This window comes from Endozoicomonas sp. ISHI1 (assembly GCF_024606225.1).
Classification (GTDB): Bacteria; Pseudomonadota; Gammaproteobacteria; order Pseudomonadales; family Endozoicomonadaceae; genus Endozoicomonas_A.
In genome coordinates this window covers 1-57,671 of record NZ_JAGRPU010000032.1, presented here as the reverse complement: position 1 = coordinate 57,671, position 57,671 = coordinate 1, and the positions used below count along the sequence as shown (strand labels likewise).

At 48.5% G+C, this 57,671-nt stretch carries 30 protein-coding genes (1 of these 30 running past the window's edge); all 30 read right to left on the bottom strand.

The features are described 5' to 3' along the window. On the bottom strand, window positions 1-1,882 hold the 5' portion of the coding sequence (locus KBW69_RS18045) for a hypothetical protein (RefSeq protein ID WP_257281754.1). Its footprint begins 257 nt before the window's first position; 1,882 of the gene's 2,139 nt are visible here — the first part of the coding sequence; its start codon is at window positions 1,880-1,882; the stop codon falls past the left edge of the window. A gap of 219 nt (window positions 1,883-2,101) precedes the next feature. Further along, window positions 2,102-3,940 (bottom strand): hypothetical protein, encoded by a 1,839-nt coding sequence (locus KBW69_RS18040; protein WP_257276314.1) that lies wholly within the window; start codon window positions 3,938-3,940, stop codon window positions 2,102-2,104. Window positions 3,941-4,078: 138 nt separating this feature from the next. Beyond that, window positions 4,079-6,256 (bottom strand): hypothetical protein, encoded by a 2,178-nt coding sequence (locus KBW69_RS18035; RefSeq protein ID WP_257281753.1) that lies wholly within the window; start codon window positions 6,254-6,256, stop codon window positions 4,079-4,081. Window positions 6,257-6,558: 302 nt separating this feature from the next. Then, window positions 6,559-8,601 carry a hypothetical protein gene (locus tag KBW69_RS18030; protein ID WP_257281752.1) on the bottom strand — a complete coding sequence of 681 codons (2,043 nt, stop codon included), beginning with the start codon at window positions 8,599-8,601 and terminating at the stop codon, window positions 6,559-6,561. Window positions 8,602-8,784: 183 nt separating this feature from the next. Then, on the bottom strand, window positions 8,785-10,494 hold the full coding sequence (locus KBW69_RS18025; protein ID WP_257254562.1) for a hypothetical protein: 1,710 nt from the start codon (window positions 10,492-10,494) through the stop codon (window positions 8,785-8,787). Between the two features lie 145 nt (window positions 10,495-10,639). After that, window positions 10,640-13,072: a hypothetical protein gene (locus KBW69_RS18020; protein WP_257281751.1), complete on the bottom strand. Its 2,433-nt coding sequence runs from the start codon at window positions 13,070-13,072 to the stop codon at window positions 10,640-10,642. A gap of 115 nt (window positions 13,073-13,187) precedes the next feature. After that, on the bottom strand, window positions 13,188-15,320 hold the full coding sequence (locus KBW69_RS18015; protein ID WP_257281750.1) for a hypothetical protein: 2,133 nt from the start codon (window positions 15,318-15,320) through the stop codon (window positions 13,188-13,190). A 223-nt stretch (window positions 15,321-15,543) separates the two neighbouring features. Beyond that, window positions 15,544-17,034 carry a hypothetical protein gene (locus KBW69_RS18010; protein WP_257275709.1) on the bottom strand — a complete coding sequence of 497 codons (1,491 nt, stop codon included), beginning with the start codon at window positions 17,032-17,034 and terminating at the stop codon, window positions 15,544-15,546. Window positions 17,035-17,246: 212 nt separating this feature from the next. Further along, window positions 17,247-19,184, bottom strand: a complete 1,938-nt coding sequence (locus KBW69_RS18005) for a hypothetical protein (protein ID WP_257254039.1) — start codon at window positions 19,182-19,184, stop codon at window positions 17,247-17,249. Window positions 19,185-19,328: 144 nt separating this feature from the next. Next, window positions 19,329-21,410 (bottom strand): hypothetical protein, encoded by a 2,082-nt coding sequence (locus KBW69_RS18000; protein ID WP_257281749.1) that lies wholly within the window; start codon window positions 21,408-21,410, stop codon window positions 19,329-19,331. Between the two features lie 204 nt (window positions 21,411-21,614). Beyond that, window positions 21,615-23,156, bottom strand: coding sequence for a hypothetical protein (locus tag KBW69_RS17995; RefSeq protein ID WP_257254037.1), 1,542 nt, complete (start codon window positions 23,154-23,156; stop codon window positions 21,615-21,617). Between the two features lie 164 nt (window positions 23,157-23,320). Further along, window positions 23,321-25,228, bottom strand: coding sequence for a hypothetical protein (locus KBW69_RS17990; RefSeq protein WP_257281748.1), 1,908 nt, complete (start codon window positions 25,226-25,228; stop codon window positions 23,321-23,323). Window positions 25,229-25,398: 170 nt separating this feature from the next. Then, window positions 25,399-27,327 carry a hypothetical protein gene (locus KBW69_RS17985; protein ID WP_257281747.1) on the bottom strand — a complete coding sequence of 643 codons (1,929 nt, stop codon included), beginning with the start codon at window positions 27,325-27,327 and terminating at the stop codon, window positions 25,399-25,401. A 164-nt stretch (window positions 27,328-27,491) separates the two neighbouring features. Further along, a complete protein-coding gene (locus KBW69_RS17980; protein WP_257281746.1) occupies window positions 27,492-29,306 on the bottom strand; it encodes a hypothetical protein in 1,815 nt (604 codons plus the stop codon). 108 nt (window positions 29,307-29,414) lie between these two features. Further along, window positions 29,415-31,847: a hypothetical protein gene (locus KBW69_RS17975; RefSeq protein WP_257281745.1), complete on the bottom strand. Its 2,433-nt coding sequence runs from the start codon at window positions 31,845-31,847 to the stop codon at window positions 29,415-29,417. A 65-nt stretch (window positions 31,848-31,912) separates the two neighbouring features. After that, window positions 31,913-33,676: a hypothetical protein gene (locus tag KBW69_RS17970; RefSeq protein ID WP_257274454.1), complete on the bottom strand. Its 1,764-nt coding sequence runs from the start codon at window positions 33,674-33,676 to the stop codon at window positions 31,913-31,915. A gap of 138 nt (window positions 33,677-33,814) precedes the next feature. Continuing rightward, window positions 33,815-35,782, bottom strand: a complete 1,968-nt coding sequence (locus tag KBW69_RS17965; RefSeq protein WP_257281744.1) for a hypothetical protein — start codon at window positions 35,780-35,782, stop codon at window positions 33,815-33,817. 215 nt (window positions 35,783-35,997) lie between these two features. Beyond that, window positions 35,998-37,728, bottom strand: coding sequence for a hypothetical protein (locus KBW69_RS17960; protein WP_257254032.1), 1,731 nt, complete (start codon window positions 37,726-37,728; stop codon window positions 35,998-36,000). Window positions 37,729-37,885: 157 nt separating this feature from the next. After that, window positions 37,886-39,820, bottom strand: coding sequence for a hypothetical protein (locus KBW69_RS17955; protein ID WP_257281743.1), 1,935 nt, complete (start codon window positions 39,818-39,820; stop codon window positions 37,886-37,888). Between the two features lie 31 nt (window positions 39,821-39,851). Further along, a complete protein-coding gene (locus KBW69_RS17950) occupies window positions 39,852-42,356 on the bottom strand; it encodes a hypothetical protein (RefSeq protein ID WP_257254035.1) in 2,505 nt (834 codons plus the stop codon). Between the two features lie 157 nt (window positions 42,357-42,513). Further along, window positions 42,514-44,370: a hypothetical protein gene (locus tag KBW69_RS17945; RefSeq protein WP_257281742.1), complete on the bottom strand. Its 1,857-nt coding sequence runs from the start codon at window positions 44,368-44,370 to the stop codon at window positions 42,514-42,516. Window positions 44,371-44,436: 66 nt separating this feature from the next. Beyond that, window positions 44,437-46,422, bottom strand: a complete 1,986-nt coding sequence (locus KBW69_RS17940) for a hypothetical protein (protein WP_257281741.1) — start codon at window positions 46,420-46,422, stop codon at window positions 44,437-44,439. Window positions 46,423-46,586: 164 nt separating this feature from the next. Beyond that, window positions 46,587-48,476 carry a hypothetical protein gene (locus tag KBW69_RS17935; RefSeq protein ID WP_257274462.1) on the bottom strand — a complete coding sequence of 630 codons (1,890 nt, stop codon included), beginning with the start codon at window positions 48,474-48,476 and terminating at the stop codon, window positions 46,587-46,589. Window positions 48,477-48,639: 163 nt separating this feature from the next. Further along, complete coding sequence (locus KBW69_RS17930) at window positions 48,640-50,334, bottom strand: hypothetical protein (RefSeq protein ID WP_257254507.1); 1,695 nt, start codon at window positions 50,332-50,334, stop codon at window positions 48,640-48,642. A 307-nt stretch (window positions 50,335-50,641) separates the two neighbouring features. Next, entirely contained in the window at window positions 50,642-52,435 is a 1,794-nt protein-coding gene (locus tag KBW69_RS17925; protein WP_257281740.1) for a hypothetical protein, read from the bottom strand. Window positions 52,436-52,573: 138 nt separating this feature from the next. Next, window positions 52,574-52,786, bottom strand: coding sequence for a hypothetical protein (locus KBW69_RS17920; protein WP_257254509.1), 213 nt, complete (start codon window positions 52,784-52,786; stop codon window positions 52,574-52,576). Further along, window positions 52,770-54,437 (bottom strand): hypothetical protein, encoded by a 1,668-nt coding sequence (locus tag KBW69_RS17915; protein WP_257281739.1) that lies wholly within the window; start codon window positions 54,435-54,437, stop codon window positions 52,770-52,772. The genes KBW69_RS17920 and KBW69_RS17915 overlap by 17 nt, the downstream gene beginning before the upstream one ends. A gap of 184 nt (window positions 54,438-54,621) precedes the next feature. After that, a complete protein-coding gene (locus KBW69_RS17910) occupies window positions 54,622-56,436 on the bottom strand; it encodes a hypothetical protein (protein WP_257281738.1) in 1,815 nt (604 codons plus the stop codon). Beyond that, entirely contained in the window at window positions 56,337-57,104 is a 768-nt protein-coding gene (locus KBW69_RS17905; protein WP_257274643.1) for a hypothetical protein, read from the bottom strand. Before KBW69_RS17905 ends, KBW69_RS17910 begins: the two co-directional genes overlap by 100 nt. Before the next feature lie 466 nt (window positions 57,105-57,570). After that, window positions 57,571-57,671, bottom strand: a 101-nt coding sequence (locus KBW69_RS17900) for a transposase (RefSeq protein WP_257281759.1), incomplete at its 5' end; no start/stop codon positions are given.

Sequence of the window (57,671 nt, the reverse complement as noted above, 5' to 3'; positions counted from 1 at the left end):
CGCAGGCTTTTGGCCCGGTGTGGGTTTTTGATCTGTGATCTGCCAAGGCACGAGCATTCTGGCAGACTTTCCCGCATGCCCGTTGATGACCATCCTCTCCGACTACTGTCTTGTTGCAGGTTTTGCGCCCTGTGTGATACCTGCTTTTGTGAGACGCCAGAGCTTTTCTATTCTTACAGACCTTGCCGCATGGCCGCGGCTGGTCATCCTTACCGACCACGCTCATGACACAGGTTTGTTTTCCGCAGTGTTCTTTTCTTTTGTGATCACCGAGGGCTATAGTGCCCAGGCAGGCTTTCCCGCATGGCCGTTGCTGACCATCCTCCCCGAGCACGCTCACGGTACAGGTTGTTTGCCGGATGTGCGCTCTTCTCGTGTGATCCTTCAGGGCGCGAGCGTTTTTGCTGAACGTCCCGCATGGTCGCATCTGGCCATCCTTCCCGAGCATAATCACACCGCAGGTTTGTGGCCCGGTATGGTCTCTTTTTTTATGATCCCGCAAGGCGTAAACATTCCTGAGAACCTTCCCGCATGGTCGCAGCTGGCCATCCTCTCCGAACACTGTTTCGTCACAGGTTAGTGGTTTGCTATGGGCGTTTCTTTTGTGATCCCCCAGGGCTTGAGTATTTTTGCAGGTCTTCCGGCATGGCCACAACTGACCATCCTTCCCGGCAATGATCACATTGCAGGTTCTTGACCTGCCGCCGACATTTCGTTTGTGATGCGACAGTGTTCGTCGGCAAGGTGTCTTTGTTAATTCAGCAGTCTCGTGTGTTATCAGGGCTTGTGCTGTGTCTGCCCGGGAAAGATGAGATTGGGTCTGACCCAATTGGGATGATTCGGTGGTTGTTTGTCCTGTTTCTGAAGTCACCACTGGGGGAGTGGACTGGGGAAATGTAAAAGAAATCCCGATTTCTTCGAGAAGTTCAGGTAAATAGAACGACTCGGAAGTCTCCGTTGTACAGCCGTACACCGTGCTCGATGAGTGCTGGGAATATGTGGTGTTTACAGGATCAACATAGCCTAAGCAACGAAGACAGCGTCCATTGGCCGAATGGGGGCATGAGCTTCGTCCGGGTGTTGTTTCTGTATGAACCGTCGAACTGTCTGCGGAATTAAGCGACCATTCAGTGAGCTGTCTACAGTCGGGTGAGAGTCGGAATCGACAAATACCATAACAGGGAAAGACGAAACAATTTAAGTCCAGGGTATGTAGAGGTTTTTGAGGGCCTCCGTTGCCGCCGCCTGAGTCAGAATAGAAGAGGCTAATGAAATAGCCTGCAGGTTCGGCGGCTCCCGGGGCTCGCTGCCCCGATGGTTCTAATGCCCGGGCTTGTGGTTGGTCTTGTCTATAGCCCGACATAGTAATGATTGTCACAAACGAATGATCCCCCGGTGTCAGCACAGGTCTTGCCTCTTGTTGTTCCATCGGTTTAAACAGCGGTGAATCTGGGCTCCAATAGCTTCTTAAAAGCCAACCGACAGCAACAAACACTTCAACAGGAGTCCGTGAATAAAGGCTGGAGCTCAGAGCGGCGTTTTTGATCAGGATCGGTTCGCAACCGGCCAGTAGATGGGTTGTGTAGAACCATGGCCATGCAATCGACTTAATAATGGTTGTTTTTACTCCGCAGCCGCTCAGTCTGTGCGGTTGGTCGTCAGGCGGCGAATCTGATCCCGGATCGACGTTGGTGCCGTCAATGTCTGACTGATTGTCCGGCAACGTATACCGGTCACGCTTTATAGAAAAGCTCTGGTTTGGAGAATCTGTTTTCTGTTCAAACTCGACAACAAAATGTCTTGTCAACGATTGAGCCTTGTTGGTGACAGGCAACAGGATGAGCAGCAAAAGCAGTGTTGCAGAGAGTAAATGTTTAATCATTCTATCCTTGCGTTCTGGTTTACTGAGCAAGGATAGATCAAGAGAATAAGCGTGTTTTTCTGTTAAAGGCCTTATTATATAAAACCATTGAAGTGTTAATGCATTCGTTGGCGAACCCGGACAGCGTGATCACGAGTCATCTCGCGGATAGATGGATCTCTTTGGGCGCTCTTTTAGACGAGCAGTGCCTTTTTGTATTTCTATTCATGGGGTATTAGATCAATTGTTACTCACACTTTCTTTTTGGGGGCTGTGGTCACTGTCCTTATTCACACCACAAAGCTTGCGTTTTCGATGTATTTTTCTGTGATCCGTCAGGGCTCTGGAATTTTTGCAAACCTTTCCGCATGGCCACTGCTTGCCATCGACTCCGACCACTTTTACGTCACAGGTTTGTTGGCTGGTGTGGTTACTTCTTTTGTGATCCGACAGGGCTTGAGCATTCCTGTAGACTTTTCCGCATCGTCTCAACAGACCATCTTCCCCGAACACCGCCACTTTACAGACTTGTCGCTCGGTGTGGTCTTTTCTTTTGTGATCCGACAAGGCTCTGCTACTACTGCAGACCGTATCGCACGGGTGCATCACGCCATCCGCTCCGATTACTGTTTTGACGCAGATTTGTTGTCCGCTGTGCTCTCTTCTTTTGTGATCCGTCAGAGTGCCAGCATTCTTGCAGACCATTCCGCAAGGTCGCGGCTTACCATCCTTCCCGACCACGTTATCGACACAGGTTCGTTGTCCACTATGGATTCTACTTTTGTGAGATGACAAAGATAGAGCGTTCTTGAAGGTTATTCCACATAGCTGCCGCTGGCCATCCTTACCGACCATAGTAAACTGACAGATTAGTCGTCCGCTGTGGTCTTTCCTTCTGTGATCCGCCAGGGCTCCACTATTCTTGCAAGTCTTTCCGCATAGCCGGGTCTGACCTTTTTCCCCGACTACGATCAAGGTACAGGTTTTTTGCTTGCTGTTGCAGTTGCTTTTACAATCCAACAGGGTTTGTTGGCGATCTGTCGATCCGAACATAACATTCTTAGTGGCACCAGAGGCCTGTACCGGGGCTGTCTGGGAAAGATGAGGTTGGCTCTGACCGAATTGGGATGGCTCAGTGGTTGTTTGTGTTTCTGAAGTCCAAAATGGGTGTATAAGCGTGTCAGAATTAGAAGAGATCCCGTCCCCTTCCTGAAGATCAGGTAAATAGAGTGGCCCGGAAGTATCCATTGTAAAGGCGCCCACCGTGCTCAATGGGTCTTGGGAATATCTGGGGTATAAAGGATAAGCATGGCTTGAGTAAAGAAAACAGTCTCCATCGAACGGATGTGGGCGTGAGCCTTGTCCGGGTGTGACTCCTGTCGAACTTTCTGCGGAATTCAGCGACCATTTAGCGAGCTTTCTGCTACCGGATGACGGTCGGAATTGGCAGACGCCACGACAGGGGTGGACGAAACAATTTAAATCCAAAGTATGTGAGTGTTCCTGAGGGCCTCCGATGCCGCCGCCAGAGCCAGAATAAAGGAGGGCAGTGAAAGAGCCCGTAGGGTGAATGTTGGTTGCAGGGGCTTGCAGGCCGGATAATTCTGATGTTTGGTCTTTTTGTTGGTCATGCCCAGAGCCATGCACCATAGTGATGATGGCAAACGGTTTATCCTGACTCGTTTCTTGTTGTTCAATCGTGTTAAGAAATGATGAAATGGGCTTCCAATGGTTTTTTAAAAGCCACCCAACAGCGACAACCGCCTCTAAAGGAAACCATGAATAAGGGATGAGGCACAGGGGAGACTCTTTGGTGGTCAGGCTCAGTTCGTAACCAACCAGTAGATGAGTGGCATAAATTAATTGCCGCAAAATTGACTCAGTCAAGGTCGTTCTTACCCCATAACCGCCGGGTCTCTGTGATTTGACATCAGGGGGAGAGTCCGTTCCTGCATTGCCGCTTGTGTTGGTAATATCTGGTGGTGTGCCCGGAAAAGTAAGCCGACCACGTTTTATAGAAATGCTCTGGGATGAAGAATTTGCTTTCTGTTCAAACTCGACAATAAAATGTTCTGTCATTGGTTGGGCCTGACAGACGACAGCCAGGGTCAATAGCAGTGACAGTGCCGTTAAGAGTATATGTCTAATGATTCTGTCCTTGCATTCTGGTTTACAGAGAGGAAGGATAGACCATCTCATTAAAGAGCAGTTGTCAGATCAAGGGCTGAGGTCACTGTTATTGTTTTGATCAACAGGCTTGCGTTTTCGATGTATTCTTTTGTGATTCATCAGAGATAGAATGTTATTGCAGACCGCCCCGCACGGCCGTGACTGGCCATCTTGCCCGGTTACAATCTCGTCACAGGTTTGTTGATAGGTGTGGGCTTTTCTTTTGTGGTGATACAAGGCCTGGGCATGCTTGAATACTATCCCGCATAGCCGGTGCTGGCCATCTTTCCAAAGCACCTCCAGATTACAGGTTTGTTGTCCGGTGTGGTATCTGCTTTTGTGGGATGACAGCGCCTGGGCATGCTTTAAGACCTTCCCGCATGACCGCTGCTGACCGTCTTCATCGACCATGATCACGTTACAGGTTCGTTGGCCGCTGTGGGCGTTTCTTTTGTGACTCGCCAGGGTTTTAGCACTTCTGAGGACCATTCCGCATGGTCGCTGCTGGCCATCTTCACCGATCACGGGCGCGTAACAGGTTTGTTGCTCACTGTGGTTGGCTCGTTTGTGATCCGACAGAGCGCAGGTATTCAAACAGACCTTGCCGCATGGTCGTGGCTGGCCGTCTTCGCCGATCAATATCACCTGACAGATTTTTTTTCTGCTGTGGGCTCTGCTTTTGTGAGACGAGAGGGTTTTAGAATTCTTGCAGACCCTGCCGCATGGTCGCGGCTGCCCATCCTCCCCCATCTCTGTCACCATACAGGTTTGTGGCCCACTGTGATCTCTGCTTTTGTGATCCCACATAGTTTGAGCATTCTTGAAGACCCTCCCGCATGGGCGCTGCTGGCCGTCCTCCCAGACCACTGCCACGCAGGTCTTTTGCCCGCTGTGGAATCTGCTTTTATGGCATGACAGGGCTGGAGCATTCTTGAAGACTCTTCCGCATATTCGCTGCCGACCATCGTTGGTGACCACGGCCACGTCACAGGTTCGTTTCCTGGTGTCGCGGGCTGTTCTTCTTACACGAGCCGATAAGGTTACAGAACTCTTGCAGATCATGTCGGATGGCCGCAGCTGGCCATCTTCTGCGATCACTATCTGGTCACAGATGGTTTGCTCGACAGCTTCTGTGTTACGGTCCACCCTAAAGCCCACTGAGTCTGAGGCGACCCCGTCTGAGGCGACCCCGTCTGAGGCGACCCCGTCTGAGGAGACCCCGTCTGAGGAGACCCTGTCTGAGGCGACCCTGTCTGAGGCGACCCCTTCTAAGGTGTTCCCACCCATAGAGTTGCCGCCAGTGGTTGGGTTGCTACCTATGTCATAAGCTTGCGGCGGAAATAGTGGGTCTGAATCGTATTGGAGTTGAATAGCAGGGAGATCAACCAATACATCGAAAGGCGAGGTTTGTCGGGAATGTTCAATGTCCCAGTGACCTATGTCACTAAAGCAATGATCATCAGGCAAATTGGGGTATGAGCTTACATAAGAGTTCAGCAACCATTCACTGAGTTCGCTGCTCATGGACGATTGCGGGAATTGACAAATGCCATGACAGGGAAATACGAAACAATTCAAACCCAGGGTATGGTGGTGGTGTTGAGGGTCACCGTTACCGCCGCCGTAGTCAGTATTCAAGGTGCTGCTGAAAGAGCCTGCCGGGTGCAGTGGTGCTATTGCAGTGTCCTGAACGGATGATTTTGATGACTGCCCTTGTGACTGTTGTCCAGAACCCAACATCATAGTGATGCTCTCAAATGGTTGATTTCCCTGTGTCAGCATAGATGTTGCCTCTTGTCGTTCAGCCGGGCTAAGTAACGGGAAGTCGGGGTTCCAATGGCTTTTCAAAAGCCAACCAACAGCGACAACTAGTTCTATAAGTACCCATGAATAAGGAGAGCTTAGAGGGGTTTCCTTCGTTGTCAGGTTCAGTTCGTAGGCAATTAGCAGATGAGTAGTGTAAGACCATTGCCAGGGAAGCGACTCAATAGTGGTCGTTTTTACCTCGTAACCGTCTGGTCTGTGTCGTTTGTCATCAGGAAGAGAGGCTGACTTTTCAGAGCCGTTTGTATCGGTAATGTCTGACGAGTTGACTGGCAACGCGCGGCGCTCAAGCTTTATAGAAAAGCCTTGGTTTTGGGAAGTTGCATTCTGTTCAAGATCGACTACAAAACGTTCTGTTAACGCTTGGGCCTGACAGGCGACAGATAACGTCAGTAAATGCAATAGCATTATTGCAAAGAGAGATTGTTTAATAATTCTATCCTTACTTTTTGACTTACAGAAGGCAAGGATAGATCAATAAAATGAGTGTGTTTTCTGTCAAGGACCTAATCTTCTGTAGGGGAGGATTTCGTAAGGAATTGCCAGTGGAAGATTGATTTGAGTGAACTTCGGGTGCCATCCAGTAAACGACCATTCTGGCAATATCATCAAGCTCCATGCCACTCCGGGCGAAGAAGCGCCTGAGACGTTTACGCCCGGAGTCGATCACTGGACCAGATCGTTACTTAATCGCTGTCGCTTTTTTAGGGACAAAGGGCATCGTTCTGGTTTACATCAACAGGCTTGCGCTTTCGATGTTCTCTTTTGTGAGTCGACAGCGTTTGAGCATTCTTGCAGACCTTTCCACATGGCCGCTGTATGCCATCCTCTCCGACCACTGCTGCATAACAGGTCTGTTGTCCTCTGTGGTATCTGCTTTTGTGCTCCGACAGGGCTTTAATATTCTTGAAGACCTTTCTGCATGGCCGTTCTATGCCATCCTTACTGATCTCTGCCCCTTCACAGGTTTGTTGTTCGCTATGGTCTCTCCTTTTGTGATCTGACAGGTCTTGAGCACTCTTGCAGATTTTTCCGCAGGGTCGCGGCTGGCCATCCTCCCCGGCCAAGGTTACGTTACAGGTTTTTTTTCCGCTGTGCCTCTTTCTTTTGTGAGCCGACAGGGCTTTAATATTCTTGCAGACTTTTCCGCATGTCAGGTGTTGGTCCTCTCCCCCGTCCACTATCACATCACAGGTTTTTTGCCCGCTGTGAAATAATCTTTTGTGCTCCGACAGGGCTCTGGCATTTTTGAAGACCTTTCCACATGGCCGCTGCAAGCCGTCCTTCCTGACATCTGTCTCTTCACAGGTTTGTTGTTTGGTGTGGTCTCTTCTTTTGTGCTCCGACAGATCCAGCCTGCTATTGCAGACCTTCCCGCATAGTTGTGGCTGACCATATTTCAGGTTCACTATCACGTCACAGATTTTTTCCCCAATATGATATCTACTTTTGTGATTCAACAGAGCTTGAGCATTCCGGAAGATCCTTCCGCAAAGCCGCTGCTGGCCATTCTCCCAAGTTACTGTTGCGTCACAGCTTTTTTGCACGGTGTGCTTGCTGCTTTTGTGACTCGACAGGACTTTAGTATTCTTGAAGACCCTTCCGCATTGTCGCAGCTGAACATTCTTCCCGATCATGACCACGTTACAGGTTTGTTGTGCGGTGTGGTATCTGCCTTTGTGATCCGACAGAGCTCTGGCATCCCTGCAGACCATCCCGCATGGACGCTGTTGGCCATCCTCCCCAATCACTGTCACGACACAGGTGGGTTGCGTGGCAGCGTCAGTTGTAAAAGCAACCCCTGCACTCATTGATTCCATTGAGTTGCAGCGACCGCTTGAGGTGCCATCCACGGCACGCACATGTAGCTTAAATTGTGGGTGAGAATCGCGTTGGAGTTGAATAATAGTGAGTTGATCCAATGTTTCGAAGAGTGAGAAATCTGTAAGGTCTTCAGAATCAAAACGACCTGTGCAACTAAAGCAATATCCGTCGGCCAAATGAAGGCATGAACTTTGTCCGAAGTGCTGCCGCCATTCAGCGGGGTCACTGCTATCGGGTATTGTTCGAAACTGACAAATGCCATGACAGGGGTGGATGAAACAATTTAAGCCCAAAGTATGTTGGTGTTGTTCAGGGTCACCGTCACCGCCGTCATAGTCTGAATTCGGCGAGCGAGTGAAAGAGTCAGTATGCTGGGTGGTGGGTTCCCGGGCTTGCCGGGTGGACGGCTCTGATGGCTGATGCGGTTGTTGGTTTTCTCCGGAACCCAGCATTATAGCGATAGCCTTAAACGGTTGATTCTGGCGTGTCAGCACGGCTGTAACCTCTTGTTGTTCAACCGGGTTAAACAGTGGTGAATAGGTGTTCCAATAACTTTTTAAGAGCCAACCGGCAGCGACAAACACTTCCAGAGGTAGCCATGAATAAGAGTTGGAATTCAGAGGAGCATTTCTGGTGGTCAGGATTAGTTTATAACCGACCTGCAGGTGAGTGGAGCAATGCATCTGCCACGAAATTGATTCAATAATGGCTGATTGTATCCCGTAAACGTGGGGTCCAAATGGTTTGTCATCAGGTAGTGAAGCTGATCCTGCATAGCTGTCTGTGTTGACAATGCCTGAAATTGGATGCAGGTCACGCTGTGTTATAGAAAAGCTCTGGTTTGATGGAAATTTTGCCTTCTGTTCAAACTTGACAGTGAAAAGCTCTGTCGACGGTTTAGCCTGACATCCCACAGATAACAAATTCAGCAGCAACACTGTTGCCGCAAAGATTGAGTGCTTAATAATTCTATCCTTGCATTCTGGTTTACAGAGAGAAAGGATAGATCAAGAAAATAAGCGAGCTTTTCTGTTAACTACCATCTGTTTAACATCAGAGCTGGCAATGAAAAAACATGACGGGTATCAGATAAGATCGTTATTGATTCACTTTACCTTTTTTGGGCTGAGGTGATCGTTCAGGTTCAGATCATCAGGTTTGTTTTTTTGATGTTTTCTTTTGTGTCCCGACAGGACTGCAGCACTCTTATAGACCGTCCTGCATGGTCGCGGTTGGCTATCATCGCTGAACAGGGTCATATCACAGGTTTGTTGCCGGCGGTGTTGTCTGAATTTGTGATACGACAGGGCTTGAGCATTCTTGCAGATTCTGCTGCAGGGTCGCAGCTGGCCATCTTCCCCAACCAGAGTCTCGTCACAGGTTTTTTGCCCGCTGTGAACGCTTCTTTTGTGATCCACCAGAAAGCGAGCATTTTTGCAGACCTTTCCGCATGGCCGTTGTTGACCATCCTCCTCGTCCACCATAACGTCACAGTTTTTTTGCCCGCTGTGATAGCTGCTTTTGTGAGATGACAGAGATTGAGCATTCTTGCAGACCTTCCCGCATGGCCGCTGCTGGCCATCCTCACCGATGACTGTTACGTCACAAGTTTTTTGCCCGCTGTGTTCCCCGCTTTTGTGAGTCGACAGGGCTTTAATGTTCTTGCAGATTTTTCCGCATGGCTGCTGTTGGCCATCCTTCCCGACCACGATTACGTCACAGGTTTGTTGTCCGGAGTGGTATCTGCTTTTGTGATCCGCCAGAGCTTTGCTATTCTTGCAGACCTCCCCGCACAAATGCTGTTGGCCATCCTCCCCGACCACGATCACGTTACAGATTTGTTGTCTCCTGTGGTATCTGTCTTTGTGATCCGTCAGGGCATTAATATTCTTGTAAACCTTCCCGTGCGGCTGTGGCGTAAATTGTGGGGCAGAATCGCATTGGAGTTGAATGTCTGGGAGTCGATCCAATGTTTCGAAAAGTGAGGAATCTATAGCGCCTTCAGGCTCAGAACGACTTATGCAACTAAAGCAATATCCATCAGTCAAATGGGGACATGAACTTTGTGCGGTAATCGGCGGCCATTCAATGGACTCACCACTATCGAATGATGGCCGAAATTGACAAACGCCACTACATGGATGGACGAAACAATTTAAATCTAAAGTGTGTAAGTATTGTTGAGGGTTTTCGTTACCATCGTCAGAGTCAGAATAGAGGAGATGAGCGAAATAACATGCAGAGTAGTTGTTGGCTGCCGGGAGTTGCTGGCCGGATGATTCTGATGGCGGGTATTGTGGCAAGTTATCTCCAGAGCCGAGCATTATAGTGGTGATCGCAAACGGGTGATACCCTCGTGTTAGCTGAGATCTTGCCTCTTCTTGTTCAATCGGGTTAAACCTTGATGAGCCCTGGTTCCAAGCATTTTTTAAAAGCCAACAGACGGCGACAACCGCTTTTAAACGTACACATGAATAAGGCTTGGAATACAAAGGGGCGCCTTTGATGGTCAGGATCAGTTCGAAACCAACCAGCAGTTGAGTGGCGTAAAGCCATTGCCATAAAATGGATCCAATAAGGATCGTTTTTATCCCATAACCGCCGGGTCTGAGTGGTTTCTGATCAGGTGATGAAGGTTGTCCTGCGAAGCCGATTGTGTTGACAGCATCTGAAAATCTATGCGGGCCACGCTGCTTTATAGAAATGCTCTGGTTTGTCGGACAGTTTGCCTTCTGTTCAAGCTCGATAGTAAAGCGTTTCGTACACGGTTTGGCCTGACAGACGACAGACAACAACGGTAGTAGCAACAATAACATCAGTGCCGCAAAGAGTGAGTGTTTAATAATTCCATCCTTGCATTCTGATTCACAGAGAGGAAGGATAGATCAAGAAAATAAGCATGTTTTTCTGATAAAGGCTTTCTGTTAAAAAACTATTGAAGTCATGCACCAGACCAGATCGTTACTTATTCACTTTAACTTTTTGAGTCCTGAAGTCCTCGTCCAGATCAGGATGCCTGCGTTTTCGATGTATTCTTTTGTGGTCCAACAGGACTTTGGCATTCTTGCAGGCTATCCCGCATGTCTGCTGATCGCCATCCTTCCTGACCACGGTCTCGTTACAGGCTTTTTCCTGGGTGTGGGTGACTTTTTTGTGATCCCCCAGGGCTCGGGCATTCTTCCAAATCGTCCCGCATGGTCGTTGCTGACCATCCTTCCCGACTACTGTCATGGCACAGGTTTTTTGCCCCGTGTGGTATCCACTTTTGTGATTGGTCAGAGCTGAGGCATTCTTGCAGATCGTTCCGCATGGCCGCGACCGGCCACCCCGCCCGACCACGGTCTCGTTACAGACTTGTTGACCGGAGTGGTCTTTTCTTTTGTGATCCGACAGGCTTCTGGAGCTCATGCAAACTTTCCCGCACGGTCGCTGTTGACCATCTTCCCCAAGCACGTTCTCGTCGCAGGTTTTTTGTCCGCTGTGGAATGTGAATTTGTGAGCCGTCAGGGTTTTAGCATTCTCCAAGACCTTTCCACATGGCCATCGCTGGCCATCCTTACCGGTCACCGTCACCTTACAGGTTTGTTGACCGCTGTGGATCATTCTTTTGTGATCCGAGAAGGTTCGGGCATTCTGGCAGACAATCCCGCATAGTTGCTTGTGACCATCCTCTGCAATGACTGTTATGTCACAGATTTTTTGTCCGGTGTGTTCTCCGCTTTTATGAGTTGACAGAGCTTTGGTATTCTTGCAGACCTTTCCGCATGGCCGCTGCTGGCCATCTTTCCCATCCACGATCACGTTACAGGTTTGTTGCCCGCTGTGGGATCTTTTGTGATCCGAAAGGGCTTTAGAGCTCTGAAAGACCTTTCCGCATGGTCGCTGCTGGCCATCTTTCTGAATCACAATCTCTTCACAGATTGATTGCCTGATGTGGATGCTTCTTTTGTGTTTCAACAGGGCTTTATAATTACTGCAGACTATCCCGCATGGCTGCTGTTCACCATTCTCCCCGACCACTATGAAGTAACAAATTTTTTGCCCGATGTGATCTCTGCTTTTGTGATACGACAAAGCTTCAGCATTCCGGAAGATCCTTCCGCAAAGCCGCTGCTGACCGCTCTCCCAAGCGACTGCAATGTCACAGCTTTTTTGTCCGCTATGCTTTCTGCTTTTGTGACTCGACAGGGCTTTAGCATTCTTGTAGATCCTTCCGCATTGTTGCAGCTGACCATTCTTCCCGATCATGACCACGTTACAGGTTTGTTGTACGGTGTGGTATCTGCCTCTGTGGTCCGACAGAGCTCCGGCATCCTTGCAGGCCATTCCGCATGGACGCTGCTGGCCATCCTCCCCAATCACTGTCACGACACAGGCGGGATGCGTGGCAGCGCTGGCGACCCCTTCACTCATTGACTCCATAGAGTTGCAGCGATCGGTGGAGGTGCCATCCACGGCATGCGCTTGTAGCTTAGATTGTGGGTGAGAATCGCATTGGAGTTGAATGATAGTGAGTTGATCCCGTGCTTCGAAAAGCAAGGAATCTGTAAAGTCTTCAGAATCAAAACGACCTATGCAACTGAAGCAATATCCATCGGCCAAATGAGGGCATGAACTTTGTCCGAAGTTCTGCTGCCATTCAGCGAGGTCACTGCTTTCGGATATTGTTCGAAACTGACAAATGCCATGACAGGGGTGGGTGAAACAATTTAAGCCCAAAGTATGTTGGTGTTGTTCAGGGTCAGCGTTACCGCCGCCGGAGTCTGAATCCGGGGGGGGAGTGAAAGGGTCTGTAAGCTGGGTGGTGGTTTCCTGAGCTTGCTGGCTGGATGGTTCTGATGGCTGGTGCGGCTGTTGGTTTTCTCCAGAGCCCAGCATTATAGTGACTGCCTTAGACGGTTGACTCTGGCGAGCCAGTGCAGCTGAAACCTCTTGTTGTTCAACCGGGTTAAGCAGCGGTGAACAGGTGTTCCAATAACTTTTTAAGAGCCAACCGACAGCGACAAACACTTCTATAGGTAGCCATGAACCAGAGGTGGACTTCAGAGGAGCGGTTCTGGTGGTCAGGATCAGTTCGTAACCAACCAGCAGATGAGTGGTGTAAAGCAACTGCCACGAAATTGATTCAATAAAGATCGTTTTTACCCCGTAACCGAAGGGGCTGAGTGGTTTGCCATCAGGCGTAAAATGTGATCCTGCATAACGGTTTGTGTCGACAATGCCTGAAAATGTGCGCTGGTCACGCTTTATAAAAAGGCACTGGCTTGATGAAAAGTCTGCTTTCTGATCAAGCTCGACAGTACCACGCCCTGTCCAGGGTCTGGCCTGACAGACGACAGACAACAACAGTAGTAGCAAGTAGAGTGGTGCCGCAGAGAATGAGTGTTTAATCATTCTATCCTTGCATTATGGTGTACAGAGAGGAAGGATAGATCAAGAAAATAAGCGTGTTTTACTATTAAAGACCTCCTGATAAAAAATTTTCGAAGTCATTTACCGGATCAGATCGTTACTGATTCACTGTACGTTTTTGAGGGCTCAGGTCATCGTCCTGGTCAAGATCAACAAGCTTGCGTTTTCGATGTGTTCTTTTGTGGGCCGAACCGTCCATCCCGGCCACTGCCTTGTCAGAGATTTGTTGCCCGTTGTGCACTCTTCTTTTGTGATCCCACAGGGCTCGGGCATCTTGCCATATCGTTCCACATGGCCGTTGATGGCCAGTCTCCCCGACCACTGGCTTGTTACCGATTTGCTGCCAGCTGTGGTCTCTTCTTTTGTGACACGACAGGGCTAGAGCATTTGTCCAAATTGTTCCACATTGACGCTGATGGCCATTCTCCCCGACCACAGTCAGTTCACAGGTTTTTTGCCCAGTGTGGTACTGGCTTTTGTGAGTCGATAGAGATTGGATATTCTTGCAAATCTTCCCGCATGGCCTCAGCTGACCATCCTCCCCAGTGATTATTTCAACACAGGTTTTTTGGTCTGAATGGTCATTTCTTTTGTGACTCCACAGGGCTCTGGCATTCTTACAAACCTTTCCGCATGGGCGTTGCTGGCTATCCTGCCCGACCACGGACACGTCACAGGTTTGTTGACTGCCGTGAGCACTTCTTTTGTGATCCGTCAGGGCTCGATTATTTATCGAAATTGTCCCGCATGGCCGCTGATGGCCATCCACTACCACGGTCTTATTACAGGCTCTTGGCCCGCTGTGGGTCATTCTTTTGTGATCCGAAAGGGCTTGAGCATTCTTGCAGACTATCCCACATGGACGTCGTTGTGCGTGCTCTCCCTCAACTATCACATCACAGGTTTTTTGGTTGCTGTGGACTCTGCTTTTGTGAGCTGACAGAAAGTAAGCAGTCATGCAGACCTCTCCGCATAGCTGTTGTTGACCATCTTCCCTGTCCACTATCACGTCACAGGTTTTTTTTTCAGTGTGATATTTGTTCTTGTGAGACGACAGAGCCTGAGCATTCTTGGAGACCACCCCGCATGACTGCGGCTGGCCATTATCCCCGACTACTACCTCGTTACAGGTTTGTTGCCCGGAGTGGTCTTTTCTTTTATGAGCTGAAAGAGTTTTAGAGCTCTCGCAGACTTTCCCGCATCGCTGTCGCTGACCATCCTCCCCGAGCACTGTCTCGTTACAGGTCTTTTGCCCGCTATGGACTTTTCTTTTGTGACCCGACAGGGCTTTGGAAATTGTGTAGACTTTCCCGCATTGTTGCGGCTGATCATTTATGTCGACTACTGTCTTATAAATAATATATTGTCTTTCTGAATCTGCTGCGGAGGGTAACTGGGTAAACGTAAAGGAAATTCCTTTTTTTTGTAGGTCGGATGACTTTGTTTTTAAAAGTACATTGTATTGGGCATGTGCATCGTGATCTGCTGATTGTCGGAATTGACAGACGCCTGCGCAGGTATCTACGAAACAATTTAAGCTCAAAGTATGTCGGTGTTGTCCAGGGTTTCTGTTACCGCCGCCAGAGTCAGAATACAGTGAGCCAGTGAATGAGTCTATATACCGGGTGTTGGCTTGAGGGCCTTGCTGATCGGATGATTCTAAAAGCTGGCCTTGCTGTTGGGCGTGCCCAGAGCCATGCATCATGGTGATGGTGGCAAACGGGTGATCAACCTGTGTCAGCATATATGATGCTTCGTGCTGTTCGATTTGTTGCTCAATCAGATTAAACAACGGTGAGTTTGGGTTCCAATAGTTTTTTAAAAGCCAGCCGACAGTGATCAACATCTCTAGTGGTAGCCATGGATATGGATTGGAGCTTAGAAGAGGAGTGTTGATGGTGTGGATCAGTTCGTGACCAAACAGCAGATAAGTGGCGTATAGCCATTGCCACGAAATCAATTCGATAAGGGGCGTTTTTACCCTGAAACCGGCGGCTCTGGGTGGTTTGTTATCAGGCGGCGAATCTGATCCTCTATAACCGTTTGTGTCCGCAATACCTGAATATGTATGCTGGTCACGCTTTATAGAAAAGCTCTGTTTTGCTGAAGAATCTGTCTTCTGTTGAAGCTCGACAATAAAACACCTTGTCAAAGCCTCGGCCTGACAGGAAACAGACAACGATAGTAGCAGCAACAACATCGGTGCTAAAGAGAGTGAGTGTTTAATCATTATATCCTTACGTTCCGGTTTACCGCATGAAAGGATAGATCAAGAAAATAACTGTGTTTTATGTGAGCGACCTTCCGTTAAGGAAACATTGAAGCAGACGTATCCGTTGGTGAGCCCCCGGACGGCGTGATCAAGAGCTATCCCGGGATAGATGGATGGCTTCGAGTATTTTTTAACGACTTTTGTCTTCAGATAGATCTCCTGATGAGAAGGCCTTATCAGATCATGGACTGAGGTCGTTGTTCTGGTACAGTTCCTCATGTTTGCGTTTTCGGTGTCTTTTTTTGTGATCCGATATGGCATTAGCATTCTTGCAGAACTTTCCGCATGGTCGCGACTGGCCATCCTCCCCGACCACGGTCACTTTACAGGTTTGTTGCTCGCTGTGGACACTTCTTTTGTGTTTCGTCAGGGCTCGGGCATTTATCCAAATCGTCCCGCATGGCTGTTGCTGGCCATCTTCTCTGTCCACTATCACTTCACAGGTTTTTTGTCCGGTGTGGTAAGCACTTTTGTGCGTCGACAGAGCATGAGCATTCTTGCAGACCACTCGGCATGGCCGGGGCTGGCCACCCTCTCCAACCAGGGGTACGTCACAGGTTTGTGGTCCGCTGTGTCCTTCTCTTCTGTGACTCGACAGGGTGATGGCATTCTCGAAGACCTTTCCACATGGCCGGGACTGGCCATCCTCCCCAACCACTGGCAGGTCACAGGATTGTTGTCCGGTATGTTTTTTTCTTTTGTGATAGTAAAGGGCTTGAGTATTTTTACAGACTTTTTTGCACGTTCGCGGCTGGCCATCCTCCGCAGCCATTGGCAGGTCACAGGATTGTTGCCCGGTATGTTTATTTCTTCTGTGATCGTAAAGGGCTTGATTATTTTTGCAGACTTTTTCGCATGTTCGCGGCTGACCATCCTCCCCGACCACTGTTTCGTCACAGATTTTTTTCCCGCTGTGGATTGTTCTTTTGTGAGTCGACAGGACTTTGGAATTTTTGCAAACTTTTCCGCATGGCTTAGGCTTGCCATCTTTATCGAACAATGTCAAATAACAGACATGTTGTGTTTCCGGAGTCTCTGTCGTGGGTGACAGTCGGGTAAACGAAAAGGATATCCACTTTTCTTTAAGATAGGGTGACTCAGTTTCTAAAAGCGCATTGTTCTGATCATACACACAGTTATCAGGATCTACTGATTGTCGGAATTGACAAACGCCACGACAGGTATCTATGAAACAATTTAAATCCAAAGTATGTGGGTGTTGCCCAGGATTTCCGTTCCCGCCGCCGGAGTCAGAAAAGGAAGCAGTGAAAAAGCCTTTGGAGCAAGTGGTGGCATCCGGGCCTTTGTGACCGGATGATTCTGATGACTCGAGTTGTGGTTGTTCATGTCCAGAGCCAAGCATCATGGTGATGGCTGCAAAGGAATGATCCCCCTGTTTCAGTATACCGCTTAGTCTGAGTGGTTTGATATAAGGTGGCGAATCTGATTCTGTAAAGCCGTTTGTGTTGGCAATATCTGAAAATGTATGCTGATCATGCTGCGTTCTAAAAAAAAACCGGTGTGTTGGAGTATCTGCTTTCTGTTTAAGATCGAGAATAAAATGTCTGGTCAAAGGTTCAGCCTGACAGGCGACAGACAACAACATTTTCAGCAACACTAGCAGCAAAAATAGCAGCAACAGTGGTGCCTTAGAGAGTGAGTGTTTAATCATTCTATCCTTATATTCTGGTTTACTGGGAAGAAGAATAGATCAGGAAATTAGGTGTGCTTTTTGTTAAACAACCATTTAGGCGCAGCTGTATCCGTTGCTAAGCCAGGACAGCTCGATCAGGTGCCATTCGGGGAAAGATGGATGGCTTGGGGTATTCATTTAAACGACTTTTATCTCCTGATAGTTCTCCTCATGAAAGGACGAGAGGCAGATCAAGGACTGGGGACATTGTTCTGGTCCAGATCATTAAACTTGCGTTTTAGATGTGTTCTTCTGTGGTCTGTCAGGATTCTTTTACTCTTGCAGACCATTCCACATGGTCGTTGTTGACCATCCTCCCCGACCACTGTCACGTCACAGATCACCCGTCCGGTGTGATATTTGCATTTGTGAGATGACATAGAATGAGCATTCTTTAAGACCACCCCGCATGGACTAGGCTGGCTACCCTCCCTAACCATTATCATGTGACAGGTTTGTTGCCTGCTGTGCTCTTTTCTTTTGTGAATCAACAGAGTTTGAGCATTCATGCAGTTCTTTCCGCATGGCCGCTGCAGGCCATCCTCCCCAACCACGGTCACTTTACAGGTTTTTTGTCCGGAGTGATTTTTTCTTTTGTCATTCCACATGGTTTTTCTGGTATCAAGGATCTTTCCGCACGGCTTCGGCTGATCATCTTCTCCGGCCACGCTTGTTTTGCAGGTTTTTTGCCCGTTGTGATTTCTGCTTTTGTGAGACGACAAAGATTGAGCATTCTTGCAGACAGTCCCGCATGGCCGAGACAGACCATCCTTCCCGATCACTGTCGCCTGACAGGTTTGTTTCCCGCTGTGGTCTTTTCTTTTGTGATCCGACAGCGCTTTAGTACTCATGCAGACTTTACCGCATGGCCGCTGCTGGCTATCCACCCCGACCACTGTCAGGTGACAGGTTTGTTGTCCAGTGTGATATCTTCTTTTGTGATCCGTCAGGGATTGAGCATTCTTGCAGACTGTCCCGCATGGCCGAGACAGACCATCCTTCCCGATCACTGTCAGGTTACAGGTTTGTATCCCGCTGTGGTCTTTTCTTTTGTGATCCGACAGGGCTTTAGAACTCTTGCAGACTCTCCCGCATGTCTGCTGCTGAGCATCCTCACCGACCACTGCCAGAAGACAGGTTTGTAGCCCGCTGTGGTCTCTTCTCCTGTGATCCCGCAGGGATTGAGCGCTCTTGCAGATTCTCCCGCATGGCCACCGCCGACCATCCTCTCTGATCATTGTCGCGGGACAGGTTCGTTGTGTGTTTGAAGTCCCTGCTTGAGAATGGAAGTGGGGAAAAGTAAGGGAGATTGTTTTTTCTTGTAGGCCGGTTGACTCCGTTTCGAGGGATGCATTGTTTTGGTCATATGCATGGCGATCAGAATCTAAAGAGTGCCGGAATATACAAACGCCATTGCAACTATTTACGAAACAATTTAAACCCAGAGTATGTGGGTGTTGTTCAGAGTCTCCGTTACCGCCGCCCGAGCCAGAATGCCGGGGGCTGGTGAAAATGCCTGTAAGTTGGATGGTTGCCCCCGAGGCTTGCTGGTCAGATGATTCTGAAAGCTGGCCTTGTTGTTTCTGTCCAGAGCCAAGTCCCATAGTAATGATGGCAAATGGTTGACCCTTCTGTGTCAGCTTGGGTGCTGCCTCTTGTTGTTCAATTTGTTTTTCAACCGGGTTCAACGACGGTAAATCTTGGTTCCAGTAGCTTTTTAAAAGCCAACCAACAACGATAATCGCTTCTACAGGTGGTGACGGGTGAGGGATGGCTCTTTTAGGGGTATCTTTGATGCTAAGGATCAGTTTGTAATCAACCAGCAGATGAGTGACGTAAAGCAACTGCCATGAAATCGATTCAATAAGGGTTGTTTTTACCCCATAACCGTAGGATCTGCGTAGTTTGCCGTCGGGCAGTGAAGCTGATCCTGCATAGCTGTTTGTGTCGGCAATGCCTGAAAATGTTCGCAGGTCACACTGCCTTACAGAAAAACTCTGGTTTGCTGGAGAATCTGTCGTTTGTTGAAGCTCGACAATGAAGCGTCTTGTCAACGGTTCCGCTTGGCAGATGACAGACAAAAACAGTATCAGCAACAGCGTTGTCGCAAAGATTGAGTGTTTAATCATTCTACCCTTGCGTTTTAAGTTACAGATAGGAAGGATAGATCAAGAAGGTAAGCGAGTTTTTTCTCAAAGACCTTCTGTCAAATGACTTCTGTTAAAAGCTCAAAGTTGCAACGGATAAAACCTCATGAAAGGGCGGGTGTCAGATCATGGATTGGGGTCATCGTCCTTGTTTACATCAACAGGTTTACGTTTGCGATGTATTCTTTTGTGATCCGAGAAGGCTTTAGTATTCCTGCAGATCTTTCCGCATTGCCGCAGCTGGCCATCCTTCCCGATCAAAATGATGCTACAGGTTTGTTGCCCGGTGTGTTCTTTTCTTTTGTGACACAACAGAACTTCGATATTCTTGCAGACCGTGCCGCATGGTCGTTGCTGGCCATCCTGCCCGATCACTGCCAGGTCGCAAGTTTGTAGTCCACTGTGGTCTTTTCTTTTGTGATCTGCAAGTGCTTTAGTACTCTTGTAGATCTTTTTGCATGGCTGCGGTAAACCATTCTCTCCGTCCACGCTTACGTAACAGGTTTGTTTCCCGGTGTGATATTTGCTTTTGTGGGTCGACAGAGCACTAGCATTCCTGCATGACGTCCTGCATGGCTTCGGCTGACCATCCTCCCCGACCACTGTCTCGTCACAGGTTTGTTGCCCGCTATGGTCTTTTCTTTTGTGACCCGACAGGACATGAGGACTCTTGCAGACCTTTTTGCATGGCCGATGCTGGCCATCCTCCCCAACCACGGTCATATCACAGGTTATCTGCCACTTATGGAATCTGCTTTTGTGAGACGACAGAGATTGAGCATGCTTGAAGACCGCGCCGCATGGCCGCGGCTGGCCGTCCACGACTATGGTTATGTCACAGGATTTTTGCCCGGTGTGGTATTTGCTTTTGTGAGATGACAGCGATAGGGTATCCTTGTAGACTTTCCCGCATGACTGCAGCTGGCCATCCTTCCCCAATACTTTCACGTCACAAGTTTTTTGTTCGATGTTTTCTTTTATTTTCTGAGCTAACAGGGCTTGTACTGAGCTTGTTCGGAAAAGATGGGGTTGGTCCTGACCCGGTTGGAATACTTCAGTGTTTGTTTGCCGGGCTGCTGAATGGCTGAGCGTAAGGGAAAATCCGGCTTCTTCGAGAATACTACTTGGATCGAATGGCTCATTAATGAATCCAAAATCATTATTGATGGCAGGCAAATGCCCGAGCGTAAAGGCGACCCCGTCTGAGGTGACCCCGTCTGAGGCGACCCCGTCTGTATGGTTGCAGCTATTGGGCAGATTACCATTAATAACATACGGCTCTGGCTCAACTAGTTGGTCGAAATAGAGTGAGAATTGACTGTCAGAAAGTTCCTGCAATTCTTGAAAAAGCGAATTATCCAAGGAGTGTGTAGCTTTTTCAGGATCAGAAGAGCTTATGCAACTTAGATAGTGTTTATTCGTCAAGTCAGGGTATGAGCTTTGTCCGGTATTTGCCGTTGCTCCTAATTGAGCGATTTCTATTTTTGTCGTCTGTATCGGTGCGTCGGACTGCTCACAGCGGGACTCAGCGGGCTTTTCGCCATCGGATGATTGCCGGAAACTGCAAGCACCATTACAGGGATGGACGAAACAATTTAAACCCAGAGTATGCTGGTGTTGTTGTGGGCCTCCGTTATTGTCGTCATAGTCAGAAAACAGAAGGCTAATGAAAGAGCCTGTAAAGTGACTGGTGGCTTGAGAGGCTTGCTGACCCGATGATTCTGATGGTTGGCTTTCTTGTTGGTCTTGTCCGGAGCTGAACATCATAGCGATGGTCGCAAATGGGTGATCCCTCTGTGTCAGCATAGACGTTGCCTCTTGTTGTTCAATCGGGCAAAACAGTGGTGAATCGGGGGGCCAATAGTTTCTTAAAAGCCAACCGATAGCGACAACCGCTTCTAAAATTAGCCATGTATAAGGGGTGGAGTTAAGAGAGACGTCTTTGTTTCTCAGGATCAGTTCGTTACTAACCAACAGATGAGTAGTATAAAGCCATTGCCACGAAATAGATTCAAAAATGGGGTGTTTTACTACGTTATTGTGTCTTTGTCGTTTTTCATCAGTCAGCGAAACTCTTAATTTATGGCCATTGTTATCGTAAATGTCTGGCGCATTACCCGGCAATGTATGCCAGTCAGGGTTTATAGAAAAGCTCAGCGTTGGAGAAACTGCTTTTTGTTCAAACTCGACAACAAAACCCCTTGTCAACGGTTGAGCCTGACAAATGACAAAAAACATTAGTAGTAGCGACAACAGCGCCACAAAGAGTGAATGCTTAATCGTTCTATCCTTGCGTTTCGGGTTCCAGAAAAGAAGGATAGATCAAGAAAACAAGCGTAATTTCTTTCAAAGACCTTGTTTTAAAAGACCAAGGTTGCACCGGGCAAATATCATGAAAGGTAGGCTGTCAGATCAAGGGGTGAGGTTTTCGTCCACACCAACAGGTTTACGTTTTCGATGAACTCTTTTGTGGTCCGACAGGGCTCGAGCACTCCTGCATATCTTTCCGCATAGCCGCTGCTGGCAATCCCTCCCAACCAAAACCACGGCGCAGGTTTGTTGCCCGCTGTGGTCTCTTCTTCTATGATACGACAGGACTTGAATATTTTTGCAGACCGTCCCACACGGCCGCGGCTGTCCGTCCTCCCCGACCACTATCGCACTACAGGTTTTTTGCCCACTGTGGATTTTGCTTTTATGATCTTTCAGGGCTTGAAGATTCTTGCAGACAACCCCACACAGTCGTGGCTGGCCATCCTCTCCGACCAATGCTACATCACAGGCTTTCTGACCGGTATGCGCTCTGGTTTTGTGAACCGACAAGGCTTGTCTGTTCTTGCAGATCTTTCCACATGATCGCTCCTGGCCTTCCTCCCCGATGACTGTTGCGTCACAGGTTTGTTGTCCGCTGTGGTATTTGCTTTTGTGAGATGACATTCCGATTTCTTCGAGAGGGTCAGGAGGATAAAGAGGCTCATTAATGGCCACAAAATCATGAGTGGTGGAAGTCCGGTTTATGGGCATTGGCAACCCATGATTTATTGACCCGGCAGGGTCAGTTGCATAGGCAGCCTGTGCACTCATTGAGTGTTGGAAATGTGTGGCGAATACAGGATCAAAGTGGCCTATGCAACTAAGGCAGTATCCATTGGCTAAATGAGGGCATGAGCTTTGTCCGGCTGATACTCCTATTTGGGCTGTCGAACTTTCTACGAAATTTTCAGGCCATTCAGAGGTCTCTCTGATATCGGATGATTGCCGAAAACTACAAACGCCATGACAGGGATGGGCAAAACAATTTAAACCGAAAGTATGCTGCTGTTTTTGAGGGTATCCTTTGTCGTCTCCAGAGTCAGAATAAAGGAGACGAATGCAAGCGTCTGTAAAGTGACTGGTGGCTTCCGGGACTTCACGATCGGATGATTCTGATGGTTGGCATTGTTGCTGATTTTGTCCAGAGCCCAACATCATAGTGATGGCTGCACACAGTTGATCTCCCTGTGTCTGCATAGACGTTGCCTCTTGTTGTTCAATTGGGTTAAAGAGCGGTGGATAGGAGTTCCAATAGCTTTTTAAAAGCCAACCCAAAGCGACAACTCCTTCTGCAAGTAACCATGAATAATGGATGAAGCCAGAAGGGGCATCTTTGGTGGTCAGGATCTGTTCATAAGCAACCAGCAGGTGAGTGGTGTAAAGCCATTGCCATGAAATCGATTCAGCAAGGGACGTGTTTGCGCAGTAATCTTGAGATCGCTGTCGTGTGCTATCAGGCATCGAATCTGATTCTGCACAGTCGTTTGTGCTGACAACTCCTGACTGATTGCCCGATAATTGCCGGTCAGGCTTTGCAGAATAGCTCTGATTTGGAGAATTTGTTTTCTGTTCAAACTCGATAACAAAATGTCCTGTTAACGGTTGACTCTGACAGACGACAGACAGCGTCAGTAGCAGCAAAAACAGTGCCGAAAAGAGTGGGGATTTAATAATTCTATCCTTGCGTTCTGGGTTACAGAGAGAAAGGATAGATCATGAAAGTAAGCGCGTTTTTCTGTCAAAGGCCTTCTGTTAAAAGCCCAGGGCTTCACCGGGCAAAATCTTATGAAAGGGCGGTTATCAGATCAAGGACTGAGGTCATCGTCTTCGTCTGCACCCACAGGTATACGTTTCCGATGCATTCTTTTGTGTTCCGACAGGACTTGAGCACTCCTGCAGATCTTTCCGCATAGCCGTTGCTGGCTATCCTCTCCGACGATTGTTTCGTCACAGGTTCTTTGCCTGATGTGAGTGACGCTTTTGTGAGTCGACAGGGCTCGAGCATGCTTGCAGACTGCTGCGCATGGTCGTTGCTGACCATCGTCCCCGACTACGGTCACGTCACATGTTTTTTTTCCTGTATGGTATCCGCTTTTATGATCCGAAAGGGCTTTAGCGCTCTTGCAAACCTTTCCGCATGGTTGCAGCTGGCCATGCTCACCGATCACTGTCACGTCACAGGTTCGTTGCCCGCTGTGGACTTTGCTTTTGTGAACCGACAGGGCTTTAGAACTCTTGCAGACTGCCCTGCATAGTTGCAACCGGCCATTTTCACCAGTCACTTTTACGTTACAAATTCTTTGCCCGCCGTGGGTGCTTCTTTTGTGATTCCAAAGAGCTCTGATATTGCTGTACAACTTTCCACATGACCGCAGCAGGCCATCCTGGCCGACCACGGTCGCATCACAGGTTTGCTGAATAGTGTGGACGCTTCTTTTGTGATTCCACAGGGTAGCAGCATTTATGCAGATCTTTCTGCACGGCTGTTGCTGACCATCTGCCCCGTCGACTAGCACGTCACAGACTTTTTGCCCGGTGTGATATTTACTTTTGTGAACTGACAGTGCCTGAACATTCCTGCTGACCTTCCCGCAAGGTCGCAGCTGGCCATCCTCCCAGACCACTATTACATTACAGGTCGATTGCCCGGTAGCGTCACTTCTCGAGATTGCCTCTGCGCTCACTGAGTCTGAGACGACCCCATCTGAGGCAACCCGTTCTACTGAGCTGATGCTATTGGTTGGGTTGACATCAATGCTGTGCGGCTGTTGCCGAAATAGTTGACCAGAATCGTATTGACTCATAATGGCAGGGATATCATCCCATATTTTTAGAGGCGGGATTTGTTGGCAATGTGTACTGTTTAAAGGAACAAAATGACCCATGCAACTGAAACAGAGCCCGTTGGCCAGATGAGAGCATGAACTTTGTCCGCAATTCATAGACCATTCAGCTGGCTCTTTGCTCTCAGATGATTCTCGTAAATCACAAACGCCATGACAGGGGTGGACGAAACAATTTAAACCCAAAGTATGAGAATGTTGTTGAGGGCCTGCGTCCCCTCCGTCAGAGTCAGAATACCGAAGATGATTGAATGATTCTCCAGGGTAGGGGGATACTGTTGTGGTTTCCTGAACGGATGATTTTGATGGCTGGTTTTGTTGTGAGTCTTCTCCAAAGCCATACATCATAGTAATGGTCGCAAACGTGTGACTCTGGCTCACCTCTTGTTGTTCAATTGGTTTTTCAACAGAACTAAACGACGGTGAATCGGGGTTCCAACGGCTTTTTAAAAGCCAACCGATAGTGGTAACCTCTCCTGGAGGTATCCATAAAAAGGGGTTGAGACATAGAGGGGCGTCTCTGGTGGTCAGGATCATTACGCAACCAGCGAGCAGATGTGTGGTGTAAAGCAAGTCCCACGAAATCGATTCAATAATGGTCGATTTTGCCCGATTGCCGCCAGCTTTCCGGGGCTTGTCATCAGGCTGCGAGTCCGGTCCTGCACAGTCGTCTGTGTTGGCAATGTTTGATGGGTCGCGCAGCAATGTACATTGGTCACTCTTCATAGAAAAGCTCTGGTTATGAAAAACTGCATTTTTTTCAAGCTCGACAATAAAGCGTTCTGTCAAGGGTTCGGCATGACAGACGACAGACAACAACATCAGCAATAGTGTTGCAGCAAAGAGAGAGTGTTCAATAATTCTATCCATGCATTCTTGTATACAGAGAGGAAGGATAGAACAAGAAAATAAATGTATTTTTCTGCCAATAACTTTTTGTTAAAAACCAAAAGTTGCTCTGGGCAAAAAGTATCTGCAAAGTGGTTTGCCTTGCGGCAAACTGCTGACGCTCATGATCGGAGTGATGTCTAATCAGATCATTACTTATATTCTGACTTCTTGAGATTGGAGTCATACTCCGGGTGCTCATCTGCGGACGTGCGTTTTCGATGTATTCTTTTATGATCCGTAAAGGCTATAGCGTTGTTGCAGACCTTCCCGCATCGTCGCTGCTGACCATCCTTCCCGATCACGGTTATGTTACAGATTTGTTGCTTGCTGTGGTGTCTTCTTTTGTGATCCTTCAAGGCTTGAAGGTTCTTGCAGAATGTCCCGCATGGCTGCGGCTGGTCATCCTGCCCGAATACGGTCACGTCACAGCTTTTTGGCCCTGTGTGGTATCTTCTTTTATGAACCGACAGAGCCTGGACATTGCTGCAGACCTTTCCGCAAGGCCGTTGTTGGCCATCTTTTGTGATTAAAGTTGCGACACAAGTTTTTTGCTCGCTATGTTTCCTGTTTTTGTGTCCCGAAAGGGTTTTAGCATTGCTGCAGACTTTCCCGCATTGCTGCGGCTGGCCATCCTTCCCGACCGTTATAACGTTGCAGATTTGTTGCCCGGTGTGGCATTTGTTTTTGTGAGCCGCCATAGCCACAGCATTCTTGCAGATCGTCCCGCATGGCCGCGGCTGGCCATCCTCCCCGACCACTGTCAGCCTGCAGGTTTGTTGCCCAGAATGCTCTCTTCTTTTGTGAAGCGTCAGGGCTTGAGCATTCTTGCAGACCCTCCCACATCGCCACTGACGACCATCCTGCCCGATCAGTGCCATGTGACAGGTTTTTCGCCCAGTGTGGTATTTGCTTTTATGACTTGACAGGGCATTAGTATTCTTGCTGACCTTCCCGCATGGCCGCGGCTGGCCATCCTCTCCGATCACGGTTATGTCACAGATTTGTTGTTTGTTGTCGTATTTTATTCTGCGATCCGACTGAGTTCCCTGGCAATGTGTCGTTCCGGTTATGAAATTATCAGGTGCTGTTGGAGTTTGTAATGTGTCTGTCTGAGTATGCGTAATGGAAATTCCGATTTCTTCAAGAAGACTCTGAAGAGTGTTTGACCCATTAATGCCCTCAAATACATCAGTCCGGAAAGGCAAAGTCCAGGGCTCTGGCACATCATCATGGACCGGCCCGGTAGGGTCAGTTGTATAGTCTGTCCCTGAACTCATTGGGTGCGCAGCACTTTCAGAATCAGAATGACTGATGCAGCTAAAGCAAAGTCCGTCAGACAAATGAGGAGATGAGCTTTGTTCAAAATTCAGTGGCAATTCAGCTGACCCTCCGCTGTCAGATAATGGTCGGAATTGACAAACGCCATAACAAGGATGGACATAACAATTTAAACCGAAAGTATGTTGATGTTGTTCAGGGCCTCCGTCACCGTCGCCATGGTCATGATCATAATACGTGAGATGAGTGAAAAAGCCTGTATGGTCGGCAGTGGCTTGAGATTCCCATGATTCAAATGGCAGGTCTTGTTGTTGGTCTTGTCCGCTACCCAACATCATAGTGATGGTGGTAAACGAGTGATCCTGACTTGTCTCTGGTTGTACGATCGATTGTTTAACCGTGTTAAACAGTGGTGAATCAAGGAGAGGATAGCTTGTTTTAAGCCAACCGACAGCTACAACCACTTCTGCAGGTAGCCATGAATAAGGGGTGGAACTGAGAGGGGCATTTCTGGTGGTAAGCATCCGTTCGTAACCCACCAGCACAAAAGTAGCGTAAAATAATTGCCACGAAGCCGACTCAATGAGGGGCGTTTTGACCCCGTAACCGCCAGATCTGTTGTGTTTTTTGTCAGATGGCGAGTCTGATCCTGCATAGTCGCTGGTGTCGGAAATATCGGAAGTGCTTCCCGGCAATGTACGACGGTCACACTTTATAGAAAAGCGTGGGTTGGGAACAGATGTTTTCCGTTCAAGCTCGACAGTATAACGTTCTGTTAATGGTTGGGCGTGGCAGATCACGGACAACAACATTAGCAGAAGTAATGATGGTGCTACAAAGAGTGAACGTTTAATAATTCTATCCCTGCGTTCTGCTATACAGAGAGGAAGAATAGACCACTTGATGATTGAAGTGGTCTCTGATCAAGTCGTTACTTATTTACTTAACTTTCCGGAAGGCTGAGTTAATCGTACTGTTGAACATCGACAGGCTTGCGTTTTCGGTGTCTTTTTTTATGTTCATACAGGGTTTTAGTGTTCTTGCAGATCTTTCCGCATGGTCGCTGCTGGCCATTCTCCCCGACCATGGTTACGTCACAGGTTTGTTGCCCGGAATGGTGTATTCTTTTGTGATCCGAAAGAGATTGAGGGTTCTTGCAGACCTTCCCGCATAATCTCTGCTGGCTATCCTCTCCGACCACAATCTTGTTACAGGTTCGCTGCCCGGAGTGTTTTCTTCTTTTATGATCTAACAGGCTTTTAGCACTTTTGCTGACCGTTCCACATGGCCGCGGCTGGCCATCCTTGCCGACCACGGTTACGTCACAGGTCCGTTGGTCGGTGTGATGTCTTCTTTTGTGATCCGACAAGGCTTGTGTATTGTTGCAGATCTTCCCGCATGGCCTCTTTTGACCATCCTCCCCGGCCACGATCACGTTACACGTTTTTCGTGCAGTATGCTGTCTTCTTTTGTGATCTGGCAGGGCTTTGAGACTCCTGCAGATTGTTCTGCATAGCCGCCGCTGGCCATCCCCATCGACCACGGCCACGTCACAGGTTTTTGGCTCGTTTTGCTCTCTTCTTTCGATAAGCGACAGGGGTTGAGCATTCTTGCTGACCATTCCATATGGCTGACGCCGACCCTCCTTCCCAACTACGGTCATGTTACAGGCTAGTAGTCTGATGTCGTATTTTATTTTGTGATCCGATAGGGATTGTTGACAATGTATCGTTCCAAATACAGCATTCTCAGGTGCTGTCGGGTCCTGTGGTGTGTCTGTCTGGGTGGGCCTGCTAGAAATTCCGGTTTCTTCGAAAAAACTCTGAAAAGTGGGTGACCTGGTAGTGACCGCAGATTCATTCGTGCTGAGAGGCTCATTATCGGGCGTAGGCGCATTATAATTGAACGACCCGGCGAGGTAAGCTGTAAAGTCTGCACCTGTATACATTGGGTGTTCAGTGTGTTCAGAGTCCAATTGACTTAAGCAGCTGAAGCAGCGTCCATTAGCCAAATGAGGGCATGAGCTTTGTTCGGAATTCAATGGCCACTCAGTTGGCTCACCGCTCTCGAATGATGGTCGAAATTGACAAGCGCCATGACAGGGATAGAAAAAACAATTTAAACCTAAAGTATGTTGGTCTTGTTCAGGGCCTCCGCTACCGCCGCTATACCCAGTATTATGGAAGCGAGTGAGAGAGCCTGAAGGGCGGGCGGTGGCTTTCGTGGCGAACTGGCCCGATGATTCCGATGGCTGGCATTGTTGCTGGTTTTGTGCAGAGTCCGACATCAAAATGATGGTGGCAAGTGGGTAATTCTGGTTCGCGTCTCGTTGTTCAATTGGGTTAGGTTGTCCAACCGGGCTAAGCAGAAGCGAACCTGAGTTTCGATAGCTTTTGAAAAGCCAGACGGCAGCGACAACGAAAACCACTTCTACAGGTTGCCATGAATAAGTGGCGGAATATAGTGAGGCATCTTTGATGATCAGGATCAGTTCGAAGCTAACCAGCAGATGGTCGGCGTAAAGCCAATGCCACGTAATCGAATTAACAAGGGCGGTTTTTACCCCATAAGCGTCAGGTTCCTTTGGCTTGTCGTCAGGCGGTAAATCTGATGCTCTATGGCCGGTTTTATTGGCAATGACTGATGGATGGTCTGGCAATCTATGCCGGGCGCGCTTTATAGAAAAGCACTGGTCTGGAGAACTTGTTTTATGTTCAGGTTCATTAACAAAATGTCTTGTCACCGATTGAGCCTGACAGACGACAGACAGTAGCAGCAACAGCGGTGCCGCATAGAGTGGGTGTTTAATAATTCTATCCCAGCCTTCGGTTCACAAAGAGAAAGGATAGATCAATTCATAATTAATGGTGTCTGATCAGATCGTTAGTTATTTATTTACTTTAAATTCCGGAGGGCTGAGTTCATCGTCCTGATCTGCATTGACAGGCTTGCGTTTTCGGTGTTTTTTTTTATGTTCATAAAGTGTTTTAGTGTTCTTGCAGACCTTTCCGCATAGTCTCTGCTGGCGATCCTCCCCGACCATGGTCTCGTCACATGTTCGCTGCCCGGAGTGTTTTTTTCTTCTGTGATCGGACAGGCTTTTAGCACTCTTACAGACCGTTCCACATGTCCACAGCTGGCCATCCTTCCCGACCATGGTTAGGTTACAGGTTTGTTGCCCGGTGTGTTGTCTTCTTTTGTGATCCGACAGGGCTTGAACACCGTTGCAGACCTTCTTGCATGGCCTCTGCTGACCATCCTCCCCGACCCTGAACAGGTTACAGGTTTGTTGCACGATGTGCTTTTGTCTTTTGTGATCCCTCAGGGCCTGGCCATTCTTGCAGACTATCCCGCATGGCTGCTGCTGGCCATCCTGACCGACCACGGCCATAACACAGGTCTGTGGCCCGTTATGGTATCTGGTTTTGTGAGTCGATAGGGCTTTAGCATTCTTGCAGACCGTTTCGCATGGCCGTTGCTGACCATCCTCCATGATCACCGTCCTGTCACAGATTTGTTGCCCAGTGTGCGCTTTTCTTTTGTGATCTCTCAGGGCTTGATTATTCCTGCAGACTATCATGCATGGCTGCTGGCCATCCTGATTGATCACGGTCGTGTAACAGGTCTTCGGTCCGGAGTGGTATCTTGTTTTGTGAATCGACAGGGCGTGAGAACTAATGCAGACCGTTCCACATGGCTGCTGCAGACCATTCTCTCTGATAACGGTTATGTCACAGGTTTTTGAACCAGTGTGTTTTAGTCTTTTGTGCTCAATCAAGGTTTGTGCACTCTTGCAGATTGTCCCGCATGGCCGCTTCTGGCCATCCTCACCGACCAAGGTCATGTGACAGGACTGTGGCCCGGAGTGGTCTCTTCTTTTGTGGTACGACAAGATTTTAGGATTCTTGAAGGTCATCCCACATGTGCGTTGTCGGCCTTCCTCCATGATCACTGTCCTGTCACAGGTTTGTTCCTCAGAGTGCTCTGTTCTTTTATGATCTCTCAGGGCTTGACTATTCTTGCAAACTCTCCTGCAAGGCTGCTGCTGGCCATCCTCCCCGATCACTACCACGTCACAGATCCTTTGCCCCCTGTGGTATGAACTTTTGTGAGACGATAGCGCATTGGCATTCTTGCAGAGCTTCCCACATATTCGCTGCTGGCCATCCTCCTCGAATAGGGTCACGATACAGATTTTTTGTTCGTGGTCGTATTTTTTTTTGTGATCCGACAAGGCTTGTAATGTGCCTGTCCTGATAAGCGAAGTGGAAGTACCGACTTCTTCGAAAAGATTCTTAAGAACGGATGACCCATTCATGCCCGCAGATTCTTCAGCGCCGGAAGGCTCATTTCCAGACATTGGCGAAACATACCTGAGTGGCTCAGGGTCAGTTGCATAGTTTGCCCCTGCACTTGTTGAGTGTGCAGTGTTTTCAGAATCAAATTGTATTATGCGACTAAAGCAGTGTTCATTAGCCAAATGCGGATATAAGCTTTGTCCGAAATTCAGAAGCCATTCTGCTGGTTCTCTGGTGTCGGGTGATGGTCGGAATTGACAAACGCCATGACAGGGATGGATGAAACAGTTTAAGCCCAAAGTATGTTGGTGTTGTTGAGGGGCTCTGTTATCGTCATCAAAGAGGGAATACAAGAGGCTATTGAAATAGCTTGTGGCTACCTGGGCCTGCCGGTCGGATGATTCTGATGGCTGGTCTTGTTGTTGATAGGGATGTTGGTGATTCCCAGAGCCATACATCATTGTGATGGTGACAAATGTATGATCTCCCTGTGTTAGCATAGATGTTGTCGCTTGTTGTTCAACCGGGTTAAACTGCGACGAATCGAGGTTCCAATAGCCACTTAAAAGCCAGCCGACAGCGACAAGGCCTTCTACAGGTAGCGATGAATAAGGGGTGGTGCTCAGAGAGGCGTCTTTGGCTTTAAGGATAAGTTCGTAACCAACCAGAAGCTCAGTAGTGTAAAGCCATTGCCATGAAATCAATTTACTGAGGATGGTTTTTGCCCGGTAACCGCCAGATATTTTCAGTTCGTTATCAGGTGCTGAATTTGATCCTGTATAGACGTTTGTATTGGCAATAACTGATGGGTTTTCTGGCAATATCCGCCTGTCACACTTTATAGAAAAGCACTGGTTTAGAGAACCTGTTTTTTGTTCAGGCTCGACAACAAAGTGTCTTGTCAACGTTTCAGACTGACAGACGACAGACAATGCCAGTATAAGCAACAGTAGTGGCGCAAAGAATGTGATTTTAATAATTCTATCCTTTCCTCTGGTGTACAGAGAGGAAGGATAGGTCAAGAAATGAAATCTACTCTTTTCTCAAAGGCCTTTTGTTAAAAGGCAGAGTCTGCACCGGGTCAACCTCATTCGTTTTGCTTTACATCAACAGGCTTGCGTTTTCGGTGTCTTCTTTTGTGCTCCGAAAGGGCATGAGCATTCTTGCAGGTCTTCCCGCACGGCCGCAGCTGGCCATCCTCCCCGACCACTGTTAAGTCGCAGATTTGTTGCCCGGTGTGTTCTTTTCTTTTGTGATCCTGCAAAGCACAAGCATTCTTGCACACTCTTCCGCATGGCTGCGGCTGGCCTTCCTCTGCGATCACGGTCTTGTAGCAGATCTGTTGCCCGCTGTGGTATCGGCTTTTGTGAAGCGTCAAAGCCTCAGCACTCTTGTAGACCTTCCCGCACGTCCGAAGCTGGCCATCCTTCGCGATCATAGTCACGTCACAGGTTTGTTCTCCGCTGTGGTCTCTTCTTTTGTGCGTCGACAGAGCTTGAGCACTTTTGCAGGCCTTCCCGCATGGCTGAGACGTACCATCGATACCGGTCAGGATCACGTCACAGGTTTCTTGCTTGCTATGGTCTCTTCTTCTGTGAGTTGACAGGGCCAGAGTATTCTTGCAAACCTTTCTGCAGAGACGCGGCTGGCCATCCTCCCCGATCACGGTCACGTGACAGGTTTTCTGTCCAGAGTGGTATCTGCTTTTGTGAGTTGCCAGGGCATGATCATTCTTGCAGAGCTTCCAGCATAGCCGCGGCTGGCAACCTTTCTCGAGCACAGGCATGGTACAGATTTTGCGTTCGTTGCTGCATTTTATTTTATGATCCGACAGGACTTGCAATGTGTCTGTCCAGGTAAGCGAGGTGGAAGTCCCGACTTCTTCGAAAAGATCCTTTAGAGCAGGTGACTGATCAATGCTCGCAGATTCCATAGCGCTGGAAGGCGTATTTCCGGACATTGGCGCATCGTGCCTGAGCGGCTCGGCAGCAGTTGTATAGTCAGTCCCTGCATTTATTGAGAGTGCAGTATTTTCAGAATCAAATGGTCTTATACAACTCGAGCAGCATTCATTCGCCATGTGTGGGTGTGAGCTTTGTCTGGAATTCAGTGGCCATTCTGCTGACCCTCTGGTGTCGGATGACAGTAGGAATTCACAAACGCCATGACAGGGATGGACGAAGCAGTTTAAACCCAGAGTATGTTGGTGTTGTTGAGGGTCTTCGTCGCCGTCATCAGAGCTAGAATACAAGAGGTTAGTGAAATAACCTCTGACTAACGGGGCCCGCTGGCCGGATGATTCTGATGGCTGGCCTTGTTGCTGGTAGGCATGCTGGTTATTTCCAGAGCCAAACATCATTGTGATTGCTGCAAATGCTTGATCCCCCTCTGTCAGCATGAATGTTGCCTCTTGTTGCTCAATCGGGTTCACCAGTGGGGGGGCGGAGTTCCAGTAGCGACCCGGAAGCCACCTGACAGCGACAAGCCCCTTTACAGGTGGTAACCACGAATAAGGAATAGAGCTAAGAGAGGCTTCCTTGGTTGTCAGGATAAGTTCGCAACTAACCAGAGGCTCAGTAGCGTAAAGCCATTGCCATGAAATCGATTCGATAAAGATGGTTTCAGCCCCGTAACCGCGAGATTCCCTCGCTTTGTCATCAGTTAGTGAATTTGATCCTGTATAGACGTTTGTATTGACGATAACTGACGGGTTGTCTGGCAATGCACAACGATCACGCTGTGTAGAGAAACGCAGGTTTGGAAAACCTGTTTTCCGTTCAAGCCCGGAAAAAAAATGTCTTGCTAAGGGTTTAGAATGACAGACGACAGACAACGTCAGTAGGAACAACATCGGTGCCGCAAAGAGTGAGTTTTTAATAATTCCGTCCTTTACTCTGTTTTAGTGAGAGGAAGGATAGATCAAGAAACTAAATAGACTCTTTTCTCAAAGGCCTCCTGTCAAATGACAGAGTTTGCTCCGGGTAACACTTTATTGGTTTTGCTCTACATCAGCAGACTTGCGTTTTCGGTGACTTCTTTTGTGTTGCTTCAGGGCAAGAGCATTCTTGCAGCCTGTTCCACATGGTCGTGGCTGGCCATCCACCCCAACCATTTTAGGGCCACAGACTTTTTGCCTGCTGTGTTCCCTTATTTTGTGGTACGAAAGATGTTGGGAATGCTTGCAGACCTTTCCGCATGGACGTTGCTGGCCATCCTCACCAATCACGGCCACCTCACAGATTCTTTGCCCTCTGTGGTATTTGCTTTTGTGAGCCATGAGAGACTGAATATTCTTGGAGACTGTCCCGCATGCTCGCGGTCGGCCATCCTTCCCGACCACTGTTAAGCCACAGGTTTGTCGCCCGCCATGTTCCCTTAGTTTGTGATTCGTAAGAGATTGATTATTTTCGCAAAGCTTTCCGCATAGTCGCAGCTGGCCATCTTTCCCGATCACTGTCAGGTTGCAGGTTTTTTGCCCGGTATGGTATTTGGTCTTGTGAGATGACAGGCATCGGGCATTCTTACAGACCGACCCGCACGGTCGCGGCTGACCATCCGCACCGCTCACTGTCACGTCACAGGTTTGTTGCTCTACATGGGCTTGTTTTTTGTGATCCGACAGCATTTGGGCATTCTTGCAGACTGTCCCGCATGGCTGCTGTTGGTTGTGCTTTCCGGTCACTGTCACTTCACAGGTTTTTTGCCCGGTATGGTATCTGGCTTTGTGAACCGTCAGAGATCGAGCGTTCTTGCATACTGCTCCGCATGGCTGCAACTGTCCATCCTTATCGACCACAGTGGCTTTACAGGCTTGTTGCTCGCTGTGGGCTCTTTTTTTGTGATCCCATAGGGATTTGGCACTCACGAAGACCTTTCCGCACGTCTGCGACTGGCCACTCTCACAGACTATGGTAATGCAACAGTTTTTTTGCTTGCTGTGGTCGTTGCTTTTGTGAACCGAGAGGTCTTGCTCGCGATGTGTCGTTCCAGGTACAGCATCCCCGTGGGTTACCGGGGCTTGAGTGATGGCTGGCTGGTTGAGCGTAGAAGCCATGTCAGTTTCTTCGAGAAGACGATTCAGTTCGATTGACCCCTTCATGACCTCAAAAACATTTGTGGTGGAAGGCTCATTCCAGTCTGTAGGCATATCATAATCGAGTGGTATAAAGTTATTTAATGTTTTGCAAGGTGATTTATTTTGGACATGTTCATTGTTTTCAGGATCAAAATAACACATGCAACTAAAGCAGTGTCCATTGGTCAAATGGGGGCATGAGCTTTGTCCGGGAAATGCTCCTGATGGTTGGAATTGACAAACACCATGACAGGGATGGACGAAACAATTTAAACCCAAAGTATGTGAGTGTTGTTGGGGGTCTCCGCTACCGCCGTCAGAGTCAGAGTACAGAAGACTGGTGAAATAGCCTGTGACGTAGCTGGTGGCTTTTGGGGCTTGCTGACTGGATGATTCTGATGGCGGGTATTGTTGCCGGTCACATCCGGGGTTGGAGCCAAAAACCATAGTGATGGTCGGAAACGACTGATCCTGATTCACCTCTTGTTGTTCAATGTGTTGTTCAATTGGGTTAAATGACAGTAAATCGGGGTTCCAATAACTTTTTAAAAGCCAGCCGAGAGCGACAACCATTTCTTCAGATGACCATGAATAATGGCTCGAGTCTGGAGGGGAATCTCCGGTGGTCAGGAACGGTGCGTAACCCACCAGCAGGTGAGTAGCGTAACGCAACTGCCATGAAATCGATTCAATGAGGGGGGGGATTACCCCGTAACCGCCGTGATCTTTGACATCAGGCGGTGGATCTGATCCTCCAAAGCCGTGCATGTCGGCAATGTCTGAGAGGGCGACCGGCAGTGAATGCAGGCCATGTCTTATAGAAATGATTTGGTTTGGATAACCAGCATTTTGTTGAATCGCGACAACGAAGCGTTCTTTCAACGGTTTGGCCTGACAGACGACATGTAACAACTGTAGTTGAAACAGCAGTACCGCAAAGAGTGAATGTCTAATAATTCTATCCTTGCATTCTGATTTACAGATAGGAAGGATAGATCAAGAGAATAAGTATGCTTTTCTGTCAAAGCCTTTCTGTTTCACATCAACAGGTTTGCGTTTTCGATAGCGGTGTCACAAAGAGTGAGTGTTTAATAATTCTATCTCTCGAGAAAGGTTGGCTCAGCTAAAGGATTGAGGTCATCGTTCTGGTTCACATCAAGGCGCTTGCGTTTTCCATGAGTTCTTATGTGTTCCGACAGGGCATGATCATTCTTGCAGAGCTTTCCGCATGGCCCCCGATCGCCGTCTTCCCCGACCATGGTCAGCTCACAGGCTTTTTGCACACAATGGTGTCTTCTTTTGTGAACCAACAGGTCGCGGGCATTGTTGCAGAGTTTTCCGCACGGCCGCTGATGGCCATCCTCTGTGACCACGGACACCCAACAGGTTTTTTGCCCGGTGTGGCATTTTCTTTTGTGATCCGAGAGTTTTTTTGCATTGTCGAAAATCAGCCAGCATGGCCGATGCCGACCATCTTCTGTGCCCACGATCACGTCACAGACTTTTTGCCCGGTGTGGTACTTGCTTTTGTGATCCGTCAGGGCCTTGGCATTCTTACAGACCTTTTCGCATGGACGCTGCTGACCGTTCTCTGCGATCACAATGACGTCACAGATTTGTTGCCCGCTGTGGTCCCTTCTTTTGTGATAGGACAGAGCCAGATAATGTATGCAGGCTTTTCCGCATGGCCGCGGCTGACCATCTTCCCCGATCACGATCACGTCACAGGTTTTCTTACTCTTGTTGATTTTGCGTTTGTGAGTCGGCAGAGACCGGGCATTCTTGTGGTCCTTTCCGCATGTTTTCTGCGGGCCATCTTCTCCGGTCACGGGCACATCACAGGCTTGTCGCCCGAAAGGGGCGTCATTTATAAGAACTGAACCGGTAATCATTGAGTGAACAGGGGTGTCATTAATGTATTGGAGTTGAATCGGGGCGAAATAATCGAATGCTTCGAAAAGTTCGTCTTGTTGGTAAGAGTAGCCAGAGTTTTCAGGATCAAAATGACTTATGCAACTAAAGCAGCGCCCGTTAGCAAGATGTGGGCATGAGCTTTGTTCGAGGCTGGCTACCTTGTGGTCTGGGAAATTTTCTTCGGAGTTCTGCAGCCATTCATCAGGTCCTCCGTTATTGGATGATGGTCGGAATTGACAAACGCCATGACAGGGGTGAATGAAACAATTTAAACCCAAGGTATGTGAGTGATGTTGAGGGCCTGCGTTACCGCCGCCAGAGTCAGAATATAGGGGATGATTGAAAGAACTTCCAGTGAAGGAAGCTGCTGCTGTGTTTTCCTGGACGAACGGTCCTGATGTCTGGCCTTGCTGCAGGGGTTGTCCAGAACCAAACATCATAGTGGTGATCACAAACGGATTATCCTGACTCACCTCTTTTTGTTCAGTGTGTTGCTCAATCGGGTTCAACAGCGGTGAATCGGTGTCCCAATAACTTCCTAAAAGCCGACCGATAGCGACAAACGCTTCTAAAGGCAGCCATGAACAAGGGGCTGCGCCTGGAAGAGCGTTTTTGGTTGTCAGGATCAGCAGTTCGTAACCAACCAGTAGATGAGACGCGTAATGTAACTGCCACGAAATCGGCTCAATAAGGGGTGTCATGACCCCGTAACGGCCAGATGTGTCTGGCCTGTCTTCAGGCGGTGAGTCCGATCTTGCATGGATGTTTATGTCGGCAAAGGCTATCTGGCTGCCCGGCAGTCTATGCAGGCCACACTTTATAGATAAGCTCTGTCCTGGAAAAACTGCATTCTCTTTAAACTCAACAATAAGAAGCTCTGCCTGACAAACGACAGAGGATACCAGTATCAGCAACAGCGGTATCGGAAAGAATGAATGTTTAATAATTTTATCCCCGCATTCCAGACGGTAGAGAGGAAGGATAGATCAAGATAATAAGTGTGTTTTTGTTTCGAAGGCCTTCTTAAAAGACAAAGTTGGTATCGGTCAAAGCCTCATGAAAGGGCTGGCATTACTTATTTGCTTTGCCTGTTTTAAGCCTGAGTTCACCATTCTGGTCTACATTATTGTGCTTGCGTTTTTGATGTGTTTTTTTTTTGTGATTCATCAGGGCTAGCGCATTCTGGCAGACCGTCCGGCAGGATTGCTGACGGCCATTCTCTCCGACGACGATAAGGTCACAGGTTTTTGCTCCACTGTGGACTTTTGATTTGTGAGCCGACAGAGATTTATTACTTATGAAGGCCCTCCCGCATGGTCGCTGATGGCCGTCCTCTCCGATCATTGTCGCGTCACAGGTATGTCGCCCGATGTGGGTATTTTTTTTATGATTCGACAAAGCTTTAGCATTCTTGCATACCTTCCCGCATCGTCGCTGCTGCCCATTTTCCCCGACCTCTATTACTTCACAGGTTTTTTGAACGCTGTGGATTCTGATTTTGTGATCCGACAGCTCTCCAGCATTCTTGCAGACCGTCCCGCATGGCTGCTGCTGGCCATTTTTCCCGAACACTTTCACGTTGCAGATTTTTTGTCCAGAATGGGCTTTGCTTTTGTGACACGACAGGGCCTTAACATTCTCGCAGATCCTCCCGCACGGCCGCTGCTGGCCATTTTCCTCAATCACTGTCGTGTCACAGGTTTGTTGCCCGGTGTGTACTCTTATTTTGTGATCCCACAGAGTATTAGCATTCTTGCAGACCATCCCGCACGGCACTGGCTGGCCATATTCCCAACCCACAGTTACGTCACAGGTTTTTTGCCGTGTGTGGGCTCTGGTTTTGTGAGATGAAAGGGCTTTAGGATTATTGCAGACTGCCCCACATGGCTTTAGCTGGTCATCCTCCCCGACCACTATCACGTCACAGGTTAGTTGCCAGTCAGGGGCCGTTACAGAGGCTACCGCGGCTCTCATTAAGCCTGAAGGGTTGCGGCTGTCAGCTGGGTTGCCACCCATACCCATACCATGGGCCTCTGACTCAGAGAACGGGTCAAAATTGCGCTTGATTTCAATGGGAATGAGAAAACTCAATGTTTTGACAAGATCAGCTTGCTTGGGCTGTGCAGACTTTTGAGGACCTGAATGACTCAGGTAATGGTAGCCGCGTTCATTAGCCAAATAAGGGCATGAGCTTTGTTCGGGTGTTGTTCTTGTCTGGTCTGACCTGTTTTCTAAGAAATTGAACAGCGATTCATCAGACTCTCTGATATCGAATGATGATCGGAATTGACAAACACCGTAACAGGGATGGACGAAACAATTTAAACCGAAGGTATGCAGGTGTTTGGGGGGGGGGCCGTTGCCGTCGTCAAAGTCATAATAGGGGAAGCTGGCGAAATAGTCTGTGGGGTGGGGCGTGGTTTGCCGGACTGGTTGTCCCGATGATTCTGGTGGCCGACCCTGCTGTCGGGCTTGTCCGGAGCCAAACATCATAGTGGTGATCGCAAAGGGGTTCTCCTGACTTGCCTCTTGTTGTTCAATTTGTTCTTCAATCGGGGCAAACATCGATGAATCGAGGTACCAATAACGTCTTAAAAGCGAACCGATAGCGACAACCGCTTCGGGTAGGGATGAATGAGGGGTAGAGCTCCGGGAGGCCTCTTTGCAGGTCAGGATCAGTTTGTAACCAACCAGCAGGTCGGTTGCGTAAAGCAACTGCCAGGAAATCGACTCAATCATGGGCTTTTTGACACTGTAACCGCGAGATCTATGTGGTTTGTCACCAGGAGGTGAGTCTGATCCTGCACAGCTGTTTGTGTCAGCAACAACTGACGGTCTGCCCGACAAGCTATGTGGGGCAGGTTCTATAGAAAAGCCCGGGTTTGAAAAAACTGTATTCTGTTTAAAGTCGACAATAAAATATTCCGTCAACGGTTCGGCCTGATAGGCGACAGACGACAAAAATATCGGCAACAGTGGTGCCGCATAGAGTAAGTGTTTAATCATTTTGTCCCTCATAATCAGGGTGGGTGTCAGATCAAGGATTGAGGTCATCGTTCTCGCCCATATCAACAAACTTGCGTTTGTGACGCCTTCTTTTGTGTTCCTCCAGGACTCGAGCACTCTTGCAGAGCCTTAGGCATGGTCGCGGTTGTCCATCTTTCCCGACCACTGTCATGTCACAGATTGCTTGTTTGGTGTGGGCTCTTCTTTTGTGTTCTGTCAGGGCTTGAGCACTCTTGCAGAGCTTACGGCATGGCTGCGGTTGTCCATCTTTGTCGACAACTGTTATGTCACAGATTGTTTGTCCTGTGTGGGTTCTTCTTATATGATCCGACAGGGCCTGAGGATTATTGCAGATCTTCCCGCACAGAAACTCCTGACCATCTTCCCCGACGACTGTTTTAATACAGGTTTTTAGCCCTCCGTGGATTCTTCTTTTGTGATCCGAGAGGGTTCTGGCACTTTTGCAGACCTTCCCGCATGGTTGCTGCTGGCCATCTTTCCGGAACAGGGTCAAGTCACAGATTTGTTGTCCGGTGTGGTATCTTCTTTTGTGTTCCGTCAGAGCCTGCATATTTTTGCAGAGTATCTTGCATGGCTGCTGCTGGCCATCCTTCCCAACCACGGTTTCGTCACAGGTTTGCTCACTACTGTGGAAAGCCCTTTTGTGAGCCCACAGGGCATAAGTACTCCTGCAGACCAGCCCGCATGGCTGCTGCTGGCCATCTTCCCGGACAATGGTCTCGTCACAGATTTTTTGTTCGGTGTGGTATCTTCTTTTGTGATCCGTCAGAGACTTAATATGTTTGCAGAGCTTTCCACACGGCCGCGGCTGGCCATCCTTCCCCACCACAGTTACGTCACAGGTTTGTTGACCGCTGTGGAAGGCCCTCTTGTGAAGCCACAGGACAGCAGCGTTCTCGCAAGCTTGCCCGCATGGCCGCTGCTGGCCGTCCTGCCCGATCACGGTGGCGTTACAGGTTTGTTGCAAAGTGTGGTATGTGCTTTTGTGAGATGATAGAGACTCAGTATTCTTGCAGACTGCTCCACATGGCGACCTCTGGCCATCTTCCCCGACCACTGTTTCTTCACAGATTTGCTGCTCGTTGTGTTTTTTTCTTTTGTGACTGATCAGGGCTTTAGTATTCTTGCAGAGCTTCCCGCATAACCGCTGCTGGCCATCCTCGCCAACCACTGTCTGCTCGCAGATTGGTGGCCTGTTGTGGTGTCTTGTTTTGTGATATGTCAAGGCTCGAGCATTTTTGCAGACCCTTCCGCATGTCTGCTGCTGGCCATCTTCCCGGACCACGGGCGTGTCACACATTTTTTGTCCGCAGTGGACTTCGCTTTTGTGAAGTGATAGGGATCGGGCATCATGAAAGAGCTTCCCGCATGGCTGCAGCTGGCCACATTTCTTAACGACTATCACGTCGCAGGTTTGTTGCCCGATAGGGGGAGTTGTAGAGACTATCCCGTCACTCATTGAGTTTGAGGCGACCCCATCTGAGGCGACCCCATCTATAGAGTTTTCGCTAATGTCTGGGTTGCGGTCAATGTCATGGGCCTGTGGCTCAAATAGCAACTCAAATAGTTGATCAGGGTTGCATTCGGAATGCATAGGATCCGGATTATCGAGTGCTTTCAAAAGCTCGTCTTGCCTGAGGGTTGCATCGCTGTTCGGATCAACGTGAATTATGCGACCAGAGCAGCATCCATAGGCCAAATGAGAACATGGGTTTTGCTCGGGTGTTGCTCCTGTGAGGTCCAACCCATTTTCTTCGAAATTCAGCAGCCATTCATCAGGCTCTCTGTGATCCCGGAATAGTCGTAATTGACAAATGCCATGACAGGGATAGATAAAACAATTTAAACCCAAAGTATGTAAGTTTTGTTGAGGATCTTCGCTACCCTCGCCAGAGCCTGAATACCAGAGGGTAGTGAAAAAACTCTCAGGGTGAATGGCTGTCGGAGCTTCTTGAGTGGATGATTCTGATGGTTTGCCATGTGATTGGTTATGTCCGGAATCCATCATCATAGTGATCGTGGCAAATAGGGGGGGGTGACTTACGTCTTGTTGTTCGACCCGGTGAGGGAACGGTGAATTGTGGTACCCATGGCTTTTCAAAAGCCAGCCGACGATGATAGCCACTTCCATAGGCAGCCATGAAAAAGGGATGGAGCTAAGAGAGGTGTCTTTGGTTGTAAGGATCAGTTGGTAACCTACCAGCAGGCTGGTGGCGTAAAGCCATTGCCATGAAATCGGTTCATTCAGAGGCGTTTTGACCCCGTAACCGCCGGATTTATGTGGTTTGTCATCAGGCAGCGAATCTGGTTCTGTATAACCGTTTGTGTGGGCAATAACTGACAAATTGCCCGATAAGGTATACCGCCCACGCTTTATAGAATAGCTATGGTTTGGATAAGCTGTATTCTGTTCAAGCTCGACAATATGACGTTCAGTCAACGGTTGGGCCTGACAGATGACAGACAACAAAAGAAGCAGTAACTGCGGTGCTGCAAGGAGTGAGTGTTCAATCATTCTATCCTTGAGTTCTGGTTTACAGAGAGGAAGGATAGATCAAGAAAGTAAGTGTGCTTTACCGTTAAAAAACCATTTAAGCCCGGCTGTAATTATTTATACGAATATTGTCTTTTGATTGTCACTCTTATCTAAGCGCCGAGGGGCAGAGGTCAGCTCAAGGGTTGAGATCATCGTTCCGGTTCACATCTTCGGGCTTGCGTTTTCGATGCTTTCTTTTGTGTTCTGTAAGGTCATGAGCATTGTTGCAGACATACCCGCATGGCCGCAGCTGGCAATCCTCCCCGACTACTGTTACGTCACAGGTTTTTGGTTCGCTATGGTGTCTTCTTTTATGCTCTGTCAGGGCTACGGCATTTTTGCAAGCCTTCCCGCATAGTCGCTGTAGTCCATCATTTTCGAACACTCTCACATCACAGATTTTTTGTCCGGTGTGGTATCTGCTTTTGTGAGACGCCAGAGATGGAGTATTCTTAAAGATCACCCCGCATGAACGCTGCTGACCATCCTCCCCAACCTTTGTGAGACCACAGATTTTTTGCTCGCAGTGGACTCTGCTTTTGTGCTGCGACAGGATACCTGCATTTTTGCAGATCGTTCCGCATGGCTGTGGTTGGCCATCTTCCCCGACAGTGATCAAGTTACAGGTTTTTTGTCCGCTGTGGCATTTGCTTTTGTGACTCGACAGGATTTGAACATTCTTGCAGACCTTTCCGCATGGCTGCTGCTGGCCGTCCTCGCCGATCGATGTTACTTCGCAGGCTTTTTGACCGGTGTGGTATCTGTTTTTGTGAGCTCTCAGAGATCGAACGTTCTTGAAGACCATCGCGCATTGCCGCTGTTGATCGTCTTCGCCAACCACTGTTATGTCACAGATTTTTTGTCCGGAGTGGCAGCCATGTTTATGAGACAAAAGGGCTTTGGCATTCTTGCAGACTTTTGCGCATGGTCGCCGCTGGCCGTCCTCTCCGACCACTATCACGTCACAGGTTTGCTGTCCGGTGTGGTATCTGCCTTTGTGATCCGAGAGGATTTTAGCATTCCTGCAGACAGTCCCGCATGGTCGATGCTGGCCATCTTCCCCGACCACGATCAGGGGACAGGTTTTTTTTCCGGAGTGGTATTTGCTTTTGTGAACCGCCAGAGCTCGGGCATTTTTGCAGAACTTCTCACATTGTCTCAGGAGGCCATCCTCACCGATCTCTACTACGTCGCAGGTTTTTTGCCCGACAGGCTGAGTTGTTTCGGCTATCCCGGTACCTGATGAGTCTGAGACGAACCCGTCTTTATCGGATGATGGACGGAATTGACAAACGCCATGACAGGGATGGACAAAACAGTTTAAACCCAGAGTATGTGAGTGTTGTTGAGGACCTTCGTTATTGCCACCAGAGACTGAATACAGGGTGCTGGAGAAAGAGCTTATAAGTTGACCGGTGACTTGTGGGCTTCGCTGGCCAGATGATTCTGATACTTGGCCTTGTTGTTGGTCATTTCGAGAGCCGGGCATCATAGTGGTGATCACAAACGGCTGATTCTGACTCGTTTCTTGCTGTTGAATCGGATTAAACAGCGGTGAGTCGGGGTTCCAATAGCTTCTTAAAAGACAGCTGACCGCTATAACCACTTCTACAGCTACCCATGAAAAAGGGTTGTAACTCAGAGGGGCGTTTTTGGTGGTCAGGATTACTTCGTAAGCAACCAGCAAATTTGTCGCGTAGAGCCATTGCCAGGAAATCGACTCAATGATGGTCGTTTTTACCTCGTAACTGTATGGTTTGTGTCGTTTTTTATCCGATGGCAAATTTGGTTCTGTATAGTCATCTGCGATAGTGATGACTGACGGGTTTCCGGGCAATGTACGCCCAGGCTTTATAGAAAAACTTTGGTTTGGAAAAACGGCCTTCTGTTCAAGCTCGACAATAAAGCGTTCTGTCAGCGGTTTGGTCTGGCAGACGACAGGCAAAAATAGTATGAGCAACAATGGTGCAGAAAAAGAAGAGTGTTTAATCATCCTACAGTTGCATTCTAATTTGTAGAAAGGAAGAATAGATCACCTGATGAAAGTGCGGATGTCAGATCAAGGATTGAAGTCGTCGTTCTGGTCGACAACAACGGGCTTGCGTTTACGATGTATTCTTTTGTGTTTCGAAAGGCTGTCAGAATTTTTATAGATCCTTCCACACGGCTGCTGCTGGCCATCCTCTCCGATCGTCACGTCACAGATTTTTTCCTTGCCATGGATTCTGCTTTTGTGATTCGACAGGGTTCTGGCATTGTTGCAGACCTTTCCGCATGGTCGCTGCTGACCATCCTTCCCAACCACGATCACGTTGCAGTTTACTTGACTGCTGTGGACGCTTCTTTTGTGTTCCGACAGAGCTTTAGCGTGTTTGCAGACCTTTCCGCACAACCGCTGCTGGCCATCCTTCCCGACTAATGTTAAACAACAGGTTTTTTGCCCGCTGTGGTATTCGCTTTTGTGAACCATCAGAGACTGAGCATTCTTGCAGATTTTTCCGCACGGCTGCTGTTGACCATCTTCACCGACCACTGAGAAGTCACAGGTTTTTTGATTGGTGTGGAATCCGCTTTTATGAACCCAGAGGCTTCCGGCATTCTTGCAGACCACTCCGCAAGGTCGCAGCTCGCCATCTTTACCGATTACTGTGACGTCACAGGTTTTTTGCCCGGTGTGGTATCCGCTTTTGTGAGCTGAGAGAATACCAGCATTCTTGCAGAGCCATCCGCATGGTCGCGGCTGACCATCTGTCCCGACCACCATCACGTCACATACTTTTTGCCCGGTGTGGATTTTGCTTTTGTGTTCCGACAGGGCCCGGGCATGCATTGAGACCTTTCCACATGGTCGCAGCTGGCCATCTTCCCCAACCACTATCACGTCACAGGTTTTTTGCCCGGTGTGGTATTTTCTTTTCTGATCCGAGAGAGTTTTTTGGCAATGTGTAGGCACTCCGGGAGTTGCTCCTCCGGGAGGAAGACAATTATTCCCAGGCCCTGGCACATCATCATTGATTAGTCTGGTAACTTCAGTTATGTAAGCTGCTCCTGCGCTCGTTGAGTCTGGGACGACCCAGTCTGGGGCGACTCTGTCTATAGCATTGCTGCTAATGGCCGGGTTGCCATATCCATGAGCCATTAGCTTAATGAGTTGTTCAGAAACCGATTGGGGTTGATAGGCAGGAAGAGGATTCAATGTTTCGAAATGTGAGTGCTGAGGTCTAGCTTCTTCAGGATCAGCATGACTTATGTAAAGAGGATAGTGTCCATGCGTTAAATGGCAGCATGAGCTTCCTGAGGCATTCTGCAGCCATTCAGCGGGCACTCTGTCATTGGATGAGAGTCGCAATTGACAAACACCATTACACGGAAAGACGAAACAATTGAAGCCCAAAGTATGTTGGTGTTGTTGTTGATAGCCTTCGTTACCGTCACCGAAGCGGGAATACCAGAAGCCGGAAAGATAGCTTGTGTGATCCCGGGCGAGCTGGCCGGACGATTTTGATGACTGCTCTTGTTGCTGATAGGTTTGTTGGTTATCTCCAGAGCCAAACATCATTGTGATGGGGGCAAACGGGTGATTCCCCTGTGTTAACGTAGATGTTGCCTCTTGTTGTTCAATCATCTTAAACAGCGGTGAATCGGGGTTCCAATAGCTTCTTAACAGCCAATCAACAGTGACAACCACTTCTAAAGGTATCCATGAATAAGGGGTGGCGTTCAGAGAGGGGCTTTTAGTGGTCATAATCGGTTCGTAATTTACCAGCAGATGAGTAGCGTGAAGCAACTGCCATGAAATCGACTCAATAAGGATCGCTTTGAACCCGTAAACACCGGGTCTATATGGTTTGTCGTCAGGCGGTGAGTCAGATCCTGCATAGCTCTCTGTGCCGACAATGACCGACGGGTTGCCCGGCAATGTATACGGGCCAGGTTTTATGGAAAAGCTCTGGTTTGGAAAAACTGCATTTTGCTCAAGCTCGACAATATAACATTCTGTATAAGATTCGGCCTCACAGACGACAGACAACAACCATAACAGCAACAGTGTTGCCGAAAAGAGTGACTGTTTAATAATTTTATCCTTTCATTCCAGTGGGTAGAGAGGAAGGATAGATCAAGATAATAAGTTTGTTTTTCCGTCCAAGACCTTCTCCTAAAAACGAAAGATGGCGCCGGGCAAAACCTTATGAAAGGGCGGGTGTGAGATCAAGGATTGAGGTTATTATCCCGCTGCAAAGCATCAAACTTGCGCCTTCGATGTCTTCTTTTGTGTTGCGAAAAACTATGAGCGTTAATGAAGATCTTCCCACATGGCTGCGGCTTGCCATCCTTTTCGACCACTATAATGTCACAGGTTTTATCCCCGCTATGGTAGGCGCTTTTGTGGCTCGACAGAGATTGAACATTTTTGCAGACTTTTCCGCACAGCCGCGGCTGGCCATCCTTGTCGATGACTAATATATCACAGGTTTTTTGCGCAGTGTGGTATCCAGTTTTGTGAGACGACAGAGATCCTGTATTCTTGAAGACTACCCCGCATGGCCGGTGCTGGCCATCTTCCCCAACCACTATCACGTCACAGGTTTTTTGCCCGGTATGGATTTTGCCTTTGTGATTCGACAGAGATTTAGCATTCTCAAAGACTTTCCCGCATGGTCGGGGTTGGCCATCTTTCCCTACCACGGTCTCAAAACAGGTTTGTTGTCCGCTGTGACTGCTTCTTTTGTGATCAGATAGGCCTTGAGTGCCCAAGCAGGATTTCCCGCATGGCCGCGACTGACCATCCTCCCCGAACACTGTCATGTCACAAATTTTTTGTCCCCTATGGAATCTGCTTTTGTGATTCGACAGGGATCTGGCATTCTTGAAGATCTTCGCGCATGACTGCGTTTTGCCATCTTTCCCAACCAGGGTTAAGACACAGGTTCTTTGCAAGATGTGGTTGTTGCTTTTGTGATTCCCAGAGGGTTGCTGGCAATCAGTAATTACTTCGGGAGGATTTACTCCGGAAGGCACTCCTTCGGTAGGCGCGCCACCGGTGGCAAGACAGTTATTCTCTGGCATTGGCATATCATCATTGAGTGTCCCAATAGCATCAATTCTGAGGGCTGCCCCTGCTCTTATTGAGTCTGAGGTGACCCCTTCTATGGAATTGCCGCTATTGTATGGGTTGTCATCAATGTCACAAGTCAGAAGCTCAAATGGTAGGTCAGAGATCGACTGAGGTTGGATGGCTGGAAGAGGATTCAACCTTTCAAAATGTGAGTTTTGAGATGTAGCATCGACAGGATCAACATAACCAATGCAGCTTAAGCAGTGTCCGTACGCTAAATGGTGGCATGAGCTTTCGAAGGAACTCAGCTGTGATTCAGCTGGCCCTCTGCCATCGGATGAGTGTCGGAATCGACAAAGCCCATGACAAGGAAAGACGAAACAATTGAAACCCAAAGTATGTTGCTGCTGTTGAGGGTCTTCGTTACCGCCACCAGAGTGAGCGTAAGGGAGGCTGGTTAAGCAGCGTGTGGCAACCGGGGCGTGCTGGCCGGATGAGTCTGATGGCAGATCTTGTTGCTGATAAGGTTGTTGGTTATTTCCAGAGCCAAACATCATAGTGATGGAGGTAAACGCTTGATTCTCCTGTGTCGACATAAATGTTGCCTTTTGCTGTTTCATCGGGTTAAACGACGGTGAATCGGAGTTCCAATAGCTGTTTAAAAACCACCCGGCAGCGATAACCATTTCCAGGGATGGCCATGAAGAAGGGGTGGCGTTCAGGGGGGCACTTCTGGTGTTAAGAATCTTTTCGTAACCCACCAGCAGATAAATGGCGTAAAGAAACTGCCTGGAAATCGAATCAATAAGGATTGCTTTGAGCCTATAACCACCAGGTCTGTGTGGTTTGTCTTCAGGCGGTGAGTCAGATCCTTCATAGCCGTTTATGTCAGCGATGACTGACGGGTTGCCTGGCGATGTATGAGGGGCAGAGTTTATAGAAGAGCTACGGTTTGGAAAAACAGCATTCTTTTCAGGATCGACAAGAAAACGTTCTGCAAACGATTCGGCCTCATAGGCGACAGATAACAATATTATCAGCAACAGTGCTGCCGCAAAGAGTGACTGTTTAATAATTCTATCCTTGCATTTTAGTGGCTAGAAGGAAGGATAGATCAAGATAATCAGAGTGTTTTTCTGTCATAGACCTACAATCAAAAGCTAAGTGTGGAATCACGCAAAACCTCTTGAAAGAGTCGGTGTCAGATTAAGGGTTGAGGTTATCATTCTGGTTTTCATTATCACGCTTGTGTTTTCGATGCCTTCTTTTGTGTTCCCAGAGGCAATGAGCATTGTTGGAGATCTTCCCGCATAGCTGCCGCTTGCCATTCTTCCCGATCACTATCATGTCACAGGCTTTTTTCCCGGTGTGGTATCCGGTTTTGTGAGACGACAGAGATCCAGTATTCTTGCAGACCGCCCCGCATAGCCGCGGCTGGCCATCTTTCCCTACCGCTATCACGTCACAGATTTTTTGCCCAGTATGGTATCTGCTTTTGTGAACCGTCAAGCTTCGAGCACTCCTGCAGATTTTACCGCATGGCCCGGGTTGGCCATCTTCCCCAACCACTATCACGTCACAGATTTTTTGCTCGCTGTGGACACTTCTTTTATGTTCCGTCAGACCTTGAGAGCCCTTGCAGGCCATTCCACATGGCCGCGGCTGGCCATCCTCCCCGACCACTGTCAGGTCACAGATTGTTTGCCGAATGCAGCGTTTGCTTTTGCGATCTGACAGAGCTTGTTGGTAATGTGTAGTTTTTCCGGGAGGCGATCCTCCGGGAGGCGATCCTCCGGGGAGCGGTGCTCTGGCAGCAAGACGGTTTTTCCCAGCCATTGGCATATCATCTCTGAGTGGCACGGTAGCGTCAGTTGCATGGTCTGCCTCAGAGCTTATTGCGTCTGAGACGATCCCGTCTGAGGCAATCCAGCAGTCTAAGAGGATCCCGTCTATAGAGTTGCCGCTGTTGGCTGGGTCGCCATCAATGCCGTGGGTCAGTAGCTCAAATAGCAGGTCAGAAGCCGATTGGGGTTGAATGGTAGCAGGAAGATTCAATCTTTCGAACTGTGAACTTTGAGGTGTAACTTCTACAGGATCAACATAACCTATGCAACGAAGACAATGCCCATGCGTCAAATGGCGGCATGAGCTTTCTGAGGAAATCGGCTGCCATTCATTGAGCCCTCTGCCATCCGGTGAGTAGTGGAATTGACAAACGCCATGACAGGGAGAGACGAAACAATTGAAATCCAGGGTATGTTGGTTTTGTTGAGGGCCTTCGTTACCGCCACCAGAGCGGGAATACAGGAAGCTATCGAAACAGGTTGTAGCAACCGGGACATGTTGGCCGAATGAATCTGATGGCGGGTCTTGTTGCTGATGTGGTCGTTGGTTATTTCCAGAGTCAAACATCACAGTGATAATGGCAAACGTTTGATTCTCCTGTGTCAACATGGATGTTGCCTCCTGCTGTGTCATCGGGTTAATCAGCGGTGAATCGCAGTTCCAATAGCATTTTAAAAGCCAAGCGACAGCGATAGCCCATTCTACAGGTATCGATGAATAAGGTTTGGCTTTCAGAGGAAGGGCTTTAGTGGTCAGGATCAGTTCGTAACTCACTCGCAGATGAGTCGCGTAAAACAACTGCCGCGAAATCCGCTCAATAAGGAACGCATTGATCCCCTGAACGTCCGATTTGCGTGGTTTGTCTTCAGGTGGTGAGTCAGATGTTGCGTAGCCGTCAGTGTTGGCAATGACTGACGGGTTGCCCGGCAATATATGCGGATCAAACTTTACAGAATAGCTCTGGTTCGGGTAAATAGCATTCTGTCCACACTCTGCAATAAAACATTCTGGAAACGATTCGCCCTGACAGAGGGCAGACAACAATAATATCAGCAACAGTGCTGTTGCAAAGAGTGACTGTTTAATAGTTCTATCCTTGCATTCTGGTGGTTAGAGAGGAAGGATAGATCAAGATAATCATTGTGTTTTTCTGTCTGAGACCTTCCGTCAAAAATCCATGGAAGCGCTTGTGCACACTTTGATGAGCCCGAGCATTGCGATCACGGGCCATCCTGTTGTCAGATGGATGGCCTCGGGGATCTACTTAAGCGACCAGTGTCATTTAGTAGAAGGCGGGTGTTGTCTCCTACAGAGGTGTAGTTTTTTGCCCCATTCTTTCCACCTTCTCTTATTTAGGGCTGGGTTAGTCTTCTTGAGAGCTGGGGTCATTGTTCTGATCGACATCAACGTGTTTGCGCTTTAGATGCTTGCTTCTGTGCATCGACAGGGCCTCAGCACTTTTGCAGACCACCCCGCCTATCTGCTGCAGACCATGATCTCCGGCCACTTTTACGTAGCAGGTTTTTCGTCCGGAGTGGTGCTTGCTTTTGTGAACTGACAGAGACGGAGTATTCTTAGTGACTTTCCCGCATGGCCGCGGCTGCCCATCCTTCCCGATTACGGTCGCATTACAGATCTGTCGCCCGCTGTGGCTTCTGTTTTTGTGATCCCACAGAACTTTGGCATTCTTGCAGATCTTCCCGCATCGCCGCAGCTGGCCGTCTTCTCCGACTTCGATCAAGTCACAGGTTCGTTGACCTGCGTGTTCTTTTTTTTTGTGATCCGACAGCGTCCTTGTATTTGTGCTGATAGCCCTGCATGGTAGCAGTTGGCGATCCTCTCCGATCACGGAAACGTTGCAGATTTTTGGACCGGAGTGCTCTCTACCTTTGTGAGACGACAGAGACTGGATATTCTTGTAGACTCTGCCACATGGTCGTTGCAGGCCATCTTCCCCGATCACGGTCTTATCACAGATTTTTTGCCTTCTGTGGATTTTTCTTTTGTGAGCCGACAAGGCTTGAACACTCATCCAGGTCTTCTTGCCTGGCCGCGGCTGACCATCCTCCTTGACCACCGTCGCATCATTGGTTAATTGCCCGGTGTTGTGTTCACACGGAGCTTCTGAGCTGTCTGTCTGAGAAAGAGTTTGGCTCTGCGCGAATTGGGATGGTTCAGGGGTTGTTTCTTGTGGTTCTGAAGTCCCAATTTTGGGTGTGGATTGGATATTCGTAGCGAGAATTTCGATCTCCTTGAAATTGCCAGGTGTATTTCGTGGCCCGTTAATGGCCGCAAGATCATCCGCTATGGAAGACCAACAGCTCGGCGTTGGCACACCATCGTTGAGAGAAGCTTCAGGGGCAGGCGTTGAGCATCTGACGTTTACAAGATCAAAATAATCTATGCAACCAAGACAATGTCCACGGGTAAGATGGGGGCATGAGCTTTCGAACGAACTCAGCGGCCATTCATCTAGCCCTGTGCTATGGAGTGATGGTCGGAGTTGGCAAACGCCATGACAGGGATGGACGAAACAATATAAATCCAAAGTATGCGAGTATTGCTGAGGGTTCTTGTTGCCGTCGTCAAAATCAGAATACGATGGACCAGTGAAAAAGCCTGTAGGTTGAGCGTTGGCATCCGCGGCGTGCTGCCCGGATGATACTGATGACTGGTATGGTTGTTGGTTATTTCCAGAGCCAGCAGGCACCATAATGATGGCCGCAAACGTGTGATCCCACTGTGTCAGCATAGATGTTGCTTCTCGTTGCTCCATCGAGTTAAACATCAGTGAGTCGGGGTTCCAATAGCTTTTCAGAAGCCAACCGACAATGAAAACCACTTCTCCAGGTAGCCATGAATAAAGGGTAGAGCTTAAAGCGTTATCTTTGGCGGTGAGGATCAGTTCGTAATCAAAGAGCAGATGGGTGGTGTAAAGCCATTGCCACGAAATCGACTTGATAACGGTCGTTTTTACCCCGTAACTGCCAGATCTGTGTGGTTTGTCATCAGGCGGAAAACCTGATAGTCCATAGCTGTTTGTGTCAGTAATGACTGACGGGCTGCCCGCTAATGGATGCAGGTCACTCTTTATAGAAAAGCTCTGGTTTGGAAATACCGCATTTTGCTCAAGCTTGACAATATAACGTTCCGTCAAGGGTTGGGCCTGAGTGACGACAGACAGCCACAGTAGTAGCAATAGCGGTGCCGCAAAGAGTGAGTGTTTAATCGTTTTATCACTGCGTTCTGGTTGATAGAGAGGAATGATAGATCAAGAGAATAAGCGTGTTTTCTGTCAAAGATCCGACAGGGCCTGGGCATTCATGACAACCTTCCCGCATGACCGCAGCTGGCCACCCTCTCCGACTACTGTTACAACACAGGTTTTTTGCCCGCTGTGAACTTTGCATTTGTGATCAGACAGGGCTTTAAGATTGTTGTAAAAACAAAAGTTGCGAAAGGCAAAAAACCATTGAAGTATGGGTGTCAGATCAAGGGCCGAGGTCATCGTTCTGGTCCAGATCAGCATTTTTGCTTTTTCGATGTCTACCTTTGTGATCTGACAGGGCTTTAAGATTCTTGCAGATCTTTCCACATGGCCGCTGCTGGCCATCCTCACCGACCACTGTTATGTAGCAGGTTTTTTGGCTGCTGTGGACAGTTCTTTTGTGATCCGAAAGGGCATTAACATTCCTGCAGACTGTCCCGCATGACTGATACCGACCATCCTCCCCGACTATCTTAAAGTCACAGGTTCGTTGCCCGCTGTGGTTTTTTCCTTTGTGATCCGAAAGGGCTTTCGCACTCTTGCAGACCGTTCCGCATCGCCGCTGTTGGCAATTCTGTCCAACAACGGTTATTTCACAGGTTCGTTGCCCGCTGTGGACACTTCTTTTATGGTGCGACAGGGCTTGAGAATTCTTGCAGATCTTCCCGCATCGCCGTTGCCGACCATCCTCAATGAACATGGGGACGTCACAGATTCGTTGCGCGGTGTGGTATTTTGTTTTGTGAGACGACAGGGCTTTAGCACTCTTACACAATCTCCCGCATGGCCGCTGCTGGCCATTCCATCCAATCACTAATACGTCACAGGTTTTTGGCCCGGTGTGGTATGCGCTTTTGTGAGTTGACAAGGCTTGAACATTCCTGCAGACCTTTCTGCAGGGTCGCTGCCAACCATCTGCTCCAACTATTGTCACATCGCAGGTTGGTTGCTCCGTGTGGTACTCTCTTTTGTGGTCCGACACGACTTGTATTGTGCCTTTCAGGGAAAGATCAATTGGACTCTTACCTAATTGGGATGATGCAGTGCTTGTTTGGTATGTTTCTGAACATGCAACCTTAGAGGAAATTCCGGATTCTTCGAGAAAATTATTCAGATTAAATGGCTCCCCGGCGGCAGTTGCATAGGCAGCCTGTTTGATTTTTAAAGGATTAAAAGGACTTATGCAACTAAAGCAGTATCCATTAGCCAAATGAGAGCATGAGCTCTCTACGGAATTTAGAGACCATTCATCAGGCTCGCTGATACAGGATGATGATCGTAATTGACAAACGCCACGACAGGGATGGACAAAACAATTTAAACCCAAAGTATGTGAGTGTTGTCGAGGGTTTCCGTTACCGCGGCCAAAGCTGGAATAAAGGGGGGCAGTTAACGAGCCTGCAGGGTGGGTGATTGTTCTTGAAGTTCTCTGGCCTAATGATTCTGATGGCTGGTCTTGTTGTTCTTGTCCAGAACCTACCATCATAGTGATGGTGGCAAACGAGTGACCCCCCTGTAAGCGCATGGGTGTTGTCTCTTTTTGTTCAATCGGATTAAACGACAGTAAATCAGGGTTCCAATGGCTTTTTAAAAGCCAGCAGACGGCGATAACCACCTCTACAGGTAGCCATGAATATGAGCTGGAGCGTGGAGGGGTGTCTCTGGTGGCAGAGATTAGTTCGCAAGGCACCAGCAGATGAGTGACGTAAAGCCATCGCCATGAAATCGACTCAATAATCGTCGCAGATCTATGTGGTTTGTCGTTAAAGAGTGAATCTGACTCTTGATAGTCGTTTGCGCCGGCAATGTCTGGTAACTCTTCAAGCGTGGTAACAAAAGGTCTTGTCAACGGTTGAGCCTGAGTGATGACAGACAACGTCAATATCAGCAACAGCATTGCCGTAGAGAGTGAGTGTTTAATCTTACTAACCTTGCATTCTGGTCTACCAAGAGGAAGGGTAGAGCAAGAAAATAAATGTATTTTCGGCCACAGACCTTCTGTTAAATACCAAAGTTTGCACAAGGCAAAACCCCATGAAAGGGCGCGTGTCAGACCAACGACTGAGCTCACCGCTTTAGTCCAGATCAACAGGTTTGCGTTTTCGATGCACTCTTTTGTGATCTGACAGGGCTTTAAGGTTCTTGCTGATCTTCCCACATGGCCGTTGCTGGCCATCCTTCCCGACGACTGTCAGGTAGCAGATTTGTCGCTTGCCGTGGGCGCTTCTTTTGTGATTCGACAGGACTTGTATATTCCTGCAGAGCATCCCGCATGGCCGCGGCTGACCATCCTTGTCGACCACGTTCATGTCACAGGTTTGTTGTCCGCTGTGGTCTCTTTTTTTGTGATTGAACAGGGCATTAGTATTCTTGCAGACTGCACCACATGGCCGCTGCCGACCATCCCCCGCGATTATTGTTATGTCACAGATTTTTTGCCCGGTGTGATATAAGCTTTTGTGAACCGAAAGGGCTTTGACATTTTTGCAGATTTTGCCGCATGACTGCTGCTCACCATTCTTCCCGATCATGGGCATGTCACAGGTTTTTTGCCCGGTATGTTTTCTTTTTTTGTGATTCGAAAGAGCATTTGTATTCTTGCAGACAGTCCCACATGGGTACTGCTGGCCATCTTCCCCGATCACTGTTACGTCACAGGTTTTTTGCCCGGTATGATATGCGCTTTTGTGAACTGACATGGCTTTGGCATTCTTACTGGTTTTACCGCACGACTGTTGCTGACCGTTCTTCCCGACCACTATAGCGTCACAGGTTTTTTGTCCGGTGTGCTTTATTTTTTTGTGATCCCTTAGGGCAGCAGCATTCTTGCAGACTATCCCACACGGATGCTGTCGGCCATCATCCCCAACTATTTTCACGCCGCAGGTTGATTGCTCAGTGTGGTATTCGCTTTTGCGATCAGACAGGGCTTGTGTTGTGCCTTTCCGGACGGGATGAGCTTGGCTTTGACCCAATTGGGATGATGCAGTGGGTGTTTGCTGTGTTTCTGAATGGGTAAGCATAGAGGATGTACCAGATTCTCCTGGAAAGCTATGTAGATTGAGTGGTTCGTAATGGGTATTTTTATAGACGACTTGTGTAATGTTTAAAGAATCAAAATGACCTATGCAACTAAAGCAGTGCCCATCAGACAAATGGGGGCATGAGCTTTCTGAAGAATTTAGCGACCATTCAACAGATCCTCTGTTATCGGATGATAGTCGTAATTGACAAAAGCCATGACAGGGATGGACGAAACAATTTAAATCCAATGTATGTGATTGTTGTTGAGGCTCTCCTTTGCCGCCACCATAGTCAGTCATACCAAGAGGGCGGAAGGAAGAGCCTTTGAGTTGGATGGTTGCTCCTGAGGCTTCCCAACCGGATGATTCTGATGGCTGGCCCTGATGTTGGTCTCGTCCAGAACCCGTTATCATTGTGATCATAGCAAACGAGAGGTCCACCTGTGTCAGCATAGGGGTTATCTCTTTTTGTTCCATCGATTTAAGCGACAGTGAATCAAGATTCCAATAGTTTTTTAAAAGCCAAACGACAGCGACAACCACTGCTAAAGGTAACCATGAATAAGAATTGGAGCACAGAGGGACAATTTTGGTGTTCAGGGTCAGTTCGTAACCCGTCAGCAGATGAGTGATGTAAAGCCATTGCCAGAAAGTCGATTCAATGATGGTTGTTTTTACCCCATAATCTTGATTGTCATGAAGCAGCGACTCTGAAACAACATAGCCATTTGTTTCAGTGATGTCTGGAAGTGTATGCCGATCGCACTTTATAGAAAAGCTCTGGTTGGAAAAAACTGCATTCTCTTCAAACTTGACAATAAAACGCTCTGTCCATGGTTCAGCCTGACAGACGACAGATAACAGCAACGACAGCATTGCCGCAGAGAGTGAGTGTTTAATCTTTCTATCCTTGCCTTCCGGTCTACAGAGAGGAAGGATAGAACAAGAAAAGTAGTGTGGTATTCGCTTCTGTGGTCCAACAGGGCCTTTATTGTGCCTTTCCGGGAAAGATAAATCTGGCTCTGGATCCGTAGGGATGATGCAGTGGTTGTCTGCTGTTTTTCCGAGTGGGTAAGCGTACGGGAAATAACGGATTCTCCGTGAAAACTATCCAGATTGAGTGGCCCGTAAGGGGCAGTTGTATAGTCGGCCTGTGTAATGTTTAGAGGCTCAAAATGACCAATGCAACTAAAGCAGTGCCCATCAGCCAAATGAGGGCATGAGCTTTCTGCGGAATTCAGCGGCCATTCATCGGGCCATCTGCTATTCGATGATGGTCGGAATTGACAAATACCATGACAGGGATTGGCGAAACAATTTAAGCCCAGAGTATGTGAGTGTTGTGGAGGGTCTCCACTACCGCTGCCAAAGCCAGAACACACGAGGTCATTGAGAGAGCCTGTGGATTGGGTGATTACCTCTGAGGCTCTCCGGCCGGATGGTTCTGATGGCTGGCCTTTCTGTTGGTCTTGCCCGGAACCCAATGTCACCAACAATCGAGTTTGAGTGACGACAAACAGTGACAATAACAGCAACAGTGGTGCTGTAAAGAGTGAGTGTTTAGTAATTCTATCCCTGTGCTGGCTTACAGAGAGGAAGGATAGAATAGGACAATCAGTGTGTTTTTGTCTTTTGGACGTTCTGGGCTATTCTCGCAAAATCGCTAATCCTAATGACGGGTAGAGGGTTAAATAAGATCCCTCTGTAGGGGACAATTTAGAGACAAAGCGTGATATGAAAGGGTAAATAGGTGGCCAATACCAAGTATTCTGCAAGCATCCCGTATTGCCCGAACTATGGGGCATGGTACCGAGATCAACTCCAGGCGTAAACGTCTCAAGCGCTTCTTCGTCCGGAGTGGCGTTAATAAGCTCGCAGTTATACCTGCTGGCGAGTACCCGCTCTCCCTTTTATATCAGGATTCGTTACGAAATTGTCCCCTACCTATAGCCGAAAGAGCGCTCCCTGCGACTTAGCAGGGAGGTGAATTTCGTCAGCCCGTCAGGGCTGATCCTGGTTCTCAATATACTCTTTGATAACTTCCAGTGGCGCACCACCACAGCTCCCTGCAAAGTAGGATCGTGACCACAAAACCGGCTTTT

Coding starts and splice junctions, on each gene's coding strand:
- KBW69_RS17920 (WP_257254509.1), bottom strand. CDS start 52,786: ATGACCTCGGCCCTTGATCTGACACCCATACTTCAATGGTTTTTTGCC.
- KBW69_RS17950 (WP_257254035.1), bottom strand. CDS start 42,356: ATGATTGAACACTCACTCCTTGCAGCACCGCAGTTACTGCTTCTTTTG.
- KBW69_RS17945 (WP_257281742.1), bottom strand. CDS start 44,370: ATGATTAAACACTCTTCTTTTTCTGCACCATTGTTGCTCATACTATTT.
- KBW69_RS18025 (WP_257254562.1), bottom strand. CDS start 10,494: ATGTTATTGTTGCTACTACCGTTGTTGTCTGTCGTCTGTCAGGCCAAA.
- KBW69_RS18015 (WP_257281750.1), bottom strand. CDS start 15,320: ATGATTAAACACTCACTCTCTTTAGCACCGATGTTGTTGCTGCTACTA.
- KBW69_RS17990 (WP_257281748.1), bottom strand. CDS start 25,228: ATGGATAGAATTATTGAACACTCTCTCTTTGCTGCAACACTATTGCTG.
- KBW69_RS18020 (WP_257281751.1), bottom strand. CDS start 13,072: ATGATTAAACACTCATTCTCTGCGGCACCACTCTACTTGCTACTACTG.
- KBW69_RS18005 (WP_257254039.1), bottom strand. CDS start 19,184: ATGATTAAACACTCAATCTTTGCGACAACGCTGTTGCTGATACTGTTT.
- KBW69_RS18010 (WP_257275709.1), bottom strand. CDS start 17,034: ATGATTAAACACTCACTCTCTAAGGCACCACTGTTGCTGCTATTTTTG.
- KBW69_RS17955 (WP_257281743.1), bottom strand. CDS start 39,820: ATGATTAAACACTTACTCTATGCGGCACCACTGTTGCCGATATTTTTG.
- KBW69_RS17970 (WP_257274454.1), bottom strand. CDS start 33,676: ATGTTGTTCCTACTGACGTTGTCTGTCGTCTGTCATTCTAAACCCTTA.
- KBW69_RS18040 (WP_257276314.1), bottom strand. CDS start 3,940: ATGACAGAACATTTTATTGTCGAGTTTGAACAGAAAGCAAATTCTTCA.